This window comes from Paenibacillus algorifonticola (assembly GCF_000971975.1).
GTDB lineage: Bacteria > Bacillota > Bacilli > Paenibacillales > Paenibacillaceae > Pristimantibacillus > Pristimantibacillus algorifonticola.
Genome location: NZ_KQ040783.1, coordinates 72536 through 117685 on the forward strand (window position 1 = coordinate 72536; position 45150 = coordinate 117685).

Annotated in this window: 40 protein-coding genes (1 of these 40 running past the window's edge); 16 read left to right on the top strand and 24 right to left on the bottom strand. The window is 49.4% G+C overall.

The genetic code is table 11. The features are described from left to right. The 7 genes from WH37_RS05135 to WH37_RS05170 form a co-directional block, all read right to left on the bottom strand. Window positions 1-93 carry the beginning of an AraC family transcriptional regulator gene (locus WH37_RS05135; RefSeq protein WP_046229499.1) on the bottom strand. The gene continues 2427 nt to the left of window position 1, outside the view, so 93 of the gene's 2520 nt are visible here — the first part of the coding sequence; it begins with the start codon at window positions 91-93; the stop codon falls past the left edge of the window. A gap of 61 nt (window positions 94-154) precedes the next feature. Further along, window positions 155-1024 (bottom strand): carbohydrate ABC transporter permease, encoded by an 870-nt coding sequence (locus WH37_RS05140; RefSeq protein WP_046229500.1) that lies wholly within the window; start codon window positions 1022-1024, stop codon window positions 155-157. 15 nt (window positions 1025-1039) lie between these two features. After that, window positions 1040-2068, bottom strand: a complete 1029-nt coding sequence (locus tag WH37_RS05145; protein WP_082110662.1) for an ABC transporter permease — start codon at window positions 2066-2068, stop codon at window positions 1040-1042. Window positions 2069-2196: 128 nt separating this feature from the next. Further along, window positions 2197-3816 carry an extracellular solute-binding protein gene (locus tag WH37_RS05150; RefSeq protein WP_046229501.1) on the bottom strand — a complete coding sequence of 540 codons (1620 nt, stop codon included), beginning with the start codon at window positions 3814-3816 and terminating at the stop codon, window positions 2197-2199. Window positions 3817-4071: 255 nt separating this feature from the next. After that, window positions 4072-4863, bottom strand: coding sequence for a hypothetical protein (locus WH37_RS05160; protein WP_046229503.1), 792 nt, complete (start codon window positions 4861-4863; stop codon window positions 4072-4074). Between the two features lie 63 nt (window positions 4864-4926). Next, entirely contained in the window at window positions 4927-5379 is a 453-nt protein-coding gene (locus WH37_RS05165) for a flavodoxin (protein ID WP_046229504.1), read from the bottom strand. A 120-nt stretch (window positions 5380-5499) separates the two neighbouring features. Continuing rightward, a complete protein-coding gene (locus WH37_RS05170) occupies window positions 5500-6339 on the bottom strand; it encodes a hypothetical protein (RefSeq protein ID WP_231594129.1) in 840 nt (279 codons plus the stop codon). An 821-nt stretch (window positions 6340-7160) separates the two neighbouring features. On the opposite strand from WH37_RS05170, the gene ilvA reads away from it, so the two are divergent. Then, window positions 7161-8429 carry a threonine ammonia-lyase IlvA gene (gene ilvA, locus WH37_RS05180; RefSeq protein WP_046229506.1) on the top strand — a complete coding sequence of 423 codons (1269 nt, stop codon included), beginning with the start codon at window positions 7161-7163 and terminating at the stop codon, window positions 8427-8429. A 22-nt stretch (window positions 8430-8451) separates the two neighbouring features. Here the strand turns inward: ilvA and WH37_RS05185 are convergent, their stop codons facing one another. After that, a complete protein-coding gene (locus WH37_RS05185; protein WP_046229507.1) occupies window positions 8452-9429 on the bottom strand; it encodes an aldo/keto reductase in 978 nt (325 codons plus the stop codon). A 218-nt stretch (window positions 9430-9647) separates the two neighbouring features. Between WH37_RS05185 and WH37_RS05190 the strand changes: the two genes are divergently transcribed. From WH37_RS05190 to WH37_RS05200, 3 genes are all read left to right on the top strand, one after another. Further along, a complete protein-coding gene (locus WH37_RS05190) occupies window positions 9648-11669 on the top strand; it encodes a Na+/H+ antiporter (protein ID WP_046229508.1) in 2022 nt (673 codons plus the stop codon). A 131-nt stretch (window positions 11670-11800) separates the two neighbouring features. After that, entirely contained in the window at window positions 11801-12403 is a 603-nt protein-coding gene (locus WH37_RS05195) for a TVP38/TMEM64 family protein (protein ID WP_046229509.1), read from the top strand. 91 nt (window positions 12404-12494) lie between these two features. Continuing rightward, complete coding sequence (locus WH37_RS05200; RefSeq protein WP_143088661.1) at window positions 12495-12806, top strand: transposase; 312 nt, start codon at window positions 12495-12497, stop codon at window positions 12804-12806. Between the two features lie 125 nt (window positions 12807-12931). Here the strand turns inward: WH37_RS05200 and WH37_RS05205 are convergent, their stop codons facing one another. The 4 genes from WH37_RS05205 to WH37_RS33375 form a co-directional block, all read right to left on the bottom strand. Next, a complete protein-coding gene (locus WH37_RS05205) occupies window positions 12932-14017 on the bottom strand; it encodes an FUSC family protein (RefSeq protein ID WP_046229510.1) in 1086 nt (361 codons plus the stop codon). Further along, window positions 14014-15153 carry a DNA alkylation repair protein gene (locus WH37_RS05210; RefSeq protein ID WP_046229511.1) on the bottom strand — a complete coding sequence of 380 codons (1140 nt, stop codon included), beginning with the start codon at window positions 15151-15153 and terminating at the stop codon, window positions 14014-14016. Before WH37_RS05210 ends, WH37_RS05205 begins: the two co-directional genes overlap by 4 nt. Before the next feature lie 176 nt (window positions 15154-15329). Continuing rightward, entirely contained in the window at window positions 15330-16100 is a 771-nt protein-coding gene (locus tag WH37_RS05215; RefSeq protein WP_046229512.1) for a sporulation protein, read from the bottom strand. A 90-nt stretch (window positions 16101-16190) separates the two neighbouring features. Further along, window positions 16191-17945 carry an ATP-binding protein gene (locus tag WH37_RS33375; protein WP_052736819.1) on the bottom strand — a complete coding sequence of 585 codons (1755 nt, stop codon included), beginning with the start codon at window positions 17943-17945 and terminating at the stop codon, window positions 16191-16193. A gap of 398 nt (window positions 17946-18343) precedes the next feature. Here WH37_RS33375 and mscL point away from each other — a divergent pair, with 398 nt between their 5' ends. From mscL to WH37_RS05235, 3 genes are all read left to right on the top strand, one after another. Continuing rightward, a complete protein-coding gene (gene mscL, locus WH37_RS05225) occupies window positions 18344-18853 on the top strand; it encodes a large conductance mechanosensitive channel protein MscL (protein ID WP_046229513.1) in 510 nt (169 codons plus the stop codon). A 42-nt stretch (window positions 18854-18895) separates the two neighbouring features. Next, window positions 18896-19528, top strand: a complete 633-nt coding sequence (locus WH37_RS05230) for an NUDIX hydrolase (RefSeq protein ID WP_046229514.1) — start codon at window positions 18896-18898, stop codon at window positions 19526-19528. Window positions 19529-19658: 130 nt separating this feature from the next. Beyond that, the gene (locus WH37_RS05235; protein WP_156182229.1) at window positions 19659-20078 is read left to right on the top strand and encodes a hypothetical protein; all 420 of its coding nucleotides are present in this window, start codon (window positions 19659-19661) and stop codon (window positions 20076-20078) included. A 236-nt stretch (window positions 20079-20314) separates the two neighbouring features. On the opposite strand, the gene WH37_RS35370 is transcribed toward WH37_RS05235, so the two are convergent. Then, window positions 20315-20731 (bottom strand): hypothetical protein, encoded by a 417-nt coding sequence (locus WH37_RS35370; RefSeq protein ID WP_156182231.1) that lies wholly within the window; start codon window positions 20729-20731, stop codon window positions 20315-20317. Between the two features lie 167 nt (window positions 20732-20898). Here WH37_RS35370 and WH37_RS05245 point away from each other — a divergent pair, with 167 nt between their 5' ends. The 4 genes from WH37_RS05245 (at window position 20899) to WH37_RS05260 (ending at window position 22894) form a co-directional block, all read left to right on the top strand. Further along, window positions 20899-21444 carry a superoxide dismutase family protein gene (locus WH37_RS05245; protein ID WP_052736825.1) on the top strand — a complete coding sequence of 182 codons (546 nt, stop codon included), beginning with the start codon at window positions 20899-20901 and terminating at the stop codon, window positions 21442-21444. A gap of 93 nt (window positions 21445-21537) precedes the next feature. Next, window positions 21538-21846, top strand: a complete 309-nt coding sequence (locus tag WH37_RS05250) for a hypothetical protein (RefSeq protein ID WP_046229517.1) — start codon at window positions 21538-21540, stop codon at window positions 21844-21846. A gap of 62 nt (window positions 21847-21908) precedes the next feature. Then, entirely contained in the window at window positions 21909-22547 is a 639-nt protein-coding gene (locus tag WH37_RS05255) for a TraX family protein (RefSeq protein WP_046229518.1), read from the top strand. A gap of 128 nt (window positions 22548-22675) precedes the next feature. Then, a complete protein-coding gene (locus tag WH37_RS05260; RefSeq protein WP_046229519.1) occupies window positions 22676-22894 on the top strand; it encodes a hypothetical protein in 219 nt (72 codons plus the stop codon). Between the two features lie 274 nt (window positions 22895-23168). Here WH37_RS05260 and WH37_RS05265 read toward each other — a convergent pair whose 3' ends face one another. The 4 genes from WH37_RS05265 to mgrA form a co-directional block, all read right to left on the bottom strand. After that, window positions 23169-24461, bottom strand: coding sequence for a putative bifunctional diguanylate cyclase/phosphodiesterase (locus WH37_RS05265; RefSeq protein ID WP_052736820.1), 1293 nt, complete (start codon window positions 24459-24461; stop codon window positions 23169-23171). 153 nt (window positions 24462-24614) lie between these two features. After that, the gene (locus WH37_RS05270) at window positions 24615-25337 is read right to left on the bottom strand and encodes a response regulator transcription factor (protein WP_046229520.1); all 723 of its coding nucleotides are present in this window, start codon (window positions 25335-25337) and stop codon (window positions 24615-24617) included. Window positions 25338-25464: 127 nt separating this feature from the next. Further along, window positions 25465-29298, bottom strand: coding sequence for a response regulator (locus WH37_RS33380; protein WP_231594131.1), 3834 nt, complete (start codon window positions 29296-29298; stop codon window positions 25465-25467). A 167-nt stretch (window positions 29299-29465) separates the two neighbouring features. Beyond that, complete coding sequence (mgrA, locus tag WH37_RS05280) at window positions 29466-30458, bottom strand: L-glyceraldehyde 3-phosphate reductase (RefSeq protein ID WP_046229521.1); 993 nt, start codon at window positions 30456-30458, stop codon at window positions 29466-29468. Window positions 30459-30752: 294 nt separating this feature from the next. On the opposite strand from mgrA, the gene WH37_RS05285 reads away from it, so the two are divergent. Continuing rightward, a complete protein-coding gene (locus WH37_RS05285; RefSeq protein ID WP_046229522.1) occupies window positions 30753-31880 on the top strand; it encodes a peptidylprolyl isomerase in 1128 nt (375 codons plus the stop codon). Window positions 31881-32027: 147 nt separating this feature from the next. Here the strand turns inward: WH37_RS05285 and WH37_RS05290 are convergent, their stop codons facing one another. The 3 genes from WH37_RS05290 to WH37_RS05300 form a co-directional block, all read right to left on the bottom strand. Next, window positions 32028-33434, bottom strand: a complete 1407-nt coding sequence (locus tag WH37_RS05290) for a SulP family inorganic anion transporter (protein WP_046229523.1) — start codon at window positions 33432-33434, stop codon at window positions 32028-32030. 202 nt (window positions 33435-33636) lie between these two features. Beyond that, entirely contained in the window at window positions 33637-34317 is a 681-nt protein-coding gene (gene deoC / locus WH37_RS05295) for a deoxyribose-phosphate aldolase (RefSeq protein ID WP_046229524.1), read from the bottom strand. A gap of 41 nt (window positions 34318-34358) precedes the next feature. Next, window positions 34359-35315, bottom strand: a complete 957-nt coding sequence (locus WH37_RS05300) for a sugar-binding transcriptional regulator (protein WP_046229525.1) — start codon at window positions 35313-35315, stop codon at window positions 34359-34361. A gap of 208 nt (window positions 35316-35523) precedes the next feature. On the opposite strand from WH37_RS05300, the gene WH37_RS05305 reads away from it, so the two are divergent. Next, window positions 35524-37323 (top strand): 5'-nucleotidase C-terminal domain-containing protein, encoded by a 1800-nt coding sequence (locus WH37_RS05305; RefSeq protein WP_046229550.1) that lies wholly within the window; start codon window positions 35524-35526, stop codon window positions 37321-37323. Window positions 37324-37713: 390 nt separating this feature from the next. On the opposite strand, the gene WH37_RS05310 is transcribed toward WH37_RS05305, so the two are convergent. From WH37_RS05310 to WH37_RS05325, 4 genes are all read right to left on the bottom strand, one after another. After that, a complete protein-coding gene (locus WH37_RS05310; protein ID WP_046229526.1) occupies window positions 37714-38427 on the bottom strand; it encodes an alpha-amylase family protein in 714 nt (237 codons plus the stop codon). Next, window positions 38420-39838 (bottom strand): AAA family ATPase, encoded by a 1419-nt coding sequence (locus WH37_RS05315; RefSeq protein ID WP_046229527.1) that lies wholly within the window; start codon window positions 39836-39838, stop codon window positions 38420-38422. The genes WH37_RS05310 and WH37_RS05315 overlap by 8 nt, the downstream gene beginning before the upstream one ends. Before the next feature lie 194 nt (window positions 39839-40032). Further along, the gene (locus WH37_RS05320; protein ID WP_046229528.1) at window positions 40033-41223 is read right to left on the bottom strand and encodes an MFS transporter; all 1191 of its coding nucleotides are present in this window, start codon (window positions 41221-41223) and stop codon (window positions 40033-40035) included. Window positions 41224-42203: 980 nt separating this feature from the next. After that, window positions 42204-42665, bottom strand: a complete 462-nt coding sequence (locus tag WH37_RS05325; protein ID WP_046229529.1) for a cupin domain-containing protein — start codon at window positions 42663-42665, stop codon at window positions 42204-42206. A 154-nt stretch (window positions 42666-42819) separates the two neighbouring features. On the opposite strand from WH37_RS05325, the gene WH37_RS05330 reads away from it, so the two are divergent. The 3 genes from WH37_RS05330 (at window position 42820) to WH37_RS05340 (ending at window position 44991) form a co-directional block, all read left to right on the top strand. Then, complete coding sequence (locus WH37_RS05330) at window positions 42820-43185, top strand: hypothetical protein (protein ID WP_046229530.1); 366 nt, start codon at window positions 42820-42822, stop codon at window positions 43183-43185. A 73-nt stretch (window positions 43186-43258) separates the two neighbouring features. Then, on the top strand, window positions 43259-43750 hold the full coding sequence (locus tag WH37_RS05335) for a cation:proton antiporter regulatory subunit (RefSeq protein WP_046229531.1): 492 nt from the start codon (window positions 43259-43261) through the stop codon (window positions 43748-43750). Window positions 43751-43752: 2 nt separating this feature from the next. After that, complete coding sequence (locus WH37_RS05340) at window positions 43753-44991, top strand: cation:proton antiporter (protein ID WP_046229532.1); 1239 nt, start codon at window positions 43753-43755, stop codon at window positions 44989-44991. Window positions 44992-45150 lie beyond the last annotated feature (159 nt).

Here is a 45150-nt window from a genome sequence, read left to right on the forward strand (position 1 = left end):
CAAGCTCCGGCGGAAATAAGAGCCGCGCAGCCTAGCCGCCGCTTCCGCCCGCTTGCCTTTCCCCCAGCCTTCCGCAAAACGTCTGATTCCCATCGCTATCGCCCGCCTTCCTTCGTTTTTTCAAGCATCAACGTCTATGCTAAACGCCGCTTGCCTATCCTTTCACAGAACCGACCATCGCGCCCTTGGCAAAATGCTTTTGCAAAAACGGATATACCAGCAAAATCGGCGTTATCGCGATAATGACGGAAGCCATCTTGAGCATTTCTGACGGCGGAGCCTCCACATGCTGGCCCGGAATAGTCAGATCGATGGTCGAGGCGCTTTTCAGCATATTTTGCAGCAGCACTTGAATCGGCCACTGCGCCGCATCATTCAAATACAGCAGCGCCGAGAAAAACTGGTTCCAGTAGCCGACGGCGAAAAATAACCCGAAGGCCGCCAGCGCCGGCAGCGACAGCGGCAAAATAATGGTCAGCCACGTGCGCACCGCGCCGCTGCCATCCATTGCTGCCGATTCGCCAAGCTCAGCGGGCAGGCTGTCGAAGAAGCCCTTCATGAGCAGCACCGTCCAGCCGTTCGCAAGCGATGGCAAAATGAGCGACCACAGGCTGTTGATCAGCCCCAGCTCTCTAACGAGCAAATAATGCGGAATGATGCCGGGGCTGAATAAAATCGTCAGCAGCACCAGAAGCATTAGCGGCCTGCGCAGCAGCATTCGCCGCTGCGACAGCGCATAGGCGAAGGACGAGCTGACCGCAAGGCTGCACAGCGTGCCGATGACGGCCAGAAACGCGCTATTGCCGAGCGAGCGCGGAAAAGCTTTCGTCGACAGTAAATATTCGTACGCCTCGAGGGACCATTTTTGCGGAAACAGAACGAACTTCTTGAGCAGAAACTCGCTCGGATCGGTGAACGAAACGATAAACACATAATAAATCGGGAAAAACGTCACCAACGCCAGCAGCCCGAGAAACAGGCCATTAGCCGCTTGGAACACGCGGTCGCCGAAACGTTGCTTCATATCGCATTGCTCCTTTTAATAGACGCCATCCTCGCCCATCCGCTTCGCCAGCTTATTGGCAAGCAGCACCAGAATGAGGCCGATGACTGATTTGAATAGCCCGACGGCTGTACTGTAGCTGAATTGGCCCTGCTGAATACCGACCCTGTACACATACGTATCGAATACTTCCGCCACCTCGGATACCGCCCCGTTATACATGAGGAAAATCTGCTCGAAGCCCACATCCATAATGTCTCCCAACCGAAGAATGAGCAAAATTACAATAACGCCGCGGATGCCTGGCAGTGTAATATGCCAAATTTGGCGCAGCCTGCCCGCTCCATCGACACGTGCCGCCTCATAAATTTGCGGATCAATGCCCGCAATCGCTGCCAAAAACACAATCGTGCCCCAGCCGCCTTCCTTCCATACCGCTTGCAGCGTCACGAGCATCCAGAACGAATCCGGGTTCGTTAAAAAATCAATTCGCGGTCGCCCAGCGGCTTCGAGCATCGCATTTATGAGCCCCTCGCCTTTGCCAAGCAGCAAAAAGGTCAAGCCGGCAATGATAACCCAGGACAGAAAATGCGGCATATAGATAACGGTCTGCACAATCCGCTTGTACAGCATGCTGCGCAGCTCATTCAGACAAAGTGCCACAATGATGGGCACGGAAAAAAAAAGCAGCAAATTCAGCAGGCTGATCGCCAGCGTATTGCGAAACAGCAAAATGAAATCCGAATGAGCGAAAAAACGGGCAAAGTGGGCAAACCCGACCCACTCGCTGCCTAACATTCCTTTGAACGGAAAATAGTTCTGAAAGGCAATCAGCACGCCCCACATCGGCACATATTTGAAAAGAATGAAAAATAACAGGCCTGGCAAAGCGAGCAAATAAAGCGATTGGTCGCGCCGGAGGCTTGAACGCAGGCTTTTCCAATATTTTTGGCTGCCGCTGCTCCCCGGTTTCCGTTTCTTGCCGTCAGCCACTGTTGCCAGGCTGCCAGTTGTTGTTTTAGCTGCGGTCTCCGTCGTCGTGTCATATGAACGTATCGGGCTCATCGAACGCTGCCCCTCCTCACCTGCCGCACCGCTCCAAGGAATGGCTAGGTGCAGCAGGTTGATTTTATATTATTCCTATGCACTTAATTGGTTTTAAGATAATAGCATAGGTGTTTTGCTTTGTAAATCTACTTCCCGTTTCTATTCAAATACGATTCGGTTATTTCCTCGGTCATTTTCAGCACCTGAGGGTCCTTGCGCGTTGCTTCTACGAACGCCGTCCAAGCGCTGAGCGGCTCGCGTCCGAGGATGATTTTCGCCTTCAAATCCTGAATTTTTTTATTCAGCTCCGGCAAAATCAGCTGGCCCGTCTCCGATTGCAGCCCCGCGGCAATGTTGGCCACATACGTTTTCGCCCGCTCTTCATTGACCTTCTGGAACAGCTCATTTGCTGCCGCCTCTTCTTCCGTTCCGGCTTTCGTGTCCCACACGACGTCACTCACCGTCACAATATGGTTGAAGTCGGACGCATTATCGGCCTTTAGCTTCTCGCCATCGACGATTTTTTCGCCATTTTCCACGCGATAATGGACGCCCTCCAGCCCGTCGCGCTGAATGGCATATACCTCCTCGTTCATCCACGTATTAAGCAGCCCCAAAATCCGTTTCATTTTCTCTTCAGGCACGCTCTTCGGAATCGCGAGAATTCCGTTGTAGCCACCGCCCTTCGGATTGTAGCCGTTCAAATTCGCTAGCGGATAAAAGTCGGTATATTTAAAATCAGGAGCCACCTTCTTAAGCTCATCGGCATAAATATTTTTCATCGTGCCCGTCTTGTCGACGATAATGCCTGCTTTATTCGCCTTGAACAAATCACGCACCTGCGTCAGCTTAAGCGACAGCAAGTCCTCCGGCATCATTTTATTCGCATAGGCCTCTGTCAAATACGCAAGCGACTGCTCCGTTTCCGGCAGGAACGCGGTAAAGATCATTTGATTGCTCGCCTCATCCCACTTCCAATTGCCGTTCACTCCTGTAAAAGAGCTCTCGATTGCGCCCAGAACAGGCCCTATATTGCCGCCAAAGCCAAGGTCTGCCGGATCGATGTAGGCGGCCAGAGCCGTCGTATCTGCCACACCGTTGCCGTCCGGATCATCTTCGACAAAGGCTTTCATAACGGTTTGCAGCTCATCGGTTGTTGCAGGCACCTCAAGGCCGACCTTATCCAGCCAGTCTTTGCGAATAATAAAGAACGATTCGCCATCGACCGAGCGTGGACGCGGCACACCGTAATTGCCGCCATCCGACAGCTTCGTCGTCTCCCAGGCGATATCCGGTATGCGGTTTGCGAGATTCGGATAATCCTTAATATAATCGGATAAATTCCAGAAAGCGCCTTGCAGCGCCATATTCATAAATGTACTTGCGAATGGATCATTGACCATAATGAGATCGGGAATTTCGCCTGATGCGAGCGTCAAATTCAGCTTCTCTCCATATATGTTGTTGGAAATCCACTGAATGCTCATTTTCGAATTCGTCGCTTTCTCAATCGCACGTTTAATGACATTATCGTCGGCTGCTGGCGTCGCGCTTGGCGTAATCGTCATAATGCTTAGCTCAAGCGGAGCTTCTGCGCCTTCATTGCCCGAAGAAGTGCTTGGCGAGGCACTGCTCTGCCCTCCTTGGTTCGTACCTGCAGACTCCGAAGCCTTCCCGCAAGCTGATAGCAGCAAGGTCATAACGAGCAGCGCCGCCATTCCTCCGCGAGCCCATCTTTTTTTCCGTATTTCTAAACGTTTTGCCATATTCGTCCGTCCCCTTCCGTTCTCTCATCATTTTTATTTATCCCATGGGTATAATCGGTTTTAAAGCAGCATTTTCTCGGCCGCAACCTGTCTTGTACTTTATACAATGCGGCAATTTCCTGCAACTTCACTTTTTTGCACAGCCCATTTCCGCTGCAATTCCGCGGTTTAATGCGTATTTCAGCGCCTAGTGCTTCCTGATAACGAGCATAAAAAAAGAGCATCATTCGATGAACCATCGAACGATGCTCTAGCTTACATAGTAAGGCAGGCCGACTTTTGCAGCACGGCCTCGGCAGTTGCTTCTGCCGTCTTGCTGAAGCATTCGCTGCGCAGCGGGCAGCTGCGGCATTCCGCCACATTGTTGCTTTTGCGCAGCCGCTCGGCTTCGGGCAGCACGGTCTGCACGAGTCTCATATAATCCAAGGACTGCGGAATATCAGCTTCGCTTGGATAATAGCAAATACGCTGACCGCTCATCACCGACAAAACGTCGATCCGGCTCGGCAGCTTGCCGAAGGCGCTGTTACAAAATACGGCGGTCATATGCTGGAACGTAACGATGACATCCTCATCCTCGTCCACGACAAACTTTTGCACAATATAGTCGGTATTCGTCCCATACGGATCTTCGGCGACAATTTGAAATATTTGCGTCAGCTCCATATCGAGCGGCTCAACAAAGGTGCGATGCTGCTCGAATTGAATAATCGGCGCCGCCTCTTGCTCCTCCAATAAAAATGCCGTCAAATGTGCAACCGCTTGCAGCTTCGAATCCCAATAATGCTCAGCATTTTCGAATTTAGCTACTCGCGGCGTCCACCAGCGCTCCGCCAGCCGCTTCACTACATCAGCTGTACGGGCATGGGGCGGCAGCTCATAAAAATCATTCACAATATGGCTGACAGCGAATTGCATAAGCTGGCGCCCATTCACTTCGCCTGCCCGTTTATTCGCCGTCTGCCTTTTAATGAACCGATAGGGGCAGCGCAGCAGCTCTTCCAACTTATAATCCTCAATCAGCTTTACTGCTGCGGATTGCTCCATAATCGGCCACCTCATCTTTCTTCCGGGTCATAACAAATGAAGCAGCAACAGCCGCCTTGCTTATTATCCCGCTACGGTTACAAGGCCAGCTACTTGCTTGCCTAGGTTTTTGCATTGTTCTTTCTCAGCATCGGAAGGGTTGTATTCGACCTTCAGGCTCTCGGATACAATTTCTGCTCCCAGCTCGCGCAGCTTCGCTTCAATTGTATCGACCGCTCCGCAAAATACGGGGTAGGAGGAATCTCCCGACCCGAATACCGCTGCTTTGCGGCCACTGAGGTCAAGTCCTTCAAGCTCCTCGTAGAAATCAAGAATTTCGTCTGGAAGCTCGCCGTCTCCCCAAGTATACGCGCCGATAATGATGCCATCGTACTCCAGCAAATCAGCTGCATTTGCATCGAAAGCTTCCTTCGATACGACTTCAACGCCCGCTTCCTGTGCTCCAGCAACAATCGCCTCAGCCATTTCCTCTGTATTACCCGTCATGCTCGCGTATACCACAATTACCTTTGACACCTATACATTCCTCCCAAGTGTAAATAGCCGTCGCCATTTTGGACAATCGGCCGCTTCGTTTCCCATCAGCTGGGGGAGAGCAACCTCTCCTCCGCACGCCGATAGCTGATTTTATATGAACTAGGCATCCATCATTTGAATACCTTGAAACAACGTTGCCATATACAAATTGTCGCCCTGCAGATCCACATCCGTCACCGGAATACCCAGCTTCACAGACAGCAGCGTCACCTGATTGCGAATATAAGCGAGCTGGAACAAGCCCTTATCCGTACATACATAAATATCCTTCCCCTTCGCAACAATGGAGAAAATAAACTGCTTGCTAAACCGGATTCGGTCGAACCTCCCCTTCTTGTCGCCAATCATCAGCTCGCCGCGATCACTGACGCCAATGAGATGTCCCCGGTATACAGCAAGGCTTGTCACCGCACGGCCCAGCTCAAACTCAGCCCACTCATCCATAAAACGGTCGTACAGCGCGACTCCGCTTTCATGACCAACGACGAGATATTGCGGCAGGTTCATGAAATCATATACCCGCTTGTCGGCGCAAGCGGATTTTTCCCAGCGGCTTCCCGAATTCAACCACAGCCCATAATCGGTTGCGGCATAGCCGGTACCGCCAAGCATCCGGTATTGATAGCAAGGAATGGCAAGGCCATCATTCGCCCATTCCCCATTCGTATATTGATAAAGACCTTCACTCGTGCAGGCATGAAGCACATTGCTCTGCAGCTGCAGTCGATTAACCATTGCCGTTTGCGGCATTCCTGCGCCAAGCTTCATCCACTGCTCTTCACTGTTAATCTGATAGACGCCATAACCAACAGATGCAACATAAATCGCATCCTCGCCCGCCTTTACTGATGAAAACGGGAACAACTGCCAATTCCACGGCTTGCCCGTTTCGACTGGCGCATCATTCATTTGATGCTCCTTGCGATTAAACTCTGCCACGATTAAACCAGCTCCATCAATGTATACTATCGTATAATATTTTCATCATTGTTAGGTGGACAAACTGATAATGATTATCACTTTCGTAGTATATGATAACTATTCTCATATCTAATGTCAATCTTTATCTATCGGAATTGGAAAATATGCCGCGCCGTCGACAGCATTCGCCCGTTGTTCATTCTTTTGCCATACTCCTTCATGCTCCCCCTGTAATTCCATGGTTATGCAATGCTTGCGATAATGCTATAATGAGCAACAACAAGCAAGGTGAAACGGCTATCGCCGTCCTTTGGCGGCACGGCGCGTTTCAGCCCGAGAAATATAGTGAAAGGATGAGAAAATCATATCCTTTCCTATATTTCAAGGTGAAACGGCTATCGCCGTCCTTTGGCGGCGCGGCGCGTTTCAGTCCGAGAAATATAGAGAAAGGATAGAACCATCATATCCTTTCCTATATTTCAAGGTGAAACGGCTGTCGCCGTCCTTTGGCGGCGCGGCGCGTTTCAGTCCGAGAAATATAGAGAAAGGATGAGAAAATCATATACTTTCCTATATTTCAAGGTGAAACGGCTGTCGCCGTCCTTTGGCGGCGCGGCGCGTTTCAGTCCGAGAAATATAGTGAAAGGATAGAACCATCATATCCTTTCCTATATTTCAAGGTGAACGGCTATCGCCGTCCTTTGGCGGCGCGGCGCGTTTCAGTCCGAGAAATATAGAGAAAGGATAGAACCATCATATCCTTTCCTATATTTCAAGAATACGCATGAATGCGCGTTCGGAAGCTTTCGCAAAATGTTAATCCCGGAAGGTGGCTGCACATGGAATATTTATCATCACATTCGCCTAGAGTTGGGCTTGAAGACATTGTTCACGCTCAAATGCATTTGAAAGACGTCATTCTCCGCACGCCGTTGCAATATAATCGCGTGCTCTCCGAGCGCTACGGCTGCAACGTCCTGCTGAAGCGCGAGGACCTGCAAATTGTGCGCTCCTTTAAAATCCGCGGCGCCTATCATCTTATGCGTTCCCTTCCGCCAGAGCGGCTTGCCGCTGGCGTCGTCTGCGCAAGCGCAGGCAATCATGCGCAGGGCGTTGCCTACTCCTGCCATGCGCTCGGCATCCCAGGCAAAATCTATATGCCCAGCACAACGCCGCGCCAGAAGGTGAACCAAGTGTCCTTCTTCGGCGGCGACAGTGTCGAGGTTATTCTGACTGGCGACACCTTTGATGATGCTTATGCAGAAGCCATCAAGGAGAGCGAGCGCAGCGGCACCGCTTTTGTTCATCCTTTTGACGATTTGAAAATTATTGCCGGCAATGGCACGGTCGGACAAGAGCTGATGGAAGCGTCGGATACGGTACCGGATTTTGTGTTTGTGACAGTAGGCGGCGGCGGCCTTGCGGCTGGCGTTGCTTCTTATGTCAAAGCTATTTCACCGGAAACGAAAGTGATTGGCGTAGAACCGGAAGGAGCTCAGTCGCTGCGCGAATCGCTCGATGCCGGGGAAGTCGTTACGCTTGAGCATATCGACAAATTCGTCGATGGCGCTGCGGTGAAGCGGATTGGCAAGCTGACGTTTGCGATTTGTCGCGAATTGCTCGATGATACCGTGCCTGTTCCCGAGGGCAAAATTTGTACGACCATGCTTGATCTCTACAATGAAAATGCGATTGTAGCGGAGCCAGCCGGCGCGCTGCCCATTGCTGCGCTTGACATGTTTAGGGATCAAATTGCCGGAAAAACAGTCGTATGCGTCATTAGCGGCGGAAATAATGATATTGACCGCATGCAGGAAATTAAGGAGCGGTCACTCATTTATGAGGGATACAAACATTATTTCATGCTAAATTTCCCGCAGCGCGCGGGTGCGCTGCGAGAATTTCTCGATGATGTGCTCGGTCCGACCGATGACATCACCCGCTTCGAGTATACGAAAAAACACAATAAGGACAACGGCCCGTCACTCGTCGGCATTGAGCTTAAGCACCGCGAGGACTATGAACCCTTGATCAGCCGCATGCAGATGAAAGGCTACTCCTTCATCGAGCTGAACAAAGACCCTGTGCTGTTCAATTTATTAATTTGACGAATGGCTATTATTTCACCAATTACCACGCATAAGCTTTAGGTGCGTCGCCGCCCGGCCCTGGGAAAATCTCATCGATACGGGCGAGCGCCGCGCTATCCAGCTTCAGCTCAACCGCACGAAGCGAGCGCTCGAATTGCTCCAGCGTGCGCACCCCAATAATCGGAGCCGTAACCGTGGGATTCTCCAGCAGCCATGCGAGCGATACGAGATCCTCAGGCTCACCCAGCTCATCGCAAAGCTTGCCATATTCGTCCAGCTGCACGCGATGCTTGTCCAGACGCTTGGTGTCGCCACTGCGGCGTCCGCCATTATCCCGGCGGTGATTGCCCGCAAGCAGCCCGCCATCCAGTGGACTCCACGGAATAACGCCAAGACCGAGCGCCTTCGATGCAGGAAGCACTTCCAGCTCCGGCAAACGGCACAGCAAATTATATTTGTGCTGCTCGGATACGAGCCCTAAAATCCCTCTCGCTTTTGCTTCGCCCTGTGCTACAGCAATATCCCATCCAGCAAAGTTGCTGGAGCCGACATACCCGATTTTGCCTTGCGAGACCGCCGTTTCAAAGGCGCTCCACAGTTCATTCCAATGGACGTTCCGATCCACATGATGCATCTGATACAGCTCAATATGATCCGTCTGCAGACGGCGCAGCGAGCCTTCCAGATGGCGGCGGATTTTATAAGCGGACAAGCCGGCTTCACGGTTCGGGCCGTCATGTTCATCAAACATATCGCCATATACTTTGGTCGCAAGCACGGTACGCTCACGGCGTCCGCCGCCTTGACTGAACCATTTGCCGATTATTTCCTCTGTACGTCCGGAGTTTTCGCCCCAGCCATAAATGTTTGCCGTATCAATAAAGTTAATCCCCGCATCCAGCGCGGCATCCAAAATCCGGAACGCTTCCTTCTCATCTGTATCCACACCAAAATTCATGGTACCAAGGCATAAGCGGCTAACGCGCAAACCCGACTGACCCAAATAAGTGTACTGCATAAAAGAAAGTCACTCCTTCAATATTTTTTTGATTGCCATACCCTTCCTATTATACCTTATCGAAAGTCCGCAACCAACTTGTATGCGTATGCAAACCAGCTGTCCCCTAGTGAGGGCAATAGGCCGATTATGGGTAAATTTTTGTTACACAGGTGAAAATAAACTCATCATTTGCGACAACGGCAGTTGAATTCGCGTTTACAAGAAAGGGTGATGGAATGGCTTTATTTTCTTCCATATTCATTTTGCTTGCTTTGATCGGGCTGTCCAACATCATCAATCGGCATCTTCCCGTTGTTCCCGTACCGCTTATCCAAATTGCGCTTGGCATTGCGATTACCCTTATTCCGTCTGGCGTCCATCTGGCGCTGGAGCCTGAGCTATTTTTTATATTATTCGTAGCACCGCTATTGTATAACGATGGCAAGCATACGCCGCGCAATGAATTATGGAGGCTTCGCGCCCCGATTTTCCTGCTCGCAGTCGGCCTTGTGTTCGTCACCGTGTTTCTTATCGGCTATGCGATCCATTTTATGATTCCATCCATTCCGCTGCCGGCAGCGTTCGGGCTTGCTGCCCTGCTCTCGCCTACCGATGCCGTAGCGGTCAATGCTTTAGCAGGGCGGGTTCATCTGCCCAAGAGCCTGCGGCATTTGCTGGAGGGGGAAGCGTTGATGAATGACGCCTCCGGACTCGTGGCCTTTAAATTTGCGATGGCGGCTGCGCTAACCGGCACTTTCTCCTTGACGAAAGCAAGCATCAGCTTTGTCGTAATTGCGACTGGAGGCCTTGCGGTCGGCTGCGTGCTGGCCTTCCTGATTACAGGACTTCGCGCTGTTTTGCGCAGGTCTGGTCTGGAAGATCCAACGCTGCATATGCTTATTCATATGCTCACGCCATTTGCCCTTTATTTGACCGGCGAGCATCTTGGGGTATCCGGTATTTTGGCGGCAGTAGCCGGAGGCGTCGTCCATGCTGTTGAACGCGATGAATACGATAAGGCGCGGGCCCGGAACGATGAGGTGCCTGACCATACATGGGCGGTTATTTTGTACATATTGAATGGGCTCGTTTTTGTCATTTTGGGACTGCAAATACCTGTCGTCTTCAGCACCGTTTTCGATAATCCTGCGATTAACTCGCTTCAGGTAACGGGTTATGCATGCTTCATTTTCGTTCTGCTGCTGCTTCTGCGGTTTTTGTGGACGTACGCTTTTTCAAGAGGGGGCCGCCTATTCGGCTCTGAGCAGCAGCGTGAGAAGCTGCCGTTCAAAATATTAGCCATGACCTCGCTTTCTGGCGTACGCGGCGCCATTACGCTTGCTGGCGCCTTCTCCATTCCGCTGTTCCTAGCCGATGGGAATCCGTTTCCAGAGCGGAATGTCATCATTTTTCTCGCGACTGCGGTTATTCTGTTATCGCTGCTTGTCGCGAGCACCGTACTTCCGCTTCTGGCAAGCAGCAGCGATACGGGCAATGAATCAAAACGGACGGAGAAAGAGCGCCAAGGGCAGCTCAAGATAATGAATGCGGCCATTGAAGCCATCCACCAAGCGGCGAGCAAGGAAAATGAAGCGGAAACGGCTGCCGTCCTTGCCGAATATGAGCGTTGGTTCCGCATGCTGGAGCTTCAGAAGCCCAAGCTGACAACGAAACAAGCGGATGAGGGGATTATTGATCTACGATTTGAAGCGTTCCGCATGGAGCGGGAGGCCGCCCTCCGCATGCTGGCACGGAATGAAATCAGCGAGCCGCAGTTCGAACTGTTCAAGCAAAGCCTGGAGCAGCTTGAGCAGATGCTGGCAGGGCGTCGAGGCTTTTGGCCGATTATTATGAAAAAGCTGATGAAGCTCCTGCTGGAGATGCTATCCCTCAAAAAAACCAAATCGCCTGTTAAGCTGGGGCAAGCCGATCGCGAGGCGCTGAGAAGAATGAAGTTGCGAGCCTGCAATGCAGTGATCGACTCCTTTGATCAACGGCTGGACGAGCCCGGTTCGGAGGAACGAAGCGAGTTGATCAGCCATTATCATTTTATAAAGGAAAAGCTTCAACAACCGATATCGCCGAAAAAGAATGGAGGCGACGCCGACGTGCAGCGCGATTTGCATTGGGTTGCCATTCAGGCGGAGCGAGTCGAGGTGCAAAGCTTGTATGAGCGCGGCGAAATCAATCGGGACATTGCCAATAAGCTGAGGCAGTTTATCCGCAACCGCGAGGCGTCTATTTTGGAGCAAGGGTAACAAGTCGGCAGGGCGGGCTTATTTCACATGCGTGAGCTTGGCATCTGCCCCTATTTTCTGGTATTGTTTAAGCCATACGATGTCTCTTTGAGCTTCTGATATTTCGATCAAGTGAGTGAGGGTGTTAACGTATGGCGCTGCTGCAAAATTGGATTGAACAACTAAAGCATATGGATCTGGAGCATCTGCAGCGCACGCTGGAAAGCTATCGGGAATTCGGCCCGCTGCTTGGCATCCTTTTGCCTTTGCTGGAAGCATTTCTTCCCTTTCTCCCTCTGCTGGCGATTGTGGCGGCGAATGCGAATATTTTCGGCTTGTGGTTCGGCTTTCTGTTTTCCTGGATCGGCGTTTCTGCTGGGGCCATCGGCGTCTTCTGGGCCGTGCGCAAGCTTGGGAAAAATGTAAAAGCCAAGGTCGAGCGGCGCTTCCCGAAATCCGGGCGGTTCTTCGAATGGATTGAGCATCGTGGCTTTACGCCGCTGTTCCTGCTCGCCTGCTTTCCATTCTCGCCGTCCTCGCTCATTAACATTGTGTCGGGCTTAAGCGCCGTGCCATTCCGCACCTTCATCATCGCAACTGTTCTCGGCAAGGCGGTCATGATTTTATGCGTGTCGCTGCTCAGCTTTGATATTGGAAATTTCGCGCATGAGCCCTGGCGCATCGTCGTTGCGTGCATCGTCATCGTTCTGATGTGGTTCGGTGGCAAGCGGCTGGAAAAACGTTATATCCATTAGCACTCATACATATTCCCTTTTGAGGCATGCTATAGCAGAATGACCCGCCGTCATGTTGGACGGACTATGCACGCCAGGAAAGGGAGATACGATGAACGAACAGCAGTTGGACCAGGAGCAGCAGCATCAATACAACGAGATGAAGCCGATGTCGGGCGAGCCTGTAGAAGTGGCGGGTGTATACCGCAACGAGTGGAATCGTGAAGAGAAACTGGAGCGCGGCGAGGTGTTTCCAGCCGATCCCCAGATGGGAACGGCAACTTGGCGGCTGGTGGAGCTGGACTTCGACAACCATCATGAAGGGCGGACCGATCCGCGCCTCATCCCCAAAGACGATGACAACGATCCCGAAGCCCATATGCAGCATCCAAGACGCCATAAGGGCAGCAATAAGACGCAATAGCGTGCAGATTGACTTGCGAACAGCTAGGTGAAAAATAATAAAGCATAAGAAACCGCCTCTTCGTCAAATGAACGATCATTTGAAAAGAGACGGTTTTTTTGCACCAGTCTTCCTACATCTGCATGTTATTCCTGTGCGCTAACCTTTGCCTCTCTGCCACTCGAATTCGTCTCCGCCTTCCATTCCTCAGGCGACATGCCGCGCTGCTGGACCTGATCTACCAGTTTCTCCAGCCTCCGCAGATGATAGGCATATTCGAAAATAGCCGACGCGACGAACACAAGTCGCTTATGCTCGTCCCGCCCCTCCCGGAAATAATCCGTCAGGTCGGTAATCAAGCGGGCTTCACGTTCTTCCTCTGGCTCGAAGCTCAGGTTCGGCTTCATCTTGCCTTCTATTTTCAGCAAAATCGATTCGTGGTATTTGGTCAGCTCCTCAATCTGGTGATCGAAGCGCTGCGCCCATTTCCCGGCACCGGCGGCGGCAAAATAATGCTCCTCCACAACCTCAAGCAGATCAACGCCCTTTTGCAGCGCCTTGATCGTCTGCTTGGAGACGAGCAGCTGCCTGGCATGGCTTTTTTTCGTTTGGGCGAGTACTTTGCGCTCTTCCTCAAACAACGTGTAGCGATCCTCCAGCTTGCGCACCGTCACATGCAAGGTCTCCTTCTCCTGCCGAAACACGCTTTCCTTCATTTCGTTGGAAACGGCGGTTCGCAGCAGCAAAGACATTTGCCCGTAGGCGAGATGCACCTGTTCTGTAAATTGCTTGCGCGGGCGTGGAGGAAATACGAGAACATTGATCGTAAAAGCAGCCCCCATACCGGTAAGCACCATTAAAAATCGTTGCAGCGCCACATCTAATCCTTGTCCATGCGCTTCCATAATAGCAATAACCATGACGAGGGTCACTCCGATGGTCGCTTCCATTTTCAGCCGAATACAAATGAGGATAACGGCGATACAGACGAGGCCCACCGCAATCGGCGTATGTCCGAATACCTTCATCGCAGCAAGCGCAATACCTGCGCCAAGCAGGTTGGTCTGAACTTGATCGAGAATTTGCTGCCAGGAACGGTAGATGGAAGGCTGAATCGTCAATATGGCGGCGACTGCCGTAATGAGGCTGGACGGGAAGCCGAAAAACTGGCTAAGAAAAATCGCCAGCGCAACGGACAATCCGGTCTTCAGCACGCGGGCTCCAATATTCATTTGCTGCGCGCCTCCTCCAGCTTCAGCTCCGTCTCCGCTGCCTGCACGCCATTCACCCATAGCGTAATGCGGTGAAGTCCCGGGTAATGCTTGCGCGTCGTCAAGTCGGCGAAGCGGTGCACACGCGACAGCGTGACTTCCGCTCCTCCCCCATACTCGCGGTCAGACAGCAAGAAACGCTTCTGCGAAGGCTTGCCCGAGGCTTTAATAAAATCAATGCCGTATTCGATTCGCAGCTTGAGCGCGTCTCCATCCCGCAGCTTCATCACGCAGCTAAACCGTGCTTCGTCGCCAATATGCAGGGCCTCAGGTACTGCCCGAAGCTCGGCATGCACCGTCAATGAAGCGCCGCTCTCTCCGTTCTCGCCTGCTTCGCTTTCTCCGGCAGCATAGCCGAACAGCTCCATCAGCGCCGGGTTTGCCTGCTTCACCAGCGTGCGGCAGCCGCGCCTAATAATCCAGTCTGTCAGCGGATTATCGCCAGACCACTGTTGGGCAAGCGACACGACCACATTGGGATGGTCTTTGGCGATGTCATTGAGATTGTTCGCTACGCTTTTGCGGACATACAGTGAAGGATCGGCTTTCAGCTTGTCCAGCAGCGGAAGGATCGGCTGTGGATCGCGCTTGAACATCGGCAGCGCCTGTGCCCAAGGCAGTCGCGGGCGCGTCCCTTCGCTCGCCAGCCGGCGTACATGCTCATCCTCATCATCCGCCCACACCAGCATTTGCCGCATCATGCGCTCCGGCTCCGCAAGCAGAAATGGACGTACCGCAAACTCCCCCGTTGAATAACGGGTGAACCGCGCAAGCGCCTTCATCGAGCGGTCAAAATGCTCCGGTGCCATTCCGTATACTTCCACAAAATCCGGGAAGAAAATATAAGGCAAACCGCGGCACTGCGAGTCAATTTGCATCAGCACATCAAGCGCGGCCTCGTAATCGCTTGGCAGGAATACGCCGAGCGCTTCGGTAATCCGGCGCGAGCGCGCTTTGAGCGCCAGCTCCTCCCATTCTCCAGCCCTTACTGCCGCCGCAAAGCCTGCCAAGTCAAAAGTTGGCAAAGCTGTGCGGACAAGCACTCCGAAATTTTCTATGAATAAGCCGTCGTATAAGGCTTTTAGCGGTTCTGCCATTGTAAGCTCCTCCAGTATAATCATTCATGCTCCATCTATTATGCCATAACCCGGAACCGGAAGTAATAGCAACAAATTAAACCGCCTTGCCTTTCTCTATATTGAAAAACAGCCTGCCTGCCGCGTCTAAAACACGCGGCAGGCAGGCTGATGCCATTCGGTTCGGCGCTTCTAGGTTAAGCGTGCCGGGCGATTATTTTTTCGAGCTGGCTCGCAATCGCTTGCGTGCCGGCTTGCAGATGCTCCTGTGTAAAAGTGACTCGGACGAACGTTTCATCCGTATTCATCGCTTCAGCGAAGAAGCCGCCCAGACCGCGAGCTTTGCGGTCGATTTGCAGCAGCAGCTCTACCTGCTGAGCATCCGGATAAAGAATAACCTCCAGCTCATCAAGCTTGCCGCGGAACTGCCCTGCGGTCGGTACAAATTCCAGCTCCTGCACGAAAGGCAGCGAGCGTCCCAGACGCGAAGCGTACTCACAATCCGCTTCACGCAGACGGAAGCCTAACTGCTGGACCGCTTCCAGCACCATGCCCATTGCTGCATTCGGCACGACCTCAATGCGATCGTTATCACCGGGATCGATGGCGCCGCGAATGTCCAGCTCGGTTTTCACCCATATTGGCGTTTTCCCTAATGTGAGCGGAGTTTGGAAAGGCAATTGAAAGGAAAATGGCACTTCGCGATTTTCCCCGGCTTTCAGCTCAAACGGCTGGCTGACCGGATATTTTCCAATGACGCAGTTATGCCTATGCTTCTGGTCATTGCTCTCTCGCATGTATTCGGTCATTACGGACAGCTCGATCTTCTCAATGCGCTGCTCCACGCTGCCACCGCGAATTTGCACAACGCCGCGCACTTCTTCACCTGGCGAATAACGGGACTTTTCCAGCAAAGTATCAATTTTTGCCGAACCAATGCCAATACTTGCTAATAACCGATTAAACATAAGGACACCTCACCGATTAATTTTTTTTGTCGCTATTCGGTTGTACGTCGAGCATTCTCCTTGCGTTGCAAAAATTGTGCTAATTCTTATTTATGCATTTTCTTCCGGGTCCTTGCGGTAAGGAAGCTGAATAATAAAAGTCGTTCCTTGCCCCATAATGCTGTCCGCCTTGATGCTGCCAAGATGGTTGTCGACGATTTTGTAAGTGACCATGAGGCCCAGCCCCGTCCCTCTGTCCTTCGTTGTATAAAAGGGCTGGCCGATCTTGGACAGCTGCTCCTTCGCAATGCCCGGGCCCTCATCCTGAATGCGGATGACGATTTGCGCCTTCTGCGCAAGCTCAAGCGAAATGCGAATGAGGCCGCCGCTTGCCATCGCCTCGATCGCATTTTTGATGACATTGATAAACACCTGCTTGATTTGATTTTCCACGCCGAAGACGTAAAGCGGCTCCGCAGCCATCATAAGCCGAATCTCAATATTGTGCATAATGGCCTGCGTCTCCAGCAGCGTCACGGATTCCTCCATAATCTGGCGCACATCCCTGTAGCACAGCTGATAAACCTGCGGCTTGGACAGCATCAGCAGCTCGCTCACGATAGATTCAATCCGTATCAGCTCGGACTTCATAATGTCATAATAATTATGGTTGCTGCGCCCAGAGGCAATGAGCTGGAGAAATCCTTTCAACGAAGTGAGCGGGTTTCGTATTTCATGGGCAATTCCCGCAGCCAGTTGGCCTGCGATGTACAGCTTTTCAGAATTGATCAGCAGCTCCTCATTTTTTTTGCGCTCCGAAATATCGCGGATAATGACTTGATAAGCGAGGCTGCCCGTATGGCTTGTGCTCGTTCGAACTAATTCCGTATGCAGCAGCTTGCCACCCACCGTTCTCCAGTCCAGCTCGACAGGCTTTTGGCGCAGCAAATCCTCGTTCTCCTCCTCGCCAAGCAATTGGCGAATTTCCTCATGGTGCTTCTCATGAAGAAAATCGTAGATCGATTCGCCGATCATTTCATGCTCGCTATCTGCTTCAAACATCCGCAGACCGGCAGGATTGAAATATTGCCATTTTCCAGCTTTGATAATCGCAATCGTATCCAGGGAATTTTCAACCAGCAGCTTGTAATTGGCATCGACCATGCTGTATTTGCGGCTGAACATCCAGGTGGACAAGCAGAAGCTGAATATGAGCATCGTTGCAATGCCCAGCAGAAACGACATGAGCATCATCGAGTCGTTCATGCTGTCGGTCGTATAGACGTTCAAATACTCCACCTTCATCGCCTGCATGCCAATCGTGTGCATAATAATCATCGACAGCCCGAGAATAAGGCTGCTGAACAGCTTGCCATCCTTCCCTCTGTTTTCATACAAATTAAAGGCGACCAGCGCTCCGAGAAAAGCAGCCATGATCGACACAATGAACAAATAACAATCCAGCTCATAGCCTTTCACCTGACTTCCCAGCAGGTTTAAATAGTGCAGCATCGTTGAGCCAACAGCGAGCAGCAGGCTGCTTAATACCTTCCTTATCAACCCGGGCCAGACACATACGTATACCGATATCGAAGCATAGGTAAGAGCCATGCAGCACAACAAGGTGTAGAGCATAGTCCAATCCAAAACTAATGGATAAGTCGATCCGAATATGGCTAGCACATACATCGCCCAAACCCCTAGCCCAAATACGAAAGAGCTGCCAAGCTTGCGGCTAAATGCTACTATTTTGTTGCCTGATGGTGGGTGGCCAATCATGCTGAACAGCGTAAAACAAGCAAAGCAAACAATCATAAATGAAAACAGTGTAAAAAAGGGATTCCCTATAACGAATTGGTGATTCATAAAACTCCTCAAATATCCATTAATTTACTCACAATACTGAAATTCGACAATATCCAATAAAATCCTCTCTTTTTACATATCTTTTTTCACAAAAAAAGCAGAAAATGATGCAAAATGACGAATAAGTGTCGCTCCTAGACTAGGATTCCATTACCATTACACCATTACCATTTTCATAAATGCACGTCGTGCCGAAGCTAATTCCTGTATTCAAAATGGCATGGAAAATTGTTATTTTATGTAATTTTAGGATTATCTTTTTATGCCGCTGCTTTAGGAATGGTGTTTCTGGCTTGTTTTATATACAATAAAGAACAATCAGGGCTTTTGCATGGCTGCGTTTGTTGCGCTCGCTTATGCGATTTTTCCGGGCAAGCTTATTTTATAAAGGAGAGATTATGATGAAAATTGTACAGGAATTTAAGGAATTTGCGATTAAAGGAAACGTCATCGACCTGGCAGTCGGTGTCATTATTGGCGGAGCCTTCGGCAAAATTGTCACCTCGCTTGTGAACGACATCATTATGCCGCCGGTTGGACGGGTTTTGGGCGGCGTCAATTTTAAGGACTTATTCATTAACCTCAATCCTGCCCGTACGGAGGAATTGGCGGCACTCGGGACGACGATCCGCTCGCTAGACGATGCAGCCAAAAACGGCATTGCCGTTATCGCCTACGGTCAATTTATTAATGTGATGCTGGATTTCTTCATCGTAGCCGCGTGTATTTTCTTCCTCGTTAAAGGCATTAATATGCTGCGCCGCAGCAAAACCGAAGAGGCTCCTGCCGAAGCTGCTCCTACGGAAAAAGACTGCCCTTACTGCTTGTCCAGCATTCCGCTGAAAGCGACTCGCTGCAAGCACTGCACGTCCCAGCTCGAAGCGCTTGACACTGGACGCTCTCACTAGAGCTGCAGGCTCTTCCATCTATTAGAAAAGGAGCTTGCTTGCATGGCTGAGGAATATTTCGATATTTATGATGAGCACTTGAATCCGCTTGGCACAGCCACACGTTCGGAGACGCATGCCAAGGGCTATTGGCATCGTACCTTTCACTGCTGGCTAACGCGCAAGGAAGCAGACCGCCGCTATGTCCGCTTTCAGCTTCGGCAGAGCGGCAAGGATACTTATCCGAACTGCTATGACATTACCGTTGCCGGCCATCTTTCCGCAGGGGAGACGATGCGTGACGCCGCCCGCGAGCTGAAGGAGGAGATTGGCGTGTCCGCCAGTTTTGACGAGCTGATCCCGCTTGGACAGCTGCGCGAGGATTGCTCAGGAGCAGCCGGCGGCGTCGCTTTCATCGACCGCGAGGTCAGCGATGTGTTCGGACTCGTATGCTCCTTGCCGCTGATGGAATTACAGCTGCAAGCCGAAGAGGTAGCCGGCGTATACGAAGCCGACTTGGAAGAGCTGCTCCAGCTGTTCGAGGACGAACTTTCCGAGCTGACGGCAGCAGGGGTGGCCGTAGACCAAGGCGGCGGGCAGATCGCTTCCGCAAAGCTTGTGCGGGCTGAGCAGTTCGTGCCGCGCGAAGCGGGATATTACGCAAGCGTAATGCGCGCTTTGCGCGATTGCACGTAGCTGCTGAGGCAGTCCCGCCAGTGGAACGCTGCTGAAGCACGGAGAGGCCTAGGCTATCGTTTTTGCCTCTCGCGTTGGCGCGTTGGCCCCAAGCATTTTCCCAGTTGCGATACCACTGGTCGATCAGCCCGTGAATTTGATAAAACGTCGTATGGCGCGGCGCCAAGTCGAAATCATTGATTTCCGGCTCGTTCATCAGCTGGGCCGAAATCATATGCATACAGCCATGAATGCCGCTGGATTCGATATAGCTGCCCAGCTCATCCAGCGTAGCAAAGGAGCGCGGATTATTTCGGATGCGATTTTCCGCAGCCGGATTATAGCAAGGAGCGCGGCGTATGGCTTCCGGGATTTCCGGCCACGGCGCAATCAGCCTGCTGTCATAGCCTTGGCTGTTATACCAGCTGTACACGCGGTTAATGTAGTCGCGGTGAAAACGCATAAACTGATCACCGAACCCGCGAGGCGGGATGGTGCCGGGCGTTACATGATGCGTATGGTGCCATACGGCATGCTCCTGCAGCAGCGGTGCGGGGAAATTCGGGATTAGTGGCATCGTTCGTCCCCTCCATATATGTTCGTTGTCCATGCTTGTTTTGTCGGCCTGACCTTGCTGTCCTATCGTATGCCGATTCGCGCGGCACGGTGACAGGTGCGAACTTTGCGCGTTACAATAGATCTAATAAGCAAATAAGGATTTAAACGATAGATTACAAAAAGGACCGCCAAGTCTCCGAAGGGGCTTGGCGGTCCTTGCTTATTGTGGCGTCTACGTGCTACGTGCGACTAGTAGCGGTTGCGGTTTTCTCTTCTTATACAAATGTCGAACGAGATCGCAACTTCGCGGTCTCTGCCGAACAAGCAGCAGATTCTAACGCAATCGGAACGATCTGTGCAGAAGAAGTGAACGACTCTGCATTCGCAGCCGATAATGTTCTGAACCGCTCGAGCATCGTGACAACGGATCGCTCTGACCAGCTTCTCGGCAACCTCTTCATTTTCCAGTCTCTTGAAAATTTTGCTTAATTCTTTTCCTGCATCCTGTACCCCTTCAACTGCCGGGTCTCTGCGACGACAACCATTGCTTCTGGGATCATTTGCTGACTCTTGGCGTTGACAGGAACAAGAAGAAATACGAGCCCGTTTCGATTGGAGCGACGCTGATTTAATGTTTTTCACCTGGAACTTCGATTTAACTGACATTATAAATGCCACCTCTCTCATGGTTTCTGCTATATCTTATTCAAATAGAGTAGAGAGGTATGGACATGTATGCCCTGACAAGCGCATATTCGCTATTCCTTAATTTCCGTATAGGCAAGCGTTTAGCGGGGCATATTAAAGGCATCACTGGAAATGGAGGAAAACTTGTGTTTATTCAAAAAACGATCTGCATCACTACGCTCTGCCTAGCGCTAGGAGGCGCTTCCCTCCCTATGGCACATGCCACTGGAAAACCGGCTCCAACTGCGGAGTTCAAGCTTGACCTCATCAATAGCAAAGGAGCCGTCATCGGCAAAGCAAGCCTGCAGGAGCAAGCTGACGGTGTACATATTCACCTCGCGGCGGAGCAGCTCGCACCCGGCATGCATGGCATCCATTTTCACGAAACCGGAAAATGCGAAGCTCCAGAATTTACGACCGCAGGCGCGCACTTCAATCCGCTAAGCAAGCAGCACGGGTTCAGCAATCCCAAAGGCTTCCACTCTGGCGATTTGCCGAATATTCAAGTTGACGCTTCTGGGAAAATAGAAGCCGAGATCATTTCGAAAAATGTCACGCTCGCTAAAGACGCCCCTAACTCGCTCATTAAATCAGGCGGCGCTGCTCTGATTATTCACGAGAAGGCAGATGATTACGTCACCGATCCATCCGGCAACTCTGGCGCACGCATCGCCTGTGGCGTCATTAAATAGCGGTAAAAATAGCATCATACCCGCCTCCTCCGCATATAGCTTAATTTAGGATGAGACTCCCGCTGGCTGCGGGGATAAAGGGGCGATGTTCATATGACAGAGCAATCAAAGACAGTGGAGCAAGCAGCAGCCGTGTTGTATCAGGCAGAGCCTGCGCACACGGCTATGGTTCAACAGGTGCAGGAGCAGATTCACCGTTTGTGCCACGGACATATGCACCGGCCTGTGCGTGTGCATACGATAGATGGTCATGTGTATGAGGGCTATATTGCACATGTTGACCGCTGCCTGCTGTATTTGCACTGTACCGTGCAGGACCCGCGTGCCTTCATTCCTCCACAAAATGCGATTCTTCCGCTCGTTCTCTACGAGCTGCTTGTCATTACTCTGCTTTACACGTAAAATGCTGTTCTTCTCCCGTTCATAACCCCATGCTATAATAGTCACAACTTGGGGGGATGAAAATGCAAATTATCGCAATGGTTACGATGCTGCTTGATCATATTGGATTGATCTGGTTTCCCAAGGATGAAACATGGCGAATCATTGGCAGGCTTGCGATGCCGCTTTATGCTTATGCGCTCGTCATTGGGTATTTCCGTACCAAAAATTTAAATCAATACTTGTGGCGTATGACCGCCATTGCTGCTTTGTCGCAAATCCCTTATTCCCTCGCCTTCGGCACTTGGGAAATCAACACGGTGGGCACTCTGCTTGCCTGTCTCGTCTCCTTAAAGCTTCTAGACCAATTGAGGTCGAGCCCCGCGCTCCAAGTTTCGCTGGGCGCCTTCCTGCTGCTGCTGCTTGAAGTCATTCCATGCAGCTACGGCGCTTATTTGCTCATTCTCGTCCTCATCTATCGCTATGTCCCGAAACACGGTATGGCCCCGGCTCACCTGCTGCTCAACATCTTTTATTTATTCTACATGGGCTGGAGCATTCAGATGTTCAGCGTTGTAGCAACCTTGCTGCTTGTATACTCGCCAAGCATGCTGCAAGCAGCTGATACGATCAAGATTCCTCGCAGCCTTTGGCGCAGTTTTTACCCGTTGCATCTTGCCATTATTGCAGCACTACAGTATGTAATCCTAGCTGGAAAGTAGTAGTTTTCCAGCTCACACGATATGTTAGAAATATATAAGCAAATTAAACAATATTCTTACGGCTGTTTCATAAGCGGCTAAAACGTTTAGGATAGAATAGGAAAAAACGATCGGAGGTGGACAAGGTCATGATGAAAATCATTACCTTCAAAAGTCGTTCTGTACCTGTTTATTATACTAACGAGCAAGCCGCGTCAGTTGAGCAGCTTCATCATAAACTGCGTGAAATGGAACTCAATTTCGACTTTCGAAAAAAATGGAAACGGATCTCTAAAGTTGAAGTCGTACGTGAGGTTGCTATTTTTCAATACAGCGATGGCACTAAACTTTATCTGGAAGTTAGCTAAACACCCTCTGGCCCCCACGAGCTTTAAAGGAAAACCATCCCCAACCTAAACAAGCGTAAACGAATTCTTCGCTTTTAAGCGGTAAAATCGCTACGCGATATAACCGCTGCATATACGGTTCGCATCACTCATATATTCCTATATTTCAGAAAAGCCTCCTATCGCTGCGACAGTGAATTTGGAGGCTTTGTTGCATTTAATAACATGATCTTCATGCTAGCAAAAAAAGAGCCTGCCCTATCGCTCTCGCTTGGGCAAACTCTATAACTGAAGCCTATGCGCCTGTTCGTTCAGGCTTGCGAATCATCGATAAATCAAGCATATCTGGCTGTGCAGGCTGGCCCAGCAAGTACCCCTGCATGTAATCACAGCCCCAGCCTCGCAGCAGCTCGTACTGCTTCACATATTCCACTCCTTCGGCAATGACGCTAATGCCCAGCTTATGCAAGAGCCCAATCATCGCCTCCACGATATGATGTTCAACGCCTTCCTTATCTATCTCTCTAACAAAGGACCGATCCAGCTTTAAGGCATGAATCGGCAGCTGCTGCAAATTGGCCAGCGACGAATGCATGGAACCGAAATCATCCAGCGCAATAAGCACACCGCTCGCATGCAGTCTAGTCAAGGCTTTAATGGATCGCTCGCAATTTGCATAATTATAGCCCTCTTTGATTTCCAGCTGCAAACAATGTGGCGGTATTTCTGTTTCCTCCAGCGTATTCAGCACCATGTCAGCATAGGCCAAGTCTGCAAGCTCTGTAGGCGAAATATTGACGGACATAACCAGTGCAGCATGGTCCGGCAGGCTGGACAGCATGCGGCAGGCCTGCTTGATGACCCAGGCGCCAATTGGCACAATCATGCCGTTTTTCTCTGCAAATGGAATAAATTCAGACGGCTGCACGTTGCCAAGCTGCGGATGATTCCAGCGCAGCAGCACTTCGAAGCCCCGAAGCTTGCCATTGTCCACTTGATATATGGGCTGGTAGTTTAAGTGGAACTGCCCTTTGTACAGCGCCGTTCGAATGGCAGCCTCCAGCTCCAAATGCCGATGGATTTGCTCTGTTGCTTTTGGCGAATAATAGGAAATCTGGCCTTCTCCTTTTAAAATGCCGCTATACAATGCCGTTTCCGCATGACAAATGAGCTGTTCGCTTGTCGCGCCATCCTGCGGGAACAGGCTCACGCCGATACTGGCGGTTAAGTGAAAGCGATCGGAGCCAAAGCCTACGGGATATTGCACCGTTCGTTTGAAACGTTCAAGCACGCCATACCCATCCGCTTGATTATCGCCGAGCACCGCTGCAACCAGAAAAGTACTGTCGTTCATTTGCCAAATAGCAGCCCGGTCTGCTCCTGCCGCCACCAGCCGCTCTTCAATCAGCTGCATCACCTCGCAGCCATAGTCCATCCCGCGAGCTTCGATGACGCGATAAAAATGGTCAAGCTGCATCAGTACCACAGCAAGCTTGTTGCCTGCATTTTGCACTTGCAGCAGCATTCGGCCTAGCTCTCGGCAGGCATTCAGCTTTGCAGGCAAAATTGCAATGACCTGTTCCCTCATATTTCCCATCCTTCGATCCAATAGTAAGTTAAGTCTATGTTCTCATACAATAATTAGGAAATTTCGGCAATTACCTTTAGATAGTTGTTAGAACTCATTTTTGATACAAAAAACCGTCTGGATCAGCCAGACGGTTCCTAAAAAAACATGCTATTATTTCTCCTGGCTGACTGAGGTATTCTGGGCTGTGTACTTGTAGCCGAAACCCCAAACGGTTCGGATAAGACGAGGTTCTTTTGGGTTTTGCTCGATTTTTTTCCGTAGATTCACAATGTGTACATCAATGGCACGGTCGGTGACAAAGGAATCAAAACCGCGAATGGCATTGATTAGCTCTTCCCTGCTGAATACCTTCCCAGGATATGCCAAAAACAGCTTCATAATTTCATATTCCGAAAACGTTGTTTCTACCAGCATCCCTCTGACAAGCAGCAATCTCCGTTCAAAATCAAGCTGGATCGGGTCCCGCTCCTCTTCGCCAGGCTCTTGCTCAGCCTCTGCTAAGGCCGGCTTAATATTAGCCCTTCGAATCAATGCCTCGACTCTGGCCGTCATCTCGTGCATGCTGAATGGCTTGCACATATAATCGTCTGCACCGGACTTCAACGCCAGCACACGTTCTGACACTTCATTTTTCATGGATAAAATCATAATAGGTACATTCGAACGCTCGCGAATCAATGCACATATCTCCATCCCATCCATATCCGGGAGCATAAGATCAAGCAAAACCAAATCAGGTTCGAATTCCGAAATAATACGCAAGCCGTCATTTGCCAATCCCGCTTGTTTGACAGAATAGCCTTCCTCTGACAAATACATAGACAGCATATCACTCATCATGACGTCATCTTCTATAACTATAACTTTATACATTGGCGTCACCCCTTATTGGGATTGAAGATTTCTGTCGAATTTAGTCTGTCCTCTTACTATACAATATAGCTGTGACAGACTACAATAATTTGTTAGAGAATTGTTAGGGGTTTTTGTCGAACTTTTGTCACTTGTTTTTTTGCAAGCATTTGAGCAAATGCATCAATTCTTCTTCCAGTTTTGTAAGCCTCTGAATCCATTCCTGCTCGTCTATGTCCTCCTGATTGAACAGAAGCTCCAGCTCTGTCGCCGCATTCGCCAATTGATAAGCTGACAAATGACTTGCTGCTCCTCTGAGGGTATGCACGAGACGCTTGGCGGTAACGAGATCATCCTCTTTCATAGAAGTGATTAATCTGTCGATAAATGAAGGATAATCGGCCTGAAATTGTTCTAACATATGCATCAATATCGGCAGCTTGCCATTCACCCGGGCAAGCGCCTCTGGCAAATCTACACCTGGAATGACGGGCAGCGAGGAATAGGCAGCCTGTTCATATTGCGGCTGCACATGCGGCTCGCCCTCCCATAATGTCGATACCGGCAGTACACCCGTCTGATTCAACCAGTGCGAGAGTACGGAATATAGAAAGCCAGCGCTAATCGGCTTCGTTATAATATCGTCCATTCCTAGCTGCCTGTACTGCTCATGATCGGCACGCAGCACATTGGCAGTAACCGCAATAATCGGCAGCCCGTCATATTTGGGGTTGGCCCGAATAAACCGCGTCGCCTCCATGCCGTCCATTTCCGGCATATGAATATCCATGAGAATGAGATGCCATTCCTCTTGCTCCAGCATGTGCAGCACCTCATGTCCATTTTCCGCAAGACCGACCTCGTAGCCCCGTTCTTTTAACATTTCCAAAGCGACGATTTGATTGATTTTATTATCCTCAGCAAGCAAAATTTTGGCATTGCGTTCTTCCCGCTGTTCAACCGCCACTTCGCTCATTGCACGGTTCCAAGGAGGAATGAAGGAACGCTCCGTCAAAACCCCTCTCAAGCCGTTAAGCATAGCTAACCGCGTAACCGGCTTTGTAAGCAGTGCAAGCGGCCGATCCTTTTCCGGCATTTGCAGCATTTCGTCCCGCCCGAATGAAGTGGTCAGCACAGCTGTTTTCACGCCAGCCGCCTCGGCCTCCTGATGGAAATCGAGCCAGGTTTCCGCGCCATACATATCTGGCATTTCCATATCGAGCAAAATCAGCTTCGGCATCGCTCCGGCACCGATACGGCGCAGCCGCTCCCGCGCCGACTTCCAAGAAGCGAAGGGAACCGGGGCCATTTCGAACGATTCCAGCCTTTCGCACCAATGATGGCGCATCATTTGGCTGTCCTCCACAATCCACACCGGCTGTCCAATCATCTCCTCGCCTAGCTCCATGCTGTAGGGCGGCTCTTCTTCAAGCATGGGGAACGTAATGACGAAGCTGAATTTACTGCCCCGTCCGGTCTTGCTTTCCGCGACGAGATTGCCGCCCATCAGCGTAACGAGCTTTTGGGAAATAACAAGGCCAAGTCCCGTACCCCCATACTTCCTCGTCGTTGATCCATCCGCTTGGCTGAATGGCTGGAACAGCCTGCCGAGCTGCTCCTCGCTCATGCCGATGCCTGTATCCTCAACGACAAAACGAAGCTGTACTTCCGCCTCGCGAAGCTCTACCACTTCTAAACGCAGGCTGACATGGCCTTTCTTCGTAAACTTAATCGCATTGATGCACAAATTCAGCAGCACCTGCTCCAGCCGCAGCAAATCTCCAAGCAGTGTGCTAGGCAAATTATAGGCAGTATGGATCAAAAATTCGAATTGCTCCTTGCCGCCCATAAAGACGCTGAGCTGATCCGCCACCCGGCCAAGCAGCTCCTCCGGATGGAAGGCGAGCAGTTCAACCTCAATCTTCTCCGCCTCTACTTTGGAGAAGTCGAGAATATCATTAATGATGCGCAGCAGAGACTCCGATGACGTGCTGATTTTGTCCACATAGTCTTTCTGGGAATAGGATAATCCCGTGCGCTTGAGCAGCTGTGTCAGCCCAATGATGCCGTTCAGCGGCGTACGAATTTCATGGCTCATGAGGGCAAGGAACCTGCCTTTGGCTGCATTTGCTTCCGCCGCCTCCTGCGATGCTTGGAGCAGCTCCTCCTGAATGATTTTTTGCTCCGATATGTCCCTCGCAATGCAGGAGAAATAATTCTCTCCCGTTCTGCGATTATGATGGGATACGAGCACGAGCGATACATGCTTCAATTGCTTACCCTTTGTCAAAACTTCGACGTTGCCTTCCCAATACCCATACTGCTTGGCCAGCTCTGAGCCATTCATGAGATAAAAGAACATTTCACTGCTTAGATGCCCGCTCAGCGAAGTAAGATCCATTTCACCCTCTTGGATTCCGAGCATTTCCTTGCCCGCCTGATTGATGTAGATCATTTCGCCCTGTGAATCGACAGAAGCGATTAAATCTTTGGCGGAGCCAACGATATCAAGCAGCCGATTGCGCGATTTTTCCACTTGCAGCTTATCCGTTATATCCAAAACCATACCGACAGCTCCGGTAAATTTTCCATTTGCATCCCGCAGGCCATTCGTGCTGAGCAGGACGGGAATGCGTTTGCCATTTTTCGCAATATAGGTCCATTCCCGCTCGTAGGAAAACTGGTAATTTTGCAGCTCCTTGAGCACATCCAGTCCCGGTATCACCTCACGGCCCAATTTCTCCCCTAGCTCCTCTGCCGCTATGCGGATTTCCTCCGGGTCCATGAACAGCAGCGGCGTCGCATGCCCTGCCACTTCTTCTGTCTTATAGCCGATCATTTCCTCGGCTTTCTCATTGAGATATGTAATACGGTAATGCTCATCGAGGACGATAAAGGAATATTGATTTTGATTAATAATCGCTTCCAGCCGCTCAAACATTTCTCTTAAACGCACAACCATGCCGTTCACCGAACGCGACAGCTTGCCTACCTCGTCTCCTGGCATTTCTGACAGATGCTCTGCATCAAACTGGCCAGCGGCAGCCTGCTCGGTGACGATCAATATATTTTTCAACCGATTTACGATATTGGCAAAAAAGAGATAGCACAGCAGCACGATCACAAGCTCTGAGCCAACAAGCGTCAGCAGCGTGCTAAGCAGAACAGGCAGCGTCCCGATCTCCAAATCCGACATCGGCATTTCCAGCATAAAATGCCAAGCGGCAATACCATCCACCTTGGAGTGAAATACAGCGTATTCATTCATATTCGACGATAAAATTTCCATGCCGTCCTGATCGGACAGCAGCTTCTGATTCACCTGCATTTCCTGTAAAGCCCCGTTCATCATTGCAGTCTGCGGCAATACCCCATCATCCGAACAGAACAATACAACGCCTTCCTCGTTATATAGCCAGAAGGTGGCTGCATCCGGCTTGTCCATTTGCAAATAAGGAATAATCATATCCATATCAATGGCCGCATACACGATTCCTGTAATTTGATTTTCCTCATTGTAGACCGGAACGGCTATCACAAATTGTTCTTTAGGCGAAAAGCTGGTTTTGAAAGGATCGCTAATCAGCACCTTCCCTTTAATCGACGTCTGGAAGAAGGACTGCTCGCTCATATCAAACGGCGTGCCATCCGTACGAATGGCCAAACCGTCCTTGCCAACAAAGCCAAGAGAACGGAAGGAAAAGCCTGCCCGCACAAGCTCACGGTTGAAATAGCTGAGTTTCTCTTCGTCTTTTCCAAAACGTACGACATCGGTTCGGCTAATGACCAATACTTCCGCCCGCCTGATTGCAAGCCAAGCAGACAAATTATTCGCACTGCTGTTTAATTGGCTTAATGTTTTCTCTGTTGCGGAATCGATCATTCCCTGCCTTAAGCCCATATAGTTAATAATGCCGGCAAACAGCAGCGGAATGAAGGTAATTAATACAATAACCAGAAGTCCCTTGACCCTTAGAGACATGTTGCTCAAGCGGCTCACTTCCCATCCGACAAGGTTTGTCATTTGTCCCGTTTATTATACCGCCATAACGAAAGCGAGAGAAGCAAAAACGCCAAGGCGGATGGCCTTGGCGTTCAAAAAAAACGATAGCTATTTTAGATTGTTCATGATCACCGAATTAGTCAGTATTAATCTTTCAAAATCGATTCAATATGAGCCAGCTCATCGCTAGAGAAGTCCAGCGTACTGAGTGCCGCAACGTTATCATCGATTTGCTCCACGCGGCTTGCGCCGATCAGCGCCGATGTTACACGGCCGCCGCGCAATACCCATGCGAGCGCCATCTGTGCAAGCGTCTGCCCGCGCTCCGCAGCATGAGCGTTAAGCAGCTTGATTTTTTCAAGCTTGCCTTCCGTAATTTGGTCGGATTGCAGAAACACGCTTGGTCCAGCCGCGCGGGAATCCTGCGGGATGCCGTTCAAATAACGGTTCGTCAGCAATCCGCCTGCCAGCGGCGAGAACACGATGGAGCCAATGCCTTCCGTATCGAGAACATCCTGCAAGCCATCTTCAATCCAGCGATTGAACATCGAGTAAGAAGGCTGATGAATGAGGCAAGGCGTGCCAAGACGCTGCAAAATAAGGGAAGCTTCTGCCGTCTGCTCCGCGCTGTAGTTGGACAAGCCAACATATAGCGCCTTGCCTTGGCGAACGATATGGTCAAGCGCAGCCATCGTTTCCTCAAGCGGCGTATTCGGATCTGGACGATGGTGATAAAAAATGTCTACGTATTCCAGCCCCATGCGCTTAAGGCTTTGATCGAGGCTGGCCACCAAATATTTGCGCGAGCCCCACTCGCCATAAGGGCCTTTCCACATATAATATCCGGCTTTCGTGGAAATAATAAGCTCATCGCGGTAGGCAGCCAAATCCTGCTTGAGCAGTTGGCCGAACGTCTCCTCCGCGGAGCCTGCAGGCGGTCCATAATTGTTAGCGAGGTCAAAATGGGTAATGCCCAAATCGAAAGCGCGGCGAACCATCGCCCGTCCATTTTCTAGACGATCCGTACCGCCAAAGTTGTGCCAGAGGCCCAGTGATACTGCTGGAAGCAGCAGTCCGCTGCGGCCAGTGCGATTGTATTTCATCCCGTCATAGCGGGAATTAGCAGGCAAATACGTCATCGATTAACATCCTCTCTACTATTTAAATTAAAAGTCGCGAAACTTCATTTTTTACTTCTGGTTTCATATAAAGCGCTTGCCTCCTACATTGTACACCGCTTGGACGTAAGGCGCAAAAAAAGCAGTTCCTGCTGAAATCCCTTTATTTTTATTTAAGATTAAGGTTTTTTAACCTAAGTTTTGTTATAGTAGGTTAGACAAGCGTAAACGGTTACGGTGATCTGGCCCAGACCACTGCAGCGTTCCGCGAAACCATTATAAAAAGCGTGTAAGATAATGAAGGGAGTTTGAAGAATGGATAACCAAGAATCGCAGCGTAAAGAAGAAGAATTAAAAAATGCTGCGGAGCAAGAAACCAACACACACGAGGACAATCAACATACGACTGAACCAACAACAGCTTCACCATATGCAGCAGGAGGGGCACCTTTGGGTGGATCAACTCCCCCGCCAGCTCGTAAAAGCGGCAATGCAGCATGGATTGCACTTTCAGCTGTTTTGGCTATTTTGCTTGTAATCGTCGCCATTAAACCCGTATTCGGCGGTGGAAACAATGCAGCCGTTGCAACGGTAAACAAAGTCGACATTACGAAAGAGGACCTTTACGAAGAAATGCTGAAATCAGGCGGCAAAACGACTCTCGACAATCTGATTACGCAGCAGTTGATTGCGCAAGAAGCGAAAGCTTCCAATGTTACGGTTACAGAAGCTGATATCGATGAAGAAATTACTACGCTCAAAGCAAGTTTCGGTACGGACGAGCAATTCAACGCCGCTCTGGCACAATACGGTGTAACGCTGGAGAGCCTGCGTAAAGATGCTGAGACGCAAGTTAAAATCCGCAAGCTGCTTGAGCCATCCATTACCATTACCGATGAGCAAATTAAAGAAGCTTATGAGCAAAACAAAGCTTCCTATGGCACAGGCGAAGAAATTAAAGCTTCGCATATTCTAGTAGCTACGCAAGAAGAAGCAGACGCTATTTTGAAAGAATTGAAAGATGGCGCAGACTTCGCAACGTTGGCGAAAGAAAAATCGACCGATACAGGCACGAAAGACAACGGCGGCGATCTTGGCTTCTTCGGCAAAGGCGTCATGGACCCTGCTTTCGAGGAAGCAGCCTTCGCACTGGAAGTTGATCAAATCAGCGACGTCGTTAAATCGAGCTTCGGTTTCCATATTATTAAGAAAACCGGCTTTAAAGCGGCAACTTCCCCGACTTTTGAAGAGAAGAAGGAAGAAATCCGCAAGCAGCTTTTGAATCAACAAATTCAAGAGAAATCAGCTACTTGGATTCAAGAGATTCGCGACAAAGCAACGATTACCAATACACTTGAAGAGAAAACAGCGGAAGAAACGGAGACAGACGCAAGCGCTAATCCGGATGCAGCTGTTTCCCCAGAAGCAAGCGCAGCACAATAAGACCAACGCGTTATGCATACAAAAAAAGATCGCTGTCCGCCAGGCTTTAGAGCCATTGGCGGCAGCGATCTTTTTTAGTTTACAGCCGTAATTGTACAGGCCCTAAGCTCAGATTCACAGGCAAAACCAATCCGCTTAGCCACTCGCTTAGCTTTGCAAAGCAGCCCCTTTGCTGACAGTCACTTCTTTGCCACTAGCCTTCAGCCGCTCTACCACTTTATTGAGTGCCAGCTGTGCCGTATGATCCCAAATGCGCGACTGGCTAAGGTCGATATGAATTTCGTCAGCTTTGCAGTCAAGCTCAATTAGTTCTTCAAGTCCAGAGGACGAAGCGAAAAACAACTGTCCATACACCCGATAAGTCCGCTTGCTGCCTTCCCATTCGCTATGAATGTGCAGCTTGCGCGACACTGACACAACGAACCACACGAAGCTGATCAGCACGCCAACCAGCACACCAGCAGCCAAATCATGCGTGAACAATACGGCAGCTACTGTCGCTACCATCACGACCGTTTCGGCAAGCGGCACACTGCGCGGCTTGAACACAGAGCGCCAGTCGAAGATGGCGACACAGACCATAATCATAATGCCGACCAGCGCCGCCATCGGCACCTGCGCCAGCACATCGCCGAACAGAACGGCGAGCAGCAAGAGGAACAAGGCGGAAACGAGCGTAGACAGCCTATGCTTCCCACCCATTTTCACATTAAGCACCGATTCCGCCACGAGCGCGCAGCCCGCCATACCGCCGAAAAATCCCGCGACGACATTCGCAACACCTTGTCCGCGCATTTCCTTATTTTTGTCCGTACGCTCCCCGGTCATTTCATCGAGTAAATTATGCGTCAGCATCGTCTCCGTATATCCAACGACTGCCAGCGACAAGGAATAAGGAAAAATGATCGCTAACGTCTCCCAGCTAAGCGGAATATTCGGCAGCAGAAACGATGGTAGCGATGCGTCGATCGCACCGACTCGGGTAACACCTTCCATGCCGAACACCCACACGGCGAAGGTTAGAACTACAACGGCCACCAGCGGCGAAGGAATCGCCTTGAAATAACGCGGGAGAAAATAAATAATCGCCAGCGTCGCTGCCACTAACGCATACATCATCCACGACTCGCCCTGAAAATACCGCAGCTGCGAAATGAGGATGAGGATAGCCAGCGCATTAATAAACCCAGTCAGCACGCCCTGCGGCACGTACCTCATTAGCTTGCCAAGCTTGAATACACCCATTAAATATTGCAAAATACCCGTCAAAATCGTTGCTGCAAACAAATATTCAATGCCATGCTCTTTCACGAGCGTAAGCATCAGCACCGCCATCGAGCCCGCCGCTGCCGAAATCATGCCCGGACGGCCGCCTAGAAACGTCGTGACGAGCAAAATGCAGATTGAAGCATAAATGCCGACAACGGGCGGCACTCCCGCCATAAACGAAAAAGCCAGCGAATCCGGCACCAGTGCGAGCGTAGCCGTCATGCCCGCTAGCACATTCACCCGCACATCCGTCATCCACTGCCGTTTCCAAGATAAACCACTCATGCAATTTTCACCTCTATTTGAAACAAGCGTAAACGGCTGTCGCCGTCCTCTGGCGGCAAAGCTGCCGTTTCGAGGGTGACATATAAACCGATTATAAGTGTGAAACTTATAAATTCTTATATTTTAAAAATAAGCCGGCTCACCCAGCCGGCTGCTACTTCTGTTCATCATAACCTGTACCCGTTATACGGTCAATAAACCTTTAATATCCTTCGCCCTTGCCGCCATTCGCAATGGCGACGCTTGCGCTTGCCCCAATGCGAGTGGCACCAGCAGCGAGCATTTTCAGCGCGGTTTCCAAATCGCGAACGCCTCCGGAAGCTTTGACGCCCATGTCCGGGCCTACCGTACGGCGCATTAGCGCGATATCTTCCTCTGTGGCGCCGCCTTTGCCGAAGCCCGTCGACGTTTTGACGAAATCTGCGCCTGCCTCCTTGCAAATTTCACAAGCCCGCACCTTTTCCGCATCCGTCAGCAGGCCTGTTTCCAAAATAACCTTCACGGTCGCCTTGCCCTTGCAAGCAGCTACAACCGCTTCAACATCGCGCTTCACACCTGCTTCGTCGCCTGATTTCAGCAGCCCAATGTTCAGCACCATGTCCACTTCAGTGGCGCCGCAGGTAATCGCGTCTTCCGCTTCCGCTGCCTTCGCCTTTGAAGTCGTTGCGCCAAGCGGGAAGCCCGCTACCGTCGTAATGCCTACGCCAGAGCCAGCCAGCGAAGCAGCTGCAAGCGCGACCCAGCCTGCATTCACGCAAACGGTGGCAAAATGATACGTTTTCGCTTCGGCGCAAAGCTGCATGATTTCCGCTTTTGTCGCGTCGGCCTTTAGCATCGTGTGATCAATAACTCCAGCTACATTCGCTGCATTCGTACTGCTCATTAACAAATCCCTCCACCTATCGTCTCTCTAGCCCGCCTTGTTCACGCCTCCGGCTTGTAATCCAGCAAATGCTTCGCCGTAATATGATCGGTAATCAACGTATTCGCATATTGACCAGCAAGCGCACCATACACCGCTTCGACTTTGCTTGGGCCGCCAGCTACCAGCACGGACCATTCCTTGCGTTTCAGCTCGCCCAAATCAATGCCAATCGTGCGCAGGTCCAGCTCTTCGCTGACCAACTGCCCGTTGATATCTATGAATCTTGAGCAAATATCCCCTACGCCGCGCGAGAAAATAATGCCCAAATCCTCATCGGAAAAATAATTCGCCCGCATCAGCACCGAATCCTCGGTTGGCGCTCCTACGGTCACAACTGCGATATTCGCTTTTTTGCCCATATCAAGAATTTTGCGTATATGACGATCCGCTTCAATCGCATGCTTCACAACCGCATGGTCAACAATAGCTGGAAGCGGAATCAAATAGGGCGACGTTTGATAAGCTTTAGCGAACAGCTGCGCGATCTCGTGGGCATACGTATCGGTCTCCGAATGGCTGACCCCGCCGTTGAGCTGCACGACCTTGACCTTCTTCGCATGCTTGTTCGGCAGACGGGTCGCTACCTCATACAACGTCGTGCCCCAGGTTACAGCTATCGTATCGCCATCCTGCACGGTTTCATTTAGAAACGCAGCGGCAGCTTCTCCAATCACCCGCTTGGCCATCGCATCCTCATATTTAGGCACCGTGGCTACAATAGCGCGTTTCAAGCCGAAGCGCTCCTGCAATTGCCGCTCGCGCTCAGCGTTATCGGCAGCCGGGTCCATAATTTTGATCTGTACGATACCGTCAACCTTCGCCTGCTGCAAAAAACGCGAAACGGTTGGACGTGATACGCCAAGCTTCTTGGCAATTTCCTGCTGATTGTAGTCAAGCTCATAATACATGCGCGCTGCTTCAATCATTTTCATCTTTTTGTCGCTGAGTTCCTCCATCAGGCATCTCCTTTGGTGAGTCGCTCTTCCACATTTATCTATCTTGAGAATATGTTCAAAGAAAAGTAAGCAATATTTCAGTTTCATTATATAAGGAAAAAAGCAAAACAACAACTACAGCTTTTGGACAGGATTTTCATGTATTATGTGGAATACCTATAAGGCGCGACCATAAACGACATTCTGATGGGAGGTATCACCTGCTATGTTGAACAAGTTTAAGTGGTTCACATCTATTCTTTTGACCGCAGCCCTGCTTATAGGCGCTGCAAGCGTCTCGGCGGCTGCATCCACCCCAGAGAAGGCCGGCAAGCATATTACGCTGCTGCATACGAATGATATGCATGCTAGGGCGGTCGAATCCGAAAGCAACGGTGAACTCGGCTTTGCACGGCTTGCAGGCATCATCGACAGCTACAGGGCCAGCAATCCGAATACGCTCTTGCTTGATGGCGGCGATGCCATTCACGGCACCACCTTCGCCACACTCGTAGAAGGCGAAAGCGTCGTACGCGTCATGAACGCAATGGGCTACGATGCAGCAGTTCCCGGAAATCATGAATTTAATTATGGCTACAACCGCCTCGTCGAGCTGGAACCCCAAATGGAATATCCGCTTCTGAGCGCCAACATTAGAGTCAAGGAAGACGATTCACCGCTGTTTCATCCTTACGTCATTAAAGAGGTAGATGGTGTGAAAATCGGCATTTTCGGCCTGACTACACCGGAAACCGCCTACAAGACGCATCCGAAAAATGTCGATGGCCTAGTGTTCACGGACCCAGCCGAGGAGGCGAAAGCTATCGTCGCCGAGCTGAAGGACCAGGTTGACGTCATCGTTGCGCTGGGCCACATTGGGCAGGATGCATCCAGTGCCGATACAAGCTTGAACATTGCCAAGGACGTGGCTGGCATTGATGTTTTTATAGATGGACACAGCCATACGATGCTGCAAAAAGGGCTGGAAGCAGGCCATGGCACGCTTATTGCAAGCGCCGGCGAATATACCAAATACCTTGGCGTCGTCGATCTATGGATCGATCAAGGCAAAGTAATCAGCAAGGAAGCAAAGCTGATTGATTACAAAGCCGCTGCAGCGATTGGCCCTGACAAGAAAATCGCCGAGCTGGTCGATTCTATCGTTGCTGAGCAGCAGGAAGTTCTCTCAAGCGAGGTTGGCGAAACCGCTGTGAAGCTTGATGGCGAGCGCGAGCAGGTTCGCGCGGGGGAAACGAATCTGGGCAATTTGATTGCCGACAGCCTGCGCTCTGTCACGAAGGCCGATATCGCCATAACGAATGGCGGCGGTATCCGCGCTTCTATAGATGAAGGAACCATTACGCTGGGCGAAATCATTACGGTGCTGCCTTTCGGCAATCAAATCGTGACGCTTAACGTTACAGGCGCAGATATTAAAGCCGCTTTGGAAAATGGCGTTTCGGATTATCCGAATCCGAAGGGCGCTTTTCCACAAGTATCCGGCATCGCCTTCAAAATCGATACCGCCAAGGCAAAAGGCTCGCGCGTCCATTCCGTTACCGTAGGCGGCGCTCCTCTGGATGCGAAAAAACAATACACGCTCGCGACGAATGATTTTATAGCCGCAGGCGGCGATGAATATACGATGTTCGCCAGCTATCCGCAGGCCGGCATGTTTGGTGCGCTGGACGAAGCGCTCACGAGCTATTTGAGGGGGCTTGGGACAGCGGCAAGCCCCGCTGTTGAGGGACGCATTACGGCGGGCGCCACGCCTAGTGCCGCTTCGCCTGCTCCATCTACTGGGACGAAGCCCAAGCCGGAAGTTGCTCAGCCCGGGCCGTCGTCTCCGGCGCCAGGTACCATTAAGGAGGAGCCTGCGAAAGCTGCCAACTATACGGTGAAAAAAGGCGATACGCTCTGGTCGATTGCGAAGCGCTATAACACGACGTGGCAAGCTATTCGTGACGTGAACCAAATTAAAAATCCCGACCGCATCTACATCGGACAGCAGCTCAAAATTCCGGTATAGCAGCCATCGTGCATATGCACTAGTTTCAGTGAATTCTCAGAAATGCAGGCAGCACTATTGACAAAACGCTATTTACTTGAGCCTTTTTCACAAGTAAAAGAATCCTCATAAAAGAAATAAGCTCACTTTGAAGAACGATCAATTGCATAGATCAAAAATTACGCAAGATTTTAAAAAATAGCGGCGCAGAAAATTTTCTGCACCGCTATTTTTCGATGATGATCTATTGTCGCTTGCTTAAGCAGGTTCAGAACAAACGATAACCACCCAACCTCTAGGCATATCTTTAGCAGAACATGAATCAGGAAATACTCGAGGATACAGTTCTCCTAAGCCTACGTAAAATTAAAACAACCAAGAAAGTCCAGTTAATTAGGTTTGATTTCCCAATCATTCTACATCTAAGATTACTTCATTTAATATTGTGAAAATAATATTGAAATTCGAGTATCTACCTAGTGAATTTCCATCTTTTTGTATGAACTCCCATGTTTCTTTCATGGATCCTTCTACAACAAAATCATTATTGTTAAAAAATTCATAAAAATCATTTGGTTTATCTTTAAATCTTTTGCTGAATTCTCTGGCTTTTGAGTCCTTATATTCTTCCGCTAAATTTCTCTCATGATGAAGCACATGATCCAAATTACAAGAAAAATACAATAAAAAATATGGGATGTCCATTACTTTTGCTGTGGTGTACATTGTTTTCAAACTGTGTGCTTTTTCCTTATTTCTTTTTTGTATTTGAACAGCTTTATATGAATCAGACACACAGATAGAATCTCCAAAATATAATGCTTTCTCACCAACATTATTATCTATTTTAACATACTTATTGTCGATGAAAGTGCCATCTGTATCTGTAACTTGAATTACCGCTAGTATATCCTTCTTAGAAAATTTTCTTTCATTCATAACTTTGCGAATCTCATCACCAACAATAGCTTTAGCTTGTTTATTCGAATACTTAGTGAAAACATCTCCGTTAGAAAAGTGAATGTGTACGTCAAAAACTCTTTTTACATATTGAGTGATAGTCGATAGAGCACGTTCATCAGAAACTCCTTCGACTATCATAATCACAACTTTTTTCTTAGCCATGAGGAGATTCGCCTGCTTCCTCAAATGCATCCATTATATAATATCTGTCAGTAACCTCATAAACAGTTTCATCGTCAGTCCCAAGTTGTATGGCTCTAAAATAAACGTCTCTAATATTATTTGTCTCTTTAATTCCCTTTAAATTTATATAGCGATTCCTCGAGTTTGTAGAAGTAAACACAAGATTTTCTTTATTCAAAACTTCCAGTAATCGCAGGTTATGAGAAGTGAATAATAGTTGCCCTTTCCCACAATCATTTAATATTTTAACGATTTCACCCAAAAGGTATTCAAATATCCCCGCATCAAGTTCATCAATAATAATGCATGCATTAGGATCGTTATACATTACAATTAGTGAGCTCAAAATAGAAATTAATTTTTTAATTCCATCTGATTCAGAGGATATTGGCAATACTTTTCCTTCTCTAATAGCTACTAGTTGAGCACTCATGCCAATGCTTCCGTCTTTGAGTGTTTCCTTGCCTAATGATCTATATTCTACCGTTAAACCGGGAATTATTTCTTTTAATACCTTGCTTATTGAGTTAAACATACTGCTTATCATTTCAAAACGTTCAAATGTCAATTTAGCTGGTTCATTATTAGGCAACACGATTACACCATAGCCAACTTCTGCTTTATCAAAATCCTTTTTTTTGGCCTGCACTGGTATTAATATATTCGCAAGAGTTAAACTTGATTGTTGATTATCCACAACAAACAGATTATTCGCAAAAATGTCTTTAATGATATGTAATAACTCATATACTTCTTTATCAAGTATGCCTTTCGTAAGAGCTACCCCCTCCTTTCTGAAAAAGAAAGAGGTACTCTCTTTAAAAGACAGTTGCGAATTAACTTTATAGGAAACATAAAGATCATTCTTATTCAGTTTGATTTTATTGTAAAGTGCAGTTGGCCCAATTGAATGATCATCATCATTAATTCTGAAATATTGTATAGCTATTTTTGGTCTTGATCCCTTTTTTATTTCTTTATATTTAATTTCTTCTTTTGAAACCATTACAGACATTTCATTTTGACTTCTATCCAGATTGGTGTTTTCGAGCTCTTCTACAATTAGTTTTGTAATGTCGACAGTGTATGATAGTTCAAATCGTTTTTTGTCTGATTCAATCAAAAAAGAAAAAGTTAAACTTGCAGTCTCACTATCCTGATAAATGAGCTGTGCTATTTTATTTTCTAACTTTTTACCGTTTAGTAATGTATGCAGTATTTGAAATGCATCAACAGCAGTTGTTTTACCCGAACCATTTTGACCATATATCCCTAATACATCTGCTGAATCAAACGACTGAGTTTTGGAACAAGGAAACGCGATTTTACCTGATACAACATTTTTTAAATTTTGTATTTCAATTTCGGATATTCTTACTTTCTTATTCATCAAAATGACTCCTTTCAATTTCAAAAATTTATGCCTTATAAACTTCCTCCTTAAAATTAATTATTGACCGTTATAGATTATTATATTCCAATTTTGAAGATAACGATATAGATTTAAGATTAGGAAAGCAATATACCCCGAAGAATTTTATGGGGCAATTCCTTCTAAATTAACCATTTGCAATGCCTGTTATGCTATATTCTTAACCTGTTACCCCTTTTGCGGCGCAACCTGCGTTCAAAGCCTACGTAAAGCACAATGTAGAGGACGAAAAATCCGCCGGACAGCAAATACATCGTCGAATAATTGGTCACAGCGGCTACGGCTCCCAGCAAAATAGAACCGCTTCCGATGCCGATGTCAAAAGCATTGTAATAGGTCGCCGTCGCTACGCCTCTGCGCTCTGGCTCTACTAGATCGATAACCCAGGCCTGAAGCGCTGGGAACAGGGCGCCAAAGCCAAAGCCATAAAACAGGCCCGACAGCAGCAGCATCGCTGTAGAATGCGTAAAATAAAGCATGACGCTAGCAATAATGCATAGAATAGCAGCAGGAAGCAGCACCCACATGCGCCCTTTGCGGTCAAACAACGGACCGCTAATAAAGCGGATCAGAAACTCGCTGATGGCAACGACAAGGAAGAAAATTCCGACACTGCCCAGGCCCTGCTCCTTCCCAAACAAAGCGATAAAGCTGAGCACCGTGCCGAAGGGAATGCCAATAAGCAGGCCAAGCAGCGAAGGCATAAACGCCTTGCGCTCCACGACGCTGTCTATCCAATTTCCCGTTTCTACCACAGGAGCTGCAGTTTGAGGTTTCTTCTCCACATACGGAAAGCGGACAAAGCAGGTACTGATCAAGCTAAGCAGCATGACAATCGCTCCAATGAAAAACAGCGCCTTAAAGCCATATTCCGTCATGATCCATATGCCAAAAAAGGGACCTAGTGCGAATGAGATGGAATTCCCTGTCGCAAAAAAGCCCATGCCTTCTCCTCTTCGGGAGGCTGGCACTAAATCGGATGCCGCTGTGCCGAACAGCGTCGTTGCAATACCGAAGCCGACGCCATGCACGACGCGCAGCACCAGCAGCACAGCAAGTGTCGCAGCTAGATAATATCCAGTGAGCGCTACAAGACTTATGGCTACTCCGAGAAGCAGCAGCTTCTTTTGGCCCAACCGTTTAATGCCAAAGCCTGTTCCAAGCCGGGAAATGACGGCCGTAAACGTAAATAAGCCCATAATCAGGCCAATTTGCGTTTGGCTGCCTCCCTGCTCCGCAGCAAACACAGGAAGTGTTGGCAGCAGCATCTCAAGCGCCATAAACAGCAGCAGGTTAGAGCCCATTAATAAAATGAAATTTTTCGACCATAGCGCCTCGCGCATTTCTCCCGCTCCTTTATGATGACTGTCTAAGTATGAGACGTTCCGTTCCACTTACGATTGGTTCATCATATAGCAGTTTTCCTGCCCTGTCTATGAAACAAATGATAAGCAATGAACGGCCTCGATGTGATTATTTTAGCGGCATTTCAAGCCTATTCGCGATATTTTCTATATAGAAGCTGCTTCTGCCCAGCTCCGAGAGGCGTATTTGCAAGTACATAACTTTCCGCTCTTATCGGTTAAACGGACCATCGGACCCCATTTTCTAGGTCTGGCGATTCCCTTAGGCAGTCTCACTTATACAGGCATAAAGCTGCAATGGATCGTATTTCCTTATTACTATATTGCAATAGGAGCGGCATGTGCGGTGTTGATAGCAGCGATGCATGCGATGCTTGAGTTTTTTCTGACTCGATGCAGGACATCTAGGATGTGTATGCAAACCGGAGTCGGTCTGCTGCTCCTTTCTTAATGTTTATTCGAGGGCAATCTCATTTTCCGATTCAAGGCTGGGGACCCGCAGCCTGTGATTGTTGCTGGGGCCACGCAGCGTGGGACGCTCACACCATTTTGTGAGGACTGAGGTTCCGCTATTCTGGCTTTTGATCCGGTTTCTGGCCGTAAGCGGACAGGAAAGCCGTTATCGCCCGCATGATCCCGTCAAAATGGCCATTTGCAGCATATTAGCGGCTCCTGTGTCCGCAGCCCGTGCCATAACCCGTAATTCTGTTGAAATAGCTGCTGCTGTGTCCGCCAAGACTAGCTTTGTGCAGGATGTAAACCCTTGAAACGAAGAGGATAAAGCTGCCTTTCAGTACGTAGGTTCACATTCATAAGGGGTGACATTTCCGGTAGGAGAGGGAATACGTTCGAAGCGGGCTCGCTTACCTTTGCATACACACCCTAGCTTAAACAACCTATAATAAAAAATCCGCCTTAAGCAGGCGGATTTTTTATTATAGGTCGTTTGAATGTTTGGATTAACGTTTAATTAATTGGAAATCATCATAATGGAAGCCCGGAGAAACAATACAGGAGAACAGCGATGGCTCATCGCCAATCGGCTGCGACATTTGCCACTCGCCTGCCGGCACTACCGCTTGCGGCTGTTGGCCGTTAAGCACATCGCCACCCACAATTATTTCCTTTCTGAGCGTTGGGTCGTCGGCAGTGCCGCCCAGGGAAAGCGTAATTGGGCCGCCCGAATGCCAAATCCACAGCTCATCAGATAGTACTTTATGCCAATCCGACATCTCATGCGGGTGCAATAAAAAATAAATGGAGGACGCTGCGGCACGTGGTCCGGAATAAGCTTCACCAAGCAGCTCCTGCGGAATTTGGAAGGAAGCCTTCCACAATTCTTTATACCAACCGCCCTCTACATGCGGTTTTAAGCCCAATGCTTCAACTAACGGCGAAATCGCCTTATTCGCTTCACTCATCATTCGATCTCCTTCCAGCTGGAAAAAATGCTTATTTCATTTAATTCCCCCAGTGTATCCTTCACTTGGGACAACGTCAATACCTTTCGCGGCAGCCTTGTGACATTCGGCCTACAATCATTTATAATAGAAATAAGAGATAGGGGGTGAATAGATGAACAACAACGTTTTGCAGCAGTTGGCAAGGCAAAGCCGGTTAGTGAAAGGCCTGATCATATTAGCATTGCTGTGTACAGCCGTACTATTTGCCTACCAGGCGGAGGACTTGCCCGAGCTGAAATCCCCCTCCGATCAACTGACGATTGCAGCAGGCGACCATCATGGTGTGGCGATCCGATATCATTCCGGTATTTTGAAGCAGCTTTCCCAGATGACGCTTATAGGCATCACCATCGTTTTAGGCTTGCTCGCATGCCGAAAGCAGCGGCTGATTCCACTATCCATTCGCCGTGCCTTTATACCTCAGCAAATAAAGGATTTATTTTTGATGCCTGTTAAATTCACCGGAAGCTTTATATAGTCGATTGCCAGCATTATACGTATCCGTCCTATCACGATAATCACACAAACTCACGGTATAGGAGCTGGCGAATATGAATATTAGAGAATCGGATTTACCAGGCATTGGACGTAAGTATCAAATGGAGACGAGAGGCGGCGACAAGCTCGTTGTCGTCATCCATGATGACGGAAGAAGAGAAATGTACCATTTTGAATATGATGATCCAGATGACAGCATTTCCATGGTTTCCATGGACGACGAGGAGGCCCGTCAGGTTGCTGCCATTATTGGAGGAATGACCTATACGCCGAAGGCGCTCGAGACGATTGAAGTCGCGCTCGACGATTTGACCATTGAGTGGTATAAGGTCGAAGCCGGAGCAAGCTGCGTAGGCAAAACGATCGGGGGGTCGGATATCCGCAAGCGGACGGGGACGACGATTATCGCCGCGATCGACAAGGATGGCAAGCATATTAATCCGGGTCCGGATTATATTTTCAAAGCTGATTCTACACTGATAGTTGCAGGTGAACGCCCGCATCTTAAGACGCTTAAGCAGTTGCTCGTGAATGGGAGCCGTTAATTATGGATCATCTGGTGCTGGAGATTGGTCTCGCCGTCACTTTGATTGCCCTAGTCGGCTTAATAGCAAATAAAGTAAAATTTTCAGTCATTCCGTTTTATATTTTGATCGGGATGGCTGTGGGGCCGCATGCTCCAAAATTCGGCGTTTTCGATTTCCGCTTTATCGAAAGCGCCCCCTTCATTGAATTTCTCGGCCGATTAGGCGTGTTGTTTCTGCTCTTTTATCTCGGTCTGGAATTTTCGGTCGGACGCCTGATGAAATCGGGAAAAAACATCGCCGTCGGCGGTACGATTTATATTATTATCAATTTTACGCTCGGACTTGTTTATGGCTTCTCCCTAGGCTTCCCGCTTGAGGAAACGCTCATTATGGCCGGTATTACAACGATTTCTTCCAGTGCCATCGTTGCGAAGGTGCTCGTGGACTTGAAGCGAACCGCGAATCGTGAAACCGAGATGATTCTCGGCATTATTATGTTCGAGGATGTTTTCCTCGCTGTGTATATTTCCATCCTCTCCGGGCTTGTACTCAGCGGCTCCAGCTCGCTTGGTGGTGTACTCCTCTCCGCATCCTATGCGCTTGGATTTATGCTCCTTGTACTCGTAGTTGGTCGCAAAGCTGTTCCTCTGTTGAACAAAATATTAAACATCCGTTCGAACGAATTGTTTCTTCTGCTGATCTTCGGCGCCTTATTCCTCGTCGCAGGCTTTTCCGAAACGATTCATGTCGCTGAGGCGATCGGCGCCCTTCTAGTTGGACTGGTGCTTGCTGAAACCGCTCATATGAAACGGATCGAGCATCTGATTTTACCCTTCCGTGATTTCTTCGGCGCGATTTTCTTCTTCAGCTTTGGTCTGACGATTGATCCGACGGCGCTCGGAGGCGCAGTATGGCTATCGCTAGGTGCTGTTGCCATTACACTGTTCGGGAACGTACTTGCAGGCATGCTTGCGGGCAAAAGTGCAGGGCTTTCGCCTAAAGCATCCGCAAATATCGGACTGACAATCGTCTCGCGTGGCGAGTTTTCGATTATTATGGCGAATCTCGGCAAAGCCGGAGGATTAATGGAATTGCTTCAGCCATTTGCTGCCTTGTATGTACTGCTGCTTGCGATTTTGGGACCATTGCTCACCAAGGAATCCAAGCTCATTTACACCGGCATGAACAAGGTATTCCGCTTTGATCGCAAGAAGGCTAAAGAAAAAGAACCACTCAAAGAGCCGGACGTGTCCAATTAAACGACTTTTCTGCCTATGCAGCCTAAAAATTTAACAAGCCTGCCCCGACCGACGAAGTGTTATTTTCGCAGGTCAAGGCAGGCTTGATTTTTTGCTTCCTCGCTACACTGAATGCCCAATGTCTGTTACATAGAGAAATGGTGCATACTGCCCAGTAAG

What these genes read in the sequence shown, in the direction of transcription:
- WH37_RS05335 (WP_046229531.1), top strand. Translation starts at nt 43,259, where the DNA reads ATGAATATTAGAGAATCGGATTTACCAGGCATTGGACGTAAGTATCAA.
- WH37_RS05230 (WP_046229514.1), top strand. Translation starts at nt 18,896, where the DNA reads ATGGCTGAGGAATATTTCGATATTTATGATGAGCACTTGAATCCGCTT.
- WH37_RS05185 (WP_046229507.1), bottom strand. Translation starts at nt 9,429, where the DNA reads ATGCAGTACACTTATTTGGGTCAGTCGGGTTTGCGCGTTAGCCGCTTA.
- WH37_RS33380 (WP_231594131.1), bottom strand. Translation starts at nt 29,298, where the DNA reads ATGTCTCTAAGGGTCAAGGGACTTCTGGTTATTGTATTAATTACCTTC.
- mscL (WP_046229513.1), top strand. Translation starts at nt 18,344, where the DNA reads ATGATGAAAATTGTACAGGAATTTAAGGAATTTGCGATTAAAGGAAAC.
- WH37_RS05150 (WP_046229501.1), bottom strand. Translation starts at nt 3,816, where the DNA reads ATGGCAAAACGTTTAGAAATACGGAAAAAAAGATGGGCTCGCGGAGGA.
- WH37_RS35370 (WP_156182231.1), bottom strand. Translation starts at nt 20,731, where the DNA reads ATGTCAGTTAAATCGAAGTTCCAGGTGAAAAACATTAAATCAGCGTCG.
- WH37_RS05310 (WP_046229526.1), bottom strand. Translation starts at nt 38,427, where the DNA reads ATGGCTAAGAAAAAAGTTGTGATTATGATAGTCGAAGGAGTTTCTGAT.
- WH37_RS05290 (WP_046229523.1), bottom strand. Translation starts at nt 33,434, where the DNA reads ATGAGTGGTTTATCTTGGAAACGGCAGTGGATGACGGATGTGCGGGTG.
- WH37_RS05260 (WP_046229519.1), top strand. Translation starts at nt 22,676, where the DNA reads ATGATGAAAATCATTACCTTCAAAAGTCGTTCTGTACCTGTTTATTAT.
- WH37_RS33375 (WP_052736819.1), bottom strand. Translation starts at nt 17,945, where the DNA reads ATGAATCACCAATTCGTTATAGGGAATCCCTTTTTTACACTGTTTTCA.
- WH37_RS05140 (WP_046229500.1), bottom strand. Translation starts at nt 1,024, where the DNA reads ATGAAGCAACGTTTCGGCGACCGCGTGTTCCAAGCGGCTAATGGCCTG.
- WH37_RS05145 (WP_082110662.1), bottom strand. Translation starts at nt 2,068, where the DNA reads ATGAGCCCGATACGTTCATATGACACGACGACGGAGACCGCAGCTAAA.
- WH37_RS05250 (WP_046229517.1), top strand. Translation starts at nt 21,538, where the DNA reads ATGACAGAGCAATCAAAGACAGTGGAGCAAGCAGCAGCCGTGTTGTAT.
- WH37_RS05320 (WP_046229528.1), bottom strand. Translation starts at nt 41,223, where the DNA reads ATGCGCGAGGCGCTATGGTCGAAAAATTTCATTTTATTAATGGGCTCT.
- WH37_RS05340 (WP_046229532.1), top strand. Translation starts at nt 43,753, where the DNA reads ATGGATCATCTGGTGCTGGAGATTGGTCTCGCCGTCACTTTGATTGCC.
- ilvA (WP_046229506.1), top strand. Translation starts at nt 7,161, where the DNA reads ATGGAATATTTATCATCACATTCGCCTAGAGTTGGGCTTGAAGACATT.
- WH37_RS05315 (WP_046229527.1), bottom strand. Translation starts at nt 39,838, where the DNA reads ATGAATAAGAAAGTAAGAATATCCGAAATTGAAATACAAAATTTAAAA.
- WH37_RS05210 (WP_046229511.1), bottom strand. Translation starts at nt 15,153, where the DNA reads ATGGCAGAACCGCTAAAAGCCTTATACGACGGCTTATTCATAGAAAAT.
- WH37_RS05325 (WP_046229529.1), bottom strand. Translation starts at nt 42,665, where the DNA reads ATGAGTGAAGCGAATAAGGCGATTTCGCCGTTAGTTGAAGCATTGGGC.
- WH37_RS05200 (WP_143088661.1), top strand. Translation starts at nt 12,495, where the DNA reads ATGAACGAACAGCAGTTGGACCAGGAGCAGCAGCATCAATACAACGAG.
- WH37_RS05190 (WP_046229508.1), top strand. Translation starts at nt 9,648, where the DNA reads ATGGCTTTATTTTCTTCCATATTCATTTTGCTTGCTTTGATCGGGCTG.
- WH37_RS05330 (WP_046229530.1), top strand. Translation starts at nt 42,820, where the DNA reads ATGAACAACAACGTTTTGCAGCAGTTGGCAAGGCAAAGCCGGTTAGTG.
- WH37_RS05160 (WP_046229503.1), bottom strand. Translation starts at nt 4,863, where the DNA reads ATGGAGCAATCCGCAGCAGTAAAGCTGATTGAGGATTATAAGTTGGAA.
- WH37_RS05270 (WP_046229520.1), bottom strand. Translation starts at nt 25,337, where the DNA reads ATGTATAAAGTTATAGTTATAGAAGATGACGTCATGATGAGTGATATG.
- WH37_RS05205 (WP_046229510.1), bottom strand. Translation starts at nt 14,017, where the DNA reads ATGAATATTGGAGCCCGCGTGCTGAAGACCGGATTGTCCGTTGCGCTG.
- WH37_RS05255 (WP_046229518.1), top strand. Translation starts at nt 21,909, where the DNA reads ATGCAAATTATCGCAATGGTTACGATGCTGCTTGATCATATTGGATTG.
- WH37_RS05215 (WP_046229512.1), bottom strand. Translation starts at nt 16,100, where the DNA reads ATGTTTAATCGGTTATTAGCAAGTATTGGCATTGGTTCGGCAAAAATT.
- WH37_RS05265 (WP_052736820.1), bottom strand. Translation starts at nt 24,461, where the DNA reads ATGAGGGAACAGGTCATTGCAATTTTGCCTGCAAAGCTGAATGCCTGC.
- WH37_RS05300 (WP_046229525.1), bottom strand. Translation starts at nt 35,315, where the DNA reads ATGGAGGAACTCAGCGACAAAAAGATGAAAATGATTGAAGCAGCGCGC.
- WH37_RS05195 (WP_046229509.1), top strand. Translation starts at nt 11,801, where the DNA reads ATGGCGCTGCTGCAAAATTGGATTGAACAACTAAAGCATATGGATCTG.
- deoC (WP_046229524.1), bottom strand. Translation starts at nt 34,317, where the DNA reads ATGAGCAGTACGAATGCAGCGAATGTAGCTGGAGTTATTGATCACACG.
- WH37_RS05285 (WP_046229522.1), top strand. Translation starts at nt 30,753, where the DNA reads ATGGATAACCAAGAATCGCAGCGTAAAGAAGAAGAATTAAAAAATGCT.
- mgrA (WP_046229521.1), bottom strand. Translation starts at nt 30,458, where the DNA reads ATGACGTATTTGCCTGCTAATTCCCGCTATGACGGGATGAAATACAAT.